Origin of the sequence: Pseudomonas sp. NFACC05-1 (assembly GCF_900100135.1) — a bacterium.
In the GTDB taxonomy this organism is placed as follows: domain Bacteria; phylum Pseudomonadota; class Gammaproteobacteria; order Pseudomonadales; family Pseudomonadaceae; genus Aquipseudomonas; species Aquipseudomonas fluorescens_Q.
The window spans coordinates 1-57,671 of sequence record NZ_FMTR01000026.1 but is presented as its reverse complement, the minus strand read 5'-3'; the positions used below and the strand labels follow the sequence as shown (position 1 = coordinate 57,671).

Here is a 57,671-nt window from a genome sequence, read left to right as displayed (position 1 = left end):
GACGACACGCAAAAGGTGAACATTGCCCTCAACAGCCTGCCGGCCAATGACTTCACACTGGAAGGCTACACGCCACAGAGCCACCTCAATCGCCTGAGCCTGGGGGTCAGCCACAAGTTGACCAACGACTTGGCGCTACGGGGTGGTTATACACTGCGCAAGGATGATGACATGACCCAGCAAGGGGTAAGCCTGGGCGTCAGCCTGGACTTCTGATCGAGAAAACCTGTGGGAGCGAGCTTGCTCGCGATAGCGGACTGTCAGTCAACTGGTTGGTTGAATATGACGGCCTCATCGCGAGCAAGCTCGCTCCCACACACACTGATCGAGTTGTCGAAGGGTTTTCAATCGTTCGAAGTCTGCTCGGCCAGCGCCACGGCGCGGAACATGGCCCGGCGCTTGTTCAGGGTTTCTTCCCACTCCAGCGCCGGCACCGAGTCGGCGACGATACCGCCGCCGGCCTGTACGTGCAGTTCACCGTTCTTGATGACGGCAGTGCGAATGGCAATGGCAGTGTCCATGTTGCCGTTCCAGGCGAAGTAACCCACGGCCCCGCCGTACACGCCCCGCTTGACCGGCTCCAGCTCGTCGATGATTTCCATCGCGCGGATTTTCGGCGCGCCAGACAAGGTGCCCGCTGGCAGGATCGCCCGCAAGGCGTCCATCGCCGTCAGCCCGGCCTTCAATTGGCCGGTGACGTTGGAGACGATGTGCATCACGTTGGAATAGCGCTCGATGACCATCTTCTCGGTGAGCTTCACCGAGCCGATTTCCGAGACCCGCCCGGTGTCGTTGCGCCCCAGGTCAATCAGCATCAGGTGCTCGGCGATTTCCTTGTCGTCCGACAGCAGATCCTCTTCCAAGGCCCGGTCAGCTTCCTCCGTAGCGCCACGGGGGCGAGTGCCGGCGATCGGCCGCACGGTGATCAGGTTGTCTTCGACCCGCACCAGCACTTCCGGCGAACTGCCCACGACATGGAAGTCGCCGAAGTTGAAGAAGTACATGTAGGGCGTCGGGTTGAAGCAGCGCAGCGCCCGGTAGAGATCGATGGGCGCCGCCTTGAAGTCGATGGACATCCGTTGCGACGGCACGACCTGCATGCAGTCACCCGCGAGGATGTACTCCTTGATGGTATCGACGGCCCGTTCGTAATCGTCCTGGGTGAAACTGGAACGAAACACCGGGTCGGTCGCCGACTGCTTGCTGAAGTCCAGGCCGGGACGCGGAGCGATCGGCTGACGTAACTTTTCCAACAGTGCTTGCAGGCTTTGTTGACCTTGCTCGTAGGCATCTTCCTGGGACGGATCGGCCAGGACGATGGCGTGCATCTTGCCGGCGAGGTTGTCGAAAACGACGACCGCATCGGACACCATCAGCAAAATATCCGGCACGCCCAGCGGATCGGGGTTCGGGCAGGTGCCCAGGCGTTTTTCCACGTAACGCACGCAGTCGTAGCCGAAATACCCCACTAGGCCACCGTTGAAGCGCGGCAGGCCGGGGATGGTCGGCACGTTGTAGCGGGCCTTGAAGGTTTCGACGAACGCCAGCGGGTCTTCAACTTCGAGGCTTTCGATTTCGACACCGTCGTGGGTCACGCTGACGCGATGGTCATGGACCCGCAGCACCGTGCGGCACGGCAGGCCGATGATGGAATAACGGCCCCATTTCTCACCGCCCTGCACCGATTCGAGCAAGTAGGAGTTGGGCTGGTCGGCCAACTTGAGGTAGATCGACAGCGGCGTGTCGAAGTCAGCCAGGGTTTCACAGGCAAGGGGGATGCGGTTGTAGCCGGCAGCGGCTAGACGCAGGAATTCTTCGCGGTTCATGGGGTGCCTCGTGGCAAGAGGAGCTGACAGTCAGGTATGCAAACGCGCCGGATAACCGGCCGGGATCACGTCAGGTGCGCCAACGCCAGCGGGCCAGGGCCTTCATGACTTTCATCCAGAGTTTGCGAGTGACCACCACGATGGCGTTTCCAGAAGAGGATTGAACAGCGTCGGGCAACGTTATCTCAGCGGCCGGGTCCAGGCAACCGGGAATTAACAGGCGCAAATCGTCGATTACCAGGGCAGGACATTCTTCGGCGATTGGGCGGCCGTGGTTGTAGCCGTAACTCAGTGCCACACATTTGACCCCTGCCGCCTTGGCCGCCAGCACATCGCTGCGCGAGTCGCCGACGAACAAGGATTGAGAGGCCGGGATGTTGGCCATTTTCATCACGAAAAACAGCGCGGCCGGATCAGGCTTTTTCTGCGGTAAGGTATCGCCGCCAATGATCCAGCGGAAATAGCGGCCGATTTTCATCTGGTCCAGCAACGGCGCAACGAAGCGCTCCGGTTTGTTGGTAATCAGGGCCATTTCCACGCCCTGCTTTTGCAGCCACTTGAGGGTGGAGCGCACGCCGGGGTAGACCACCGTCAGTTGGTGATTGTCTTCGTAGGCTTCATTGAACAACGCCAGCGCCCGCTCGGCCTCGGCATCATCGACACCTTGGGCATCGATGTCATTGGCCAGGGCCCGGCGCACCAGCATCGGCGCGCCATTGCCGACCCAGTGGCGTACCGAATCGAGGCCGGCAGGCGGGCGTCCAAGCTTGAGCAGCATCGTGTCCACCGCCGCCGCGAGGTCCGGGACCGAATCGACCAATGTGCCATCGAGGTCGAACATCACCAGACGCGGCAAGCTGCCGGGGAACAGCTGCTCGAAACCGCTCATGGGCGCGCCAGGGCCAGTTCGGCGCGCATTTGTGCAATCACCTCTTCGTAGTCCGGTGCGTTGAAGATGGCCGAACCCGCGACAAACGTGTCGGCGCCGGCCGCGGCGATTTCACGGATATTCTTCACATTCACACCACCGTCGATTTCCAGGCGGATGTCACGCCCCGAGGCATCGATCAACGCACGGGCTTCGCGCAGCTTGTCGAGCGTGCCCGGGATGAACTTCTGCCCGCCGAAGCCAGGGTTGACGCTCATCAGCAGGATCATGTCGACCTTGTCCATCACGTACTTGAGCACGTCCAGGGGCGTCGCCGGGTTGAACACCAGGCCGGCCTTGCAACCGCCTTCGCGGATCAATTGCAGGGAGCGGTCAATGTGCTGCGTGGCTTCAGGGTGGAAAGTGATGTAGGTAGCGCCGGCTTCGATGAAGTCACCAACGATGCGGTCCACCGGGCTGACCATCAAATGCGCGTCGATCGGCGCGGTGACGCCGTACTTGCGCAGCGCCGCGCAGACCATCGGGCCGATGGTCAGGTTGGGTACGTAGTGGTTGTCCATGACATCGAAGTGCACGATGTCGGCCCCGGCGGCCAGAACGTTGTCCACTTCCTCGCCCAGGCGGGCGAAGTCGGCAGAGAGAATCGACGGAGCAATAGCGAAGGGCTGCATGACGCACCTGTTTTGAGCGAAATCACGATGGCGCGCATTGTATACCTCAAGATTTGGCGCGCCCACCGTGGCAATCGATCAATACGCCGCGCGGTAGATCTTCTCGATATCGGCGGCGCTCAGTTTGCGTGGATTGTTGCGCATTAACCGTTCTATTCCCGCCGCTTCCACCGCCATGGATGGAATCACGTCCTCGGTCACGCCCAGGCTGCTGAGACCTTGGGGTATTTCCACGGCAGCACACAGCGTAATCATCGCCTCCACAGCCTCATCGGCCGCCTCAAGGTCGCTCAGGTGAGCGGTCTTGAGGCCCATGGCCTCGGCGATGTCACGCATGCGCTCGACACAGGCCATCTTGTTCCAGGTCATGACGTATGGCAGCAACATAGCATTGGCGACGCCATGGGACACGTGAAAACGCCCGCCCAATGGATAAGCCAGTGCATGGACCGCCCCAACCCCGGCATTGCCGAATGCCATGCCGGCCATGAGGCTGGCCGTGGCCATGTCTTCCCGGGCTTGCAGGTGAGCCGGGTTGGCATAGGCCTTGGGCAGCGCGCGGCTGATCAGCTTGATTGCGCCGATGGCCAGGGCATCGGTGATTGGCGAAGCATTGAGCGACAGGTAGGCCTCGATGGCGTGTGCCAGCGCATCAACGCCACTGGCAGCCGTGACGCCGCGCGGACAGGTGAGGGTCATCTGCGGACTGACCAGCGCCACGTCCGGCAACAGATAATCGCTGACGATGCCTTTTTTCAGCTGCGCGGCCTTGTCGGAGAGGATCGCCACGTTGGTGACTTCCGAACCGGTACCGGCCGTGGTGGGGATGGCAATCATGGGCGGGCCTTTGCGCGGCACCTGATCGACGCCGAACATATCCTGCAGCTCGCCGTGGTACCCGGCATAGACGCCCACGCACTTGGCAATGTCGATGGCACTGCCACCACCGAGACCGATCAGGCCATCATGACCACCGTCGCGATAGGCTTGCATGCAGTCCTCGACAATGGCGATTTCCGGGTCCGGCATCACCCGGTCGAAAATCTCGTAGTCCCGTCCGCCCAGATGTTGCAAGGCCAGTTCCACGGTGCCGGACTTGACCAACGCCGCATCGGTCACGATCAGCGGGTTGTCGACGTCCAGGCGCGTCAACTCCGCAGCCAGTTGCTCGATGGCAGCAGCACCGGTGATCAGTTTATGGGCGATCTTGAATGAGGAAAGACTCATGTGCGCGGCCTCTTATTCGAGTATGGGCTGGCACAAGGATAGCTCGGTATTGGAGGTTGTCTGCCATTCAGCCCATGAATGCGATAAGGAGCCTGTGGATGAGGCCCTATGGGAGCGAGCTTGCTCGCTCCCATATTCGTCAGGCTTGGGTAGTACGCAGCTTCTCGCTACGCCCACGCAACCACTCCAGGGTCAGCAACAGGATCACCGAGAAGGCAATCAGCAGGGTCGCCGCCGCCGCGATGGTGGGGCTGAGGTTTTCGCGGATGCCGCTGAACATCTGCCGTGGCAAGGTTGCCTGCTCGGGGCCGGCCAGGAACAGGGTCACCACCACTTCATCGAACGACGTCGCGAAGGCGAACAGTGCGCCGGAGATCACACCCGGGGCGATCAACGGCAGGGTCACCCGACGAAACGCCGTCAGTGGCGAAGCCCCCAGGCTGGCAGCGGCCCGAACCAGGTTGTGGTTGAACCCCTGTAGGGTCGCCGACACCGTGATGATCACGAACGGTACACCCAGCACGGCGTGGACCACGATCAGCGAGAAGAAGCTGTTGCCCATCCCCAGCGGTGCGAAAAACAGGTAACTGGCCACGCCAATGATCACCACCGGCACCACCATCGGCGAAATCACCAGGGCCATCACCAACGCCTTGCCTGGGAAGTCACCACGGGTCAGGCCGATGGCCGCGAGCGTGCCGAAGACCATCGCCAGCAACGTCGCCGCCGGGGCCACGATGATGCTGTTCTTCAGCGCTCGCATCCATTCGGCCGAGGCGAAGAAATCGTGGTACCACTGCAGCGAAAAGCCTTGCAGCGGGTACACCAGGAAACTGCCGGAGTTGAACGACAGTGGAATGATCACCAGCACCGGCAAGATCAGGAACAACAGAATCAGCCCGCAGAGTGTGCGCAAGCAGTAGAACCACACCCGCTCGACGGGGGACATGTAAGGACTCACCATTTTCGATCTCCCCTTAGCTCAGGCGCAGGCGACTGGCGCCCACCAGCCAGCTGTAAATCAGATAAAGCACGATGGTCGCCAGCAACAGCAGCCCGCCGAGCGCCGTGGCCATGCCCCAGTTGATGCTGGTGTTGGTGTAGAACGCGACGAAGTAGCTGACCATCTGATCGTTCGGGCTGCCCAGCAGCGCCGGCGTGATGTAGTAGCCGATGGCAAGGATGAACACCAACAGGCAACCGGCACCGACCCCGGCATAGGTCTGCGGGAAGTACACCCGCCAGAAACTGGCGAACGGGTGACAGCCCAGGGAAATCGCCGCACGCATATAGGTTGGCGAGATGCCCTTCATCACGCTGTAGATCGGCAGGATCATGAACGGCAGCAGGATGTGGACCATGGAGATGTATACGCCGGTGCGATTGAACACCAGCTCCAGGGGCTTATCGATGACGCCCATGGCCATCAGCGCACTGTTGATCAGACCACCGGACTGCAGCAGCACGATCCATGCGGCGACGCGTACCAGGATCGAGGTCCAGAACGGTAGCAGCACCAGGATCATCAGCAGGTTGCTCTGGCGCGAAGGCAGGTTAGCCAGCAGGTAGGCCAACGGATAAGCCAGCACCAGGCAGATCGCGGTGATCACCAGGCCCATCCAGAACGTGCGAGTGAAGATATCCAGGTAAATCGCCTGGTCGGGGGTAGCTGGGGCCAGTTCGCCGAGGTCATCGATGCGGTGATCGACGGCCGCCAGCAGGTAATACGGGGTAACGTCGCTGGTGTTGCGGCGGATCACCTGCCAGTACGCCGGGTCGCCCCAACGCTCATCGAGGTTTTCCAAGGCTTCTTTATAGGAAGCCGGCTCGGTGGCAAACGGCAACGCCCGAGCGGTCTTGGTCAGCAGGCTACGATAGCCGGCCAGTTCCATGTTCAGGCGCTTGGACAAGTCGCCCAAGGTCTGATTCTTGCGGGCTTCGGCCAGGTCTTCACTGGCAGCCTTGTACACCGGCTCGCCCGGCAAACCACGTCCGTCCCATGCAGCGACGGCGGCGACAGTGCGAGGCATGGCGCCCACCACTTCCGGGTTGCTGACGCTTTTGAACAGCAGCGCCACGATCGGCACCAGGAACACCAGCAACAGAAACAACACCAGCGGCGCGATCAAGGCCTGGGCCTTCCAGCGGTTGATCCGCTCGGCATGCTTGAGCCGTTGCTTGAGGGTGGGGCTGGTGCCCGCGTTCAGTGGAACGGCGATGGCCATGGCGAACTCCGCAAATCTTTTTGATCGTTACAGAGGCGGCGGGCCACCTCTGTTCTTTTGAAACCGCAACCTGTGCAAGCGAGTCATTGTGGCGAGCGAGCTTGCTCGCGCTGGGCTGCGAAGCGGCCCCAAAATTTTGTCGGCAACGCCAATTTTGTGAGTGCTGCGCACTCAAGCGGGAGCAAGCTCCCTCGCCACAAAGCCCGTTCACCCATGGACGCTTTGGTTACTTGGCCGCCCAGGAGTTGAAGCGCTGCTCCAGTTGCTCACCGTTGTCAGCCCAGAAGCTGACGTCGATCTGCACTTGGTTGGCGATGTTTTCCGGGGTGGTCGGCATGTCCTTCAGGACATCCTTGGCCAGCAACGGTACAGCCTGGGTATTGGCCGGACCGTAGGCGATGTTTTCCGAATAGGTCTTCTGCTGCTGCGGCGCCACCGAGAAGGCGATGAATTTCTTCGCAGCTTCGGCGCGGGTCTTGTCCAGGCCACGTGGGATGGCCCAAGCGTCGAAGTCGTAGATACCGCCGTTCCACACCACTTTCAGGTTGCTTTCTTTCTGTACCGCGGCGATCCGGCCGTTGTAGGCCGAGCTCATGACCACGTCACCGGAAGCCAGGTACTGCGGCGGCTGGGCGCCAGCTTCCCACCACTGGATGTTCGGCTTGAGCTCATCGAGCTTCTTGAAGGCGCGATCCTGGCCGTCTTTGCCAGCCAGTACTTTGTAGACGTCTTTCGGCGCTACGCCATCGGCCATCAAGGCGAATTCCAGCGTGTACTTGGCGCCCTTGCGCAGGCCACGTTTGCCTGGGAATTGCTTGGTGTCCCAGAAATCCGCCCAACTGGTCGGCGCGGTCTTGAGCTTGTCGGCGTTGTAGGCCAGCACGGTCGACCACACGAAGAAGCCCACGCCGCAAGGCTGGATGGCGCCCTTGACGTAGTCTTCGGCCTTGCCGAACAGGGCCGGATCGAGTTGTTCGAACATGTCTTCGTCACAACCACGGGACAATTCCGGGGACTCGACTTCTACCAAATCCCACGAAACGCTCTTGGTATCGACCATGGCCTTGACCTTGGCCATTTCGCCGTTGTACTCGCCAGCCACGATCTTGCCATTGCCGGCCGCTTCCCACGGTGCGTAAAAGGCTTTGACCTGAGCCGCCTTGTTCGCCCCGCCGAAAGACACCACGGTCAGGTCCGGGCCCGCCGCCATCGCGCTTGCCGCACCCATCATGCCCAGTGTCAGGGCTGTGAACTTCAGGGATCTCAACATTTATTGTTCTCTCCACGTGCAGGGTTGGTGTTGGTACAGCAGGGGGCGATCAATTCGCCTCTAGAAGGGGATCGAGCGCACGCACATGCTCGACTTGCCAGCCAAGCGGAACCACGTCGCCAACGGCCAGCCCGGGATCGAGCTCGGCAATCGGTTGCTTCACGAAGAAGTCATTCTTGCCGCAGACTTCCAGGCGAACCCGGACGTGGTCGCCCAGATAGATGAATTCCGCCACCCTCCCTGAGAAGCGGTTGATGCATTGTTCGCTTGCGCCGTTGAGGCTCACCCGTTCCGGGCGGATCGACAGGGTCACCGGCTCGCCAGGCTTGCCGACATTCACCGCCAATGCCTCGACCTTTTCACCGCGTCCCAATTCCACCAGGCAGCGGTCGCCGGTCTGACTGTGCAGACGACCGTTGAGACGGTTGTTTTCGCCGATGAAGTTGGCGACGAAGGTGTTTTTCGGCTCTTCATACAGTGTGCGCGGAGGGGCGATCTGCTGGATCTCGCCCTGGTGGAATACCGCCACGCGGTCAGACATGGTCAAGGCTTCGCCCTGGTCGTGGGTCACGTACACCACGGTGACGCCGAGGCGCTGGTGCAGATGCTTGATTTCCATCTGCATGTGTTCACGCAGCTGCTTGTCCAACGCACCAAGGGGTTCGTCCATCAACACCAACTGCGGTTCGAACACCAGCGCCCGGGCCAGGGCTACCCGTTGTTGCTGGCCGCCGGACAATTGCGCCGGGTAGCGTTGGGCGAAGCTGTCCAGCTGGACCATGCTCAAGACGCGCTTGACCCGATCACTCACGTCGCTCTTGTTCAGGCCACGCACCGTCAGCGGGAACGCCAGGTTCTCGGCGACGGTCATGTGCGGGAACAAGGCGTAGTTCTGGAACACCATGCCGATGTCGCGCTTGTGCGGTGGCACGTTGTTGATCGAGCGCCCGGCCAGCAGGATCTCACCGGCGGTTGGGGTCTCAAACCCGGCGAGCATCATCAGGCTGGTGGTCTTGCCGGAGCCGGAAGGCCCGAGCAGGGTCAGGAATTCGCCCTTGCGAATGTCCAGGTTGAGGTCTTTGACGATCAGGTTCTCGCCGTCGTAGCTCTTTTGCACACCACGAAAGCTGACCAGCACATCACTGGCCCCCGCGCTTGAATCGACCTGGCTCATACCCGCACCTTTTGTATTGATGACTGCTTGTGAGTCAAGCCTAGTGGAGCCTGGGGCCTGCGCAAATCGGGGCGCAGGAGAGAATCACCTCAGCCGGATGGAAGAGTCGGGGTAGGGATTGCCCTACAGGGATGACGGGATTGGATAAGGGCAGCGGCAAGTGATGAGCGGCAAGCTGCAAGCAGGGGCAAAAAGCGCTGTTGGCGTGTGTCGCAAATGGATATGCCGAGACAAAACCTTGTGGGAGCGCTGAAGCTCAGAGCAACTTGTGCTCCATCGCATACTTCACCAACTCAGCCAATGAGGTGATGTTGAGCTTCTGCATCAGCCGCGCCTTGTGGGTGCTGATGGTCTTGCTGCTCAGGGCCAGTTGCTGGGCGATATCGTTGACGTTGGCGCCCTGGGCCAGGCGTTCGAAGACGGAGAATTCACGCTCGGACAGCAGCGAGTGCAGCGGTCGCGTGTCGGTCAGGCCGACTTCAAAGACCATGCGGTCGGCCAGGTCCGGGTCGATATAGCGTCCGCCGGCCGCGACCTTGCGAATCGCCATGAGCAGCAGGGCCGGGTCGCTGTCCTTGGTCGCGTAGCCGGCGGCGCCGACCTTCAGGGCACGGGCGGCCATTTGCGCTTCGTCATGCATCGACAGCACCAGGATGGCCGGCGGGTTGTTCAGCGCCCGGATCCGTGGGATCGCCTCCAGGCCGTTGACGCCGGGCATGGAAATGTCCAGCAGCACCACTTCGCAGGGCACATGCCGCAAGGTTTCGAGCAACTGCTCACCATTGCTCGCCTCCCCTACCACCACCAGGTCCTTGGCCAGGCCGATCAGTTGCTTGATGCCTTCACGGACGATGGTGTGGTCTTCGGCTACCAGTACACGGATCACATTGTTCTCCAGATTCAGGATCCCTCATCGCGAGCAAGCTCGCTCCCGCAGGGCGTATGTGTACATCTCAATCAGTGTGGAGCGAGCTGGCTCGCGATTGGGCCCGCCCAGGCAACCCACCCCATCAGGCCTCATGCAACGGCACCCGCACCGACAGGGTCGTCCCCTCCCCCGGCTCACTCTCCAGGGTCAACTGCCCGCCCATGATCAATACTCGTTCACGCATGCCGACCAGGCCAAAGGAGGTTGGCCGACTCGTATCGGCAATAAATCCTACACCGTCGTCGCTGACGGTCAGACACAATTCGTCGCCCTCCTGAACCAGCGTCAGCTCTACAGTATGCGCTTGGGCATGGCGCATCACGTTGGTCAGCGCTTCCTGGAGAATCCGGAACAGGCCAATGGCCTTGGCGTCGCTCAGGGCCGGCAGGTTGTCCGGCACCTGCACCAGGCATGGAATCTGCGTACGCGCCTCGAAACGCCGAGCCTGCCATTCGATGGCCGAGGCAATGCCAGCATCCAGGATCGGCGGGCGGAGTGCCGTTGCCACGTCCCGCACCAACTGGAACAACTGAGCAATCAGGCGCTTCATGCTATTAAGCCGCTCATGCAGGCCCGGGTCGAGTTGCGCGTAGGCCAATTCGCACATGGATGTTTCTAGCTTCAACACCGTCAGCATCTGGCCCAGCTCGTCGTGGACCTCCCGGGCAATGCGCGCCTTTTCCTCTTCCCGCACACTTTCCAGGTGCGCTGACAATTCGCGCAACTGTTCCCGGGAGCTGGCCAGCTCCAGTTCGATGCGCTTGCTTTCGGTGATGTCCCAGACGATTCCGTCCCAGACATAGGCGCCATCTTCGAGACGGCGGGTGATCGCTTTGATCTCGGCCCAGCGCTCCTGGCCTTCGCGGGTCAGGATGCGGCCTTGCCATGACCAGTCACTGTCGGTATCCAGCGCCTGGTCCTGGGTGCGGTGATAATCGGCCTTGTCCTGCGGGTGCACCAGGCTGCGCAGCCCGGTGTCGCTGCGGGCCAGGGTTGCTGGAGAATAGCCCACAAGGCTTTCGCTGCCTTCGCTGATGTAGGCAAAGTCGATCTGGCCGGTCACCGGCGCCCGCTCCAGGCGAAAGACCAGGCCTGGCACATTAGCGGCAATACCTTGCAACCGCGCTTCGCTTTCGCGCAACGCCGCCAGCGCTCGTCGACGTTCGGTCACGTCGTTGAGGTAGACCACCAGGTATTCAGCGTCGCGAAAGCGCAGGAAGCTCAGAGAAACGTCAGCCGGCAAGATGCTGCCATCGGCTCGCACGCATTCGGTTTCGAAACTCTGCGGCCCATCTTCGCTGGCCCGGGCGCGCTTCCACAGGTTCAGCCAGCGATCCATGTGCAAACCCGGCTCGAAGTCAATCAAGGGGCGGTCGATGATGGCGCCCGAGGCATAACCGAGCATGGTTTCAGCCGCTCGGTTGGCATAACGCACGTGACTGTCCCAATTGACCCAGAGGATGCCGACCGTACTTTGATCGATGGAAAACTGCGTCAGGCGCAAGGCTTCTTCGCTGGCCGTACGCTGGGCGATGTCCTCCCTCGCGGCACGCAGACGACGCTCCAGTGCGCGTTGCTGGCGGCGCTGCCAGAACACGATGGAGACGCTGCTGAGCAGCAGGGCCAGAATCAATAGGGTCAAGTTCTGCCAGAAGCCCGGGGTCTCGGTCAGGCGTGGATATTTTGGCTTGAGCCAACGGCTGTGCAATTGCTCCAGCGCCTTGGCCGGGATCGCCTGCAAACCGCTGTCGATGATCTCGGCCAGTTCCGGCCAGTCCCGGCGTGTGGCAACCCGCAGCAACTGCGGCAGGCCGATGTCGCCCACCACCGCCAGCTCGGCGAATTCGGGCTCGACCATCAACCGCCCGAGCTGTGCCTCGTCGACCACCGCGTATCGAGCCTGCTGGGTCAGCAATAATTGCAGGGCCTCGCGCTCCATCGGCACACCTTGCAGATTCAGCGTCGGGTAGTTGCTGCGCAGGTAATCGGCCGTCGCGCTGGGCATGCGCACCGCGACCCGGGCCTGGCTGTCGAGTTTTTCCAACTCCACCCCTTCGGCGCCCTTCTGCGCGCCGACGATCAGTTGCGGCACTCGCATATAGGGATCGGAAAACTGCCAGAGCTTGAGCCCGCCCGGGGATTGGGTCAGGCCCGGAGCTACGTCCACCTCGCCGGCGCGCACCGCTGCTTCCAGTTGTGCCAGGTCCTGGAAATTGCGCCAGGTGAGCTCGACGTTCAACGCCTTGCCCAGCCATTGCATCAACTCGACGTTAGTGCCGGACAAACGCTGCAGGCGCCGGTCGTATTGGGCATAGGGCGCCTGCAATACCAGGCCGACCCGCCATTGCGGATGTTGCACCAACCATTGGCGCTGTCCCGCATTCAATTGCACCCCATGCGTCGACGGTGCGGGCGCGGCCCACGCCATCAAGGGAAGCCATAAACAGCCGATAACCCACAGGCAGCAAAAACGCATCATCGAAGTCTCATGCACTGACAAATACTGACCAACCCATTAGGCTGCCGGAAATACTTCTGGTCATGGAATATCCAATGCCCTCTGTTTATCGCCTGGCGTTGCCAGCATTGTGCCTGTCGCTGATCCTGCCAAGTGCCTTTTCTGTACAGGCCAGTGAAACGGCGCCCGCCGCGCAGCAACCTGCCGAGGAAAAACCCGTCGAGCGCCAACCCTTGCTCGAGCGTAGCCAGGAAGAGGCGACCGCACTTGAACGAAGAGTCCCGACCCAGGAACAACAACAGTTACAGACCGGCAGCGATGCCTTCCTGGCACTGTGGAAACCGGCCAATACCGGCGACCCCAGAGGCGCAGTCATCATAATCCCCGGCGCCGGCGAAACAGCTGACTGGCCTCAAGCTATCGGCCCTTTGCGGAAAAAGTTGCCAGATGTTGAGTGGAGCAGCCTGAGTATCACCCTGCCGGACCTGCAAAGCGACGTCATTGCACCGCGCGTGGTAGAAACACCGCCAGAGACCAAGCCGACCGACACCGCTGCCGCAGCACCGGACGCCACCACTGCGGCGCCGATCGAACAGGCCGCAGGCGGCGAAGCCGATGCGGCAGATCCCGTCGTCGACCAAACCGATGAAGAACATGCCAAGGCCGACGCCGAGCGCATCTTCGCCCGTATCGATGCAGCCCTGGCCTACGCCGAACAGCAAAGCGCACGCCGTATCGTGCTGCTGGGCCATGGCACTGGCGCTTATTGGGCAGCGCGCTACTTGAGTGAAAAGCAGCCCTCACAAGTCGAACGCTTCGTGATGGTGGCCGCCCAGACCCCGGCCACCGCCAAGCCGGCCCTGGCCGAACTGACCTCGACCTTGAAACTGGCGACCGCCGACATTTTCTACATGGACAAGCCGCTGGATCGAAACGCGGCGCTGGAGCGCTTGCAGGCGAGCAAACGCTTGAAAGGCTCGACCTTCAGCCAGGTGTCCCTCAAGGCCCTGCCGAACCCGGCGGCGGAGCAGGAGCAGCTGTTTCGTCGGGTCCGGGGTTGGTTGAATCCGCAGAAGCCGGGGGAGTAAGGCTGACCCGTTCGGGATGTCGGCGCCCACCCTCCTGTGGCGAGGGAGCTTGCTCCCGTTCGGCTGCGCAGCAGTCGCAATCCGGGTCTTTACGAAGAACCGCAGTGCCCGCTTTGGGGAGCGCTTCGCGCTCCAGCGGGAGCAAGCTCCCTCGCCACAGGGGATAGTGGCGCTACCGGAAATTCCGCCGTTCCCGTATCAAGCGATAGGCGTTGTGCAACTCCCGAGTCCTGTCAGTGGCTTCACGCACCTGCAAGGGCGTTGCCCCGCTACCGGCAATCTTGTCCGGATGGTGGCGACTGAGCAATCGTCGGTAGGCTCGCTTGATCTGCGACGGTTCACTCGTGGCGGAAACGCCCAGCAAACGCAACGCCTCCTGATACGTCACCCCACTGCTGGGCAGCGACAGTTTGTGCGGTTCGTAATCGCTGGCCAATGCCTGGACCTGTTGTTGGGTCCAGCCCAGCCACTTGCCCCACCGGGCAATCAATTCACGCTCGCCGACGCCCGCCTTGCCATCAGCCCAAACCATTCGCCAGCAGGCCCGCAGCACGCCTTCCGCCGCATGCGGCTGGGTGCTGAGGCGGCGCAGATAACCGCGTAGGCGGACATCTCCAGACTTGCCCCGGTTGAATGCAGCGATGGCCCGGCGTTGCGCCGATTCGCTCAGGTCCAGGGCCCGCATTTCCTGGCGAGCCTGTTGGATGTGACCGTCGACCACACGCCCATCGCTTTTCGCCAAACGCCCCAGCAACACAAACAACAATTCATCGTTGCGCAATGCTGGGCGTCCGCCCAGACGCTCACGAAGCTGCTCCCAGCTTTGCACGTTTAGGCGCCTATCCAACGCTTGTCCTAATAACGCACCAAGCATGGCCCCCGGAATGCTGGCTATGGCAAAGCCCGCCCCGGCTCCAATCAGAGTCCCTGGCCACCACATATCAACCGCTCGCTTCTATCAAGGTTTCGACCTGCGCCAAACGTTCATGGGTGCCGACATCGACCCAATGCCCTTTGAGGTGCTCGCCACTGACGCGTCCCTCGGCCATGGCCGCGCGCAACAGCGGTGCGAGCTTGAACGCACCGTCCGCGCAACCGTCGAACAACCGCGGGTGCAGAACGGCGATGCCGCTATAGGTCAGGTTGTCGGCAGGGGCGTGCCTATCGTGAACCTTTCCGTCGACCAGGACGAAATCGCCGTCTGGGTGATGCTCGGGATTATCGACGAGCACCAGGTGCGCCAACCCTTCGAGCGGCCGGCGCAAAGCGCTGAAGTCGTAGTCGGTCCAGACATCGCCGTTCACCACCACAAACGCTTCATCGCCCAGCAGCGGCAAGGCCCGGAAGATTCCACCGCCGGTTTCCAGCGGCTCGCCTTCAGGGGAAAACCGAATGCTCACGCCAAACCGCGCACCATCCCCCAGGTGATCTTCGATCTGCTGACCGAGCCAGGCGTGATTGATCACGATCTCGGTGAATCCGGCCCTGGCCAGCGCCCGCAAGTGGTATTCGATCAAGGGAACACCACCGACGCGAATCAACGGCTTTGGCGTGGTAAGGGTCAAGGGGCGCATGCGTTCGCCCTTGCCTGCCGCCAGAATCATCGCCTTCATGCCGTTGCTCCGGCCGATTGCCGCAGGCTGCCCAGAAGTTCATCGAGCGGTGCCAGTTCCGGACGGCGGGCAATGACCGCTTCTATATAAGCAAAGAATCGCGGCACATCGCCGAGGTAGCGTGGCTTGCCATCACGATGACAAATGCGCGCGAAGATCCCGATGACCTTTAGATGACGCTGCACACCCATCAAATCGCTGGCCCGCAGGAAGTCCTCGAGGTCCGGCTGCACGGGAATGCCGAGGGCGCCGGCCTGCTGCCAGTAACTCTCCAGCCAGCCGCGCACGCGCGCCTCGGGCCAACTGAGGAAAGCGTCCTTGAACAGGCAGGTCACGTCGTAGGTAACGGGACCATAGACGGCATCCTGAAAATCCAGCACGCCGGGGTTCGGCACGCTGAGCATCAGGTTGCGTGGCATGTAGTCCCGGTGCACCAGCACTTTGGGCTGGGCCAGGGCGCTGTCGATCAGCAGCTCGCTGGCCTGCTGCCAGAGCTGCTGCTGGGCCGAATCCAATTCGATCCCCAGCTCGCGCTTGACGTACCACTCGGGGAACAATTCCAGCTCCCGACGCAACAACGCGACATCGTAGCTCGGCAACGGCGCTACCATTGGCAGTTGCTGGAAAGCCAGCAAGGCTTGCAGGGCATCGCGGAATAAATCGTCGGCATTTTCGCCGTTGATCACGTCCAGATAGGTTTGGTTGCCCAAGTCATTGAGCAAAAGAAAGCCGCGTTCGAGGTCTTCGGCATAAATTTTTGGCACGTTAATGCCAGATTTCGCCAGCAAAAAAGCAATATCCACGAAGGGTTTGCAGTTTTCCTGGGGCGGTGGCGCATCCATTACGATCAAACTGCGACCCTCGCCTTCCCAGCGGAAATAACGCCGAAAACTCGCGTCACTGCTGGCGGCGGTCAACGTGGCCGGGGGTACGGGGCCCCAGCCCTGTTGAGTGAAAAGGATCGGCAGTTGTTCATCGAGCCAAACTTTCAGGTGTTGCAAGCGTACATCTTGGTCGGGCATTGCAAGGGTCTCCGACGGCGCTAGCCGTCAAGCGGGTCATGCTTTATTATCCAGCATCTTTTTCAGACCATCGAGAGGCGTGCGGCCCACACCGCGGGCAGATGGCACGCAGGAAGCCCGGACTAATAAGATGGCATTGAAATCCCCCGCGTTTCGTAAAAAATTTCCGTTGCTGGTCACCGGCAGTCTGCTGGCCCTGCAACCCCTGGCCTCTTCATTCGTCGTCGCGGCGCAGCAGTATGACTGCTCCGTCTCCGCTTCGGGTGCCTGGGACTGTGCACCCAAGACACCGGCCGCCGCGTTGCCGCCGCGTCCCGTGCATGACGGCAGTGCGGTTTCCGACAGCGGCGCGGCTCCGGCCGACAGCAGCTCGGGCGAGGAAGCCGGCGAAAAGCCGATGCTCGTTACCGAAGCCAAGGGCCGCGGCCTGAAGTCGCGCAGTGCAGACTACAGTCACCTGGATTGGGTTCCACGGGAGAACCTTACCCCGGCGCAATTGGCTGAAACCGGCCCTTACTGCTCGGGTGCCTATATCGAGCCGACCCGTCCTGGCATGAACGACAAGACGGCCAAGAGCGACGCTCCTACCTTCCTCGGCGCCAAGGCTTCGCGCTATCAACAGGAAGAACAGGTGGCGACGCTGGCCGGCGACGTGGTCATGCGCCAGGGCAGCATGCAGGTCGAGGCCGACGAGGCCAGCCTGTACCAGGCTGAGAACCGCGGTGAGCTGAGCGGTAACGTCCGCGTTCGCGACAACGGTGCACTGATCGTCGGCGACCATGCCGATGTACAGCTGGACACCGGCGAAGCCAAGGTCGACAACGCCGAATACGTGATGCACAAGTCGCGTATTCGCGGTAACGCGCTGTACGCCAAGCGTGCAGAGAATGCGATCATCCGTCTCAAGGACGGTACGTACACCACGTGCGAACCGAACAGCAACGCCTGGACGCTCAAGGGCAACAACATCACCCTGAACCCGGCCACCGGCTTCGGTACCGCGACCAACGTGACGCTGCGGGTCAAGGACTTCCCGGTCCTGTACACACCGTACATCTACTTCCCGATCGACGACCGTCGCCAGTCCGGCTTCCTGCCGCCGACCATCGGCAGCGGCAGCGACACCGGCTTCCTGCTGGTCACCCCGTACTACTTCAACCTGGCGCCGAACTACGATGCCACGTTGTATCCGCGCTACATGGCCAAGCGCGGCCTGTTGATGGAAGGCGAATTCCGCTACCTGACCAAATCCAGCGAAGGTCAGTTCGGTGCTGCGTACCTCAACGACGAGGACGATGAGCGCAGCGGGCAAAGCGACTACGACAAGACCCGCTACATGTATAACTGGCAGCACAAGGGCGGCCTCGACTCGCGCGTGCTGACGGAAGTCGACTACACCAAGATCAGCGATCCTTACTATTTCCAGGATCTTAAAAGCGATCAGATTGGTATCGAGACCAATGATCGCGTCAATCAGCAAGGGATCGTCAGCTATCGGGGGGATAACTACGTTGCCCGCTTGAATGCACAGGCCTACCAGTTGGCGACGATTTCGAAGATCACACCGTACAACCGCCTGCCCCAGATTACGTTCAGCGGTGCTCTGCCGGAGCACCCGTATGGGCTGGATTTCGCATACAAGACAGAGTTGGTGCGGTTTGACCGTGATTTGCGCACTGGCAACTATACCGATGAGGACGGCAACGTCGAGCCGTGGCTGGATACCAACGTTCGCGGCCTGGCACGGGCTAACGGCAATCGCATGAACCTCGCGCCGGTTATGAGCCTGCCGATGACCGCGTCCTATGGCTATCTCAAACCGTCCCTCAAGTACCAATACACCCAATATGATTTGGATCTGGATGGTACGGGCAAGAGCGTCGTTGGAAACGGCTACGACAGCACGCCAAACCGCAGTGTCCCTATCGCCAGCATCGACAGCGGTCTGTACTTCGACCGCAACACGCAATGGTTTGGCACCAACTATCGTCAGACCCTGGAACCACGCCTGTTCTATCTCTATGTACCCGAGAAGGACCAGAGCGACATTCCTATCTTCGATACCAGCGAATCGACCTTTAGCTATTCCTCGTTGTTTCGCGACAATCGCTTCACCGGCTCTGACCGTGTCGGGGACGAGAACAAGTTGTCCTTGGGCGTGACCAGCCGCTGGATTGAAGAGAACGGCTTTGAGCGCCAACGTCTCGCCGTCGGCCAGGCGTTTTATTTCAAGGATCGCAAAGTCCAATTGCCAGGCATTGACTTCGATACTCGAGAAGACGCCAAGTCGGACGTTTCTCCGTACGCACTGGAATACGAATACCACTGGAACCGCGACTGGCGCACCACTGCGACCTACAACTGGGACCCGGACACCCGCAGCCCCCGCTCGGGTAGCGCGATGTTCCATTACCAGCCGGAAGACAACCCGAACAAGGTCATCAATGCCGGTTACCGCTACCGCAACGACCAGGTCCGCTACGACGAGGCGACCGGCCAATGGCAAGTGGGCGGTGGCGACTATGGTCGCCCGGGCGATGCGGACTATGTGAAGGACTACTACAAGATCAAGCAGCACGACTTCTCGGTCATCTGGCCGATCGTGCCACAGTGGAACCTCATCAGCCGCTGGCAGTATGACTACAACCGCAACCGTACCCTGGAAGCCTTCGGTGGTTTCGAATACGACAATTGCTGCTGGAAACTGCGCCTGATCAACCGTTACTGGGTCGACTACGAAGAGTTCAGTCAAGCCGCCCCGGAAAACGAAAAAGGCGACCACGGCATCTTCCTCCAAATTGTTCTGAAGGGACTCGGCGGCCTGACCGGCGCCAAGGTAGAGAGCTTCCTCGACAAAGGCATCCAAGGTTATCGTGAACGTGAAGACCAAGCTTTCTGATTGTCTGCGCCCGCTGATGCTGGGCGCGCTGTTCCTGGGTACCGCGGCCAACGCCGCGGTACAGTCCATCGATAAAGTGGTGGCCATCGTCGACAACGACGTGGTCATGCAGAGCCAGCTGGACCAGCGCGTCCATGAAGTGCAGCAAACCATCGCCAAGCGCGGCGGAGGCCTGCCGCCTCCGGGCGTGCTGGACCAGCAAGTGCTCGAACGCCTGATCGTCGAAAACCTGCAGTTGCAGATCGGCGAACGCTCCGGCATTCGCATCACCGATGAAGAACTGAACCAGGCCGTCGGCACCATTGCCCAGCGCAATAACATGAGCATCGACCAGTTCCGCGCCGCCCTGGCTCGCGACGGCCTCTCCTACGAGGACGCCCGTGATCAGATCCGCCGCGAAATGGTCATCAGCCGTGTGCGTCAGCGCCGTGTGGCCGAACGCATCCAGGTGTCGGAGCAGGAAGTGAAAAACTTCCTCGCCTCGGACCTGGGCAAGATGCAGCTTTCCGAAGAGTTACACTTGGCGAACATCCTGATTCCGACCCCGGAAAGCGCCAACTCCGAAGCGATCCAGAGCGCTTATCGCCAGGCAATGGATGTCTACCAGCAACTCAAGCAAGGCGCTGATTTCGGTCAAATGGCCATTGCCAAGTCGGGCAGCGACAACGCCCTGGAAGGCGGTGACATGGGCTGGAGAAAACCCGCTCAACTGCCGCCTCCGTTCGACCGTGAACTGAGCGCCATGGCCGTGGGCGACATCACCCAGCCAGCACGCACCCCGGGCGGCTTCATTATCCTGAAAGTGCTGGAAAAACGCGGTGGCGGAACCCAGGTCCGTGACGAAGTCCATGTTCGCCACATCCTGATCAAGCCAAGCGAGATTCGCAGCGAAGCCGAGACCAAGCGCCTGGCGGAGAAACTCTACGACCGCATCGAAGCGGGCGAAGACTTTGCTGAACTGGCGAAGAGTTTTTCCGAAGACCCGGGCTCGGCCCTCAACGGCGGCGACCTGAATTGGGTTGACCCCAATGCACTGGTTCCCGAGTTCCGCCAGGTCATGGCCGACACGCCGCAAGGCCAGTTGTCCAAACCGTTCAAGAGCCCTTATGGCTGGCACGTGCTGGAAGTCCTTGGCCGCCGCGCCACTGACAGCACCACCCAGGCTCGCGAACAGCAGGCAATGACTGTCTTGCGCAACCGCAAATACGACGAAGAGCTGCAAACCTGGCTGCGTCAGATTCGCGACGAAGCCTACGTTGAAATCAAACTTCCTGGTGCAGACCAGGCAGCGCAGTGAAACCCAAGCGTTTCGCGCTGACCCCCGGCGAACCAGCCGGCATCGGTCCCGACCTGTGCCTGCTGCTCGCCTCGCAAGCCCAGCCACACCCCCTGATTGCCATCACCAGTCGCGACCTGCTCCTTGAGCGGGCCGCGCAACTGGGGCTGGTCGTCAACCTGTTGCCCGTGACCTCGCAGGCCTGGCCGGACGTCCCGGCGCCCGCCAACAGCCTGTATGTCTGGGATACGCCCCTGGGTGCTCCGGTCGTCACAGGGCAGTTGGACAAGGCCAACGCCGCGTTCGTCCTCGAGACCCTGACCCGCGCCGGCCAGGGCTGCCTGGACGGTGCCTTCGCCGGCATGATCACCGCACCGGTGCACAAAGGCGTGATCAACGAATCCGGGATTGCCTTTTCCGGGCACACCGAATTCCTGGCGGACCTGACCCACACCGCGCAAGTGGTGATGATGCTCGCTACCCGTGGGCTGCGTGTGGCCCTGGTGACCACTCACCTGCCCTTGCGGGACGTCGCCGACGCCATCACCCCGGAACGCCTGGAGCGGGTCACGCGCATCCTGCACGCCGACCTGCAGGAAAAATTCGGCATCGCCCGGCCGCGCATCCTCGTTTGCGGGCTCAATCCCCACGCGGGCGAAGGCGGACACCTGGGCCGTGAAGAAATCGACATCATCGAACCCACTTTGGAGCGCCTGCGCAGCGAGGGCATGGACCTGCGTGGCCCGCTGCCTGCCGACACTCTGTTTACCCCAAAATATCTGGAGCACTGCGACGCGGTGCTGGCGATGTACCACGACCAGGGCCTGCCCGTGCTGAAGTACAAAGGTTTCGGCGCGGCGGTCAACGTGACGCTGGGCCTGCCGATCATCCGCACCTCCGTGGACCATGGCACTGCCCTGGACCTGGCCGGCAGCGGCAAGATCGATACCGGCAGCCTGCAAGTCGCGCTGGAAACCGCCTACCAGATGGCCGAGACCCATTTATGACCGAGCAATACCAACACCGCGCGCGCAAGCGTTTCGGCCAGAACTTCCTGCATGACGCCGGCGTGATCGATCGTATCCTGCGCTCGATCCGGGCCAAGCCCGACGACCGCCTGCTGGAAATCGGCCCGGGCCAGGGCGCCCTGACCGAGGGCCTGCTCGACAGCGGCGCACAACTGGACGTGGTGGAACTGGACAAGGACCTGGTGCCGATCCTCAACCAGCAGTTCGCCGGCAGAAGCAATTTCAGCCTGCACCAGGGCGACGCGCTGAAGTTCGACTTCAATAGCCTGAACGCTGCACCGAACAGCCTGCGGGTGGTGGGAAACCTGCCGTACAACATCTCCACGCCGCTGATCTTCCACCTGCTGAGCAACGCCGGCCTGATCCGCGACATGCATTTCATGTTGCAGAAAGAAGTGGTCGAGCGCCTCGCCGCCGGCCCTGGCGGTGGTGACTGGGGTCGCCTGTCGATCATGGTCCAGTACCATTGCCGAGTCGAACACCTGTTCAACGTAGGCCCGGGCGCGTTCAACCCGCCGCCGAAAGTCGACTCGGCCATTGTCCGCCTGGTGCCCCATGCCGTCCTGCCGCACCCGGCCAAGGATCATCGCCTGCTGGAGCGGGTGGTACGCGAAGCGTTCAACCAGCGCCGCAAAACCTTGCGCAACACCCTGAAACTATTGCTCAGCAGCACCGAAATCGAAGCCGCCGGCGTCGATGGCAGCCTGCGCCCAGAGCAGTTGGACCTGGCAGCGTTCGTGCGCCTGGCCGACAAACTCAGTGAACAGGTCGCCCCGCAAGTCGACGCCAACTGAACGGGTGACGATCGCTATCGGGCAGTACGCCAGTCTGGTCTACTACCCGATACTTGGCCTAGACTGATCTCCTGAGTCGCGCCCGCGTCCCGCTTCGTTTTTAAGGCCTTTTTGCATGTCCGATCCTCGTTACCAGGTCGACGTCAGCGTCACCACCCGTTTTCTGGCAGAACAGTCGCAACCCGAGCATGACCGCTTCGCTTTCGCCTACAGCATTACCGTGCGCAATAACGGCTCCTTGCCGGCCAGGCTGCTGTCACGGCATTGGATCATCACCGACGGCGATGGCCATGTCGAAGAAGTGCGTGGCGAAGGTGTGGTCGGCCAGCAGCCGTTGATCGATGCAGGCAAGAGCCACAGCTACAGCAGCGGCACGGTGATGACGACCAAGGTCGGCACCATGCAGGGTACCTACCAGATGCTGGCCGAGGACGGCAAACGCTTCGACGCCGTCATCAAACCCTTTCGCCTGGCCGTGCCCGGAGCCCTGCACTAATGGCCACGTATGCGGTCGGTGACCTGCAAGGCTGCCTCGACCCGCTCAAATGCTTGCTGGAGCGCGTTGCTTTCGATCCTCAAAAAGACACGCTGTGGCTGGTGGGCGACCTGGTCAACCGTGGCCCGCAGTCCCTTGAGACGTTGCGCTTTCTCTACAGCATCCGCCAGTCGCTGGTGTGCGTGCTCGGTAACCACGACCTGCATCTGCTGGCTGCCTGGCAGAACATCGAGCGCCTGAAAAAATCCGACACCTTGAGCGAAATTCTCGACGCCCCCGATTGCGTTGAACTGCTGGAGTGGTTGCGCCAGCAGAAGCTCATGCACTACGACGAGGCGCGCAACCTTGCACTGGTCCATGCCGGCATCCCGCCCCAGTGGTCCCTGCGCAAGGCGCTCAAGTGCGCTGGCGAAGTCGAACAGGCATTGCGTGACGACAACCTGTTCGCCCCCTACCTGGACGGCATGTACGGCAACGAGCCGGTCAAGTGGGACAACGACCTCACCGGCAGCGCTCGTCTTCGCGTCATCACCAATTATTTCACGCGCATGCGCTTCTGCACCCGCGACGGCAAGCTCGATCTCAAGGGCAAGGAAGGTATCGAGACGGCGCCGCCCGGCTATGCCCCCTGGTTCAAGCACAGTGAGCGCAAGACCCGTAACCTGAAGATCATTTTCGGACACTGGGCCGCACTCGGCGGCCAATCCGACGAACCCGGCGTCTTCGCCCTCGATACCGGTTGCGTGTGGGGCAGCGCCATGACCCTGATGAACGTCGACACTGGCGAACAACTGCATTGCGATTGCGATGAACAGGGCCACGCCAAAACCCATCACTCGACCACTGCACCATTGCCGGCCGGCACTGCCGTTTGACCGGCGTTGCGCTTCAGCTACAGGAGCCCCTCATGAGCGAATTCAAACGCATCCCCCCGGAACAGGCCCAGGCCCTGCGCGAGCAAGGCGCGGTCGTCGTCGACGTTCGCGACCCAGCCACGTTTGCGGCTCTGCATATCAGTGGCGCCAAGCATCTGGATAACCACTCCATCGCTGACTTCATCCGCGCCGCCGACCTCGATGCGCCGACCGTCGTGGTCTGCTATCACGGTAATTCCAGCCAGAGCGCAGCCGCCTATCTGGTCAGCCAGGGCTTCACCGACGTCTACAGCCTGGACGGCGGCTTTGAGTTGTGGCGCGCGACGTATCCCGCAGAAACGGCGCAAGGCACCGCCGAATAATTTTTTATGCTGTCCAAGCCCGCGTGAACCGTGGGCTTGAGCGATGGCAGACGAACGGTCTGCCATAACTAATTACGTATTCCACCTTTACCTCCGCGATTCCGAACTATCCTTAGCCTCAGGCCATCCAAAACAGGGGAGAGCCGGTACACCGGCGCGCGGGTCATCGGGAGTCAGCTTTCAAGAGCCTGCATGCTTGAAAGCATTCTGGGGGGTAAAACGGCAACTGGGTTCCCAGCGGCTGTCCAGCATCGACTGATTGATCCGACACCGGCTCCACGTATCGAGCGAGGTGACGTCATGAGCATTTTTAGCCACTTCCAGCAACGTTTCGAGTCCACGCGGCAGGAGGAATACTCGCTGCAGGAATACCTCGAACTCTGCAAGCAGGACCGCAGTGCCTATGCATCGGCTGCGGAGCGTCTGTTGCTGGCCATCGGAGAACCGGAGCTGCTGGATACCTCGACCAACTCGAGGCTCTCGCGAATTTTTTCCAACAAGGTGATTCGCCGCTATCCGGCCTTTGCGGACTTCCACGGGATGGAAGAATGCATCGAACAAATCGTGTCCTATTTCCGCCACGCCGCCCAAGGCCTGGAAGAGAAGAAACAAATCCTTTATCTGCTCGGCCCCGTGGGTGGTGGTAAATCGTCCCTGGCCGAGAAGCTCAAGCAACTGATCGAAAAAGTGCCCTTCTACGCCATCAAGGGCTCACCGGTGTTCGAATCGCCTCTAGGGCTTTTCAACGCCACTGAAGATGGCGCGATCCTTGAGGAAGACTTCGGCATTCCACGCCGCTATCTCAATACCATCATGTCGCCCTGGGCAACCAAGCGCCTGGCCGAGTTCGGCGGTGACATCAGCCAGTTCAAGGTGGTCAAGCTCTACCCATCGATCCTCAACCAGATCGCGGTGGCCAAGACCGAACCGGGTGACGAAAACAACCAGGATATTTCCGCCCTGGTGGGCAAGGTCGATATCCGTAAACTGGAAGAATTCCCACAGAACGACGCCGACGCCTACAGCTATTCGGGTGCACTGTGCCGGGCCAACCAGGGCCTGATGGAATTCGTCGAAATGTTCAAGGCGCCCATCAAGGTGCTGCACCCGCTGCTGACCGCCACTCAGGAAGGCAACTACAACAGCACCGAGGGGCTGGGGGCCATTCCGTTCACCGGCATCCTGCTGGCCCACTCCAACGAATCGGAATGGCATACCTTCCGCAACAACAAGAACAACGAGGCCTTCATCGACCGGATCTACATCGTCAAGGTGCCGTATTGCCTGCGAGTGAGCGATGAGGTGAAGATCTACGACAAGCTGCTGTTCAACAGTTCGCTGTCCAAGGCCCATTGCGCACCCGACACCCTGAAGATGCTTGCCCAGTTCACCGTGCTGTCGCGCCTCAAGGAACCGGAAAACTCCAACATCTATTCGAAGATGCGCGTGTACGACGGTGAAAACCTCAAAGACACCGATCCGAAGGCCAAGTCGATCCAGGAATACCGCGACAATGCGGGGGTCGACGAAGGGATGAACGGGCTGTCCACACGCTTCGCGTTCAAGATCCTGTCCAAGGTCTTCAACTTCGACCCTCACGAGATCGCGGCCAACCCGGTTCATCTGCTGTATGTGCTGGAACAGCAGATCGAGCAAGAGCAATTCCAGGCCGAAACCCGCGAGCGCTACCTGCGTTTCCTCAAGGAATACCTGGCCCCGCGCTACATCGAGTTCATCGGCAAGGAAATCCAGACGGCGTACCTGGAGTCCTACAGCGAGTACGGCCAGAACATCTTCGACCGCTACGTGCTGTACGCAGACTTCTGGATCCAGGACCAGGAATACCGCGACCCGGAAACCGGCGAAATCCTCAATCGCGTGGCCCTCAACGAGGAGTTGGAGAAAATCGAGAAACCGGCGGGCATCAGCAATCCGAAGGACTTCCGCAACGAGATCGTCAACTTCGTATTGCGCGCCCGGGCCAACAACAACGGCAAGAACCCAACCTGGCTCAGCTATGAAAAGCTGCGGGTGGTCATCGAGAAGAAAATGTTCTCCAACACCGAAGACCTGCTGCCAGTCATCAGCTTCAACGCCAAGGCCAGCAAGGAGGATCAGCAAAAACACAACGATTTCGTCACACGCATGGTCGAACGTGGCTATACCGACAAACAGGTACGACTGCTCTCCGAGTGGTATCTGCGGGTCCGGAAATCGCAGTAAGCAGCGGCAAGCTTCTAGCTACAGCCTGTAAGGGAACGGCGTTGAGCCCATGGCTCGACGCCACGCCCCTTGCAGCTTGAGGCTTACGACTTGAAGCTCCCCCGGAGGGGCCTATGAGCTATGTGATCGACCGACGCCTTAATGGCAAGAACAAGAGCACGGTGAACCGCCAGCGGTTTCTGCGGCGTTACCGTGACCACATCAAGAAGGCCGTCGAAGAGGCGGTCAGCCGGCGTTCCATTACCGACATGGAACACGGCGAACAGATCAGTATCCCCGGTCGCGACATCGACGAGCCGGTGCTTCACCATGGTCGCGGTGGCAAACAGACCGTCGTGCACCCCGGCAACAAGGAATTCACCAGTGGCGAGCACATCCCCCGTCCCCAGGGCGGAGGCGGCGGCAAGGGACCCGGCAAGGCCGGTAACTCCGGCGAAGGCATGGATGAGTTCGTGTTCCAGATCACCCAGGAGGAATTCCTGGAGTTCATGTTCGAGGACCTGGAGCTGCCGAACCTGGTCAAGCGTAACCTGACCGGCACCGACACCTTCAAGACCGTGCGTGCCGGTATCAGCAACGAAGGCAATCCATCACGCATCAACATCATCCGCACCCTTCGCTCAGCCCACGCCCGGCGTATCGCGCTGTCGGGCAGCAGCCGGGCAAAACTACGCGAGGTGAAGGAAGAACTGGCCCGCCTGAAACGCGAAGAACCCGACAATTTTGGCGACATCCAGGACCTTGAAGCGGAAATCGAGAAACTCAGCGCCCGCATCCATCGCGTACCGTTCCTCGACACGTTCGACCTCAAGTACAACCTGCTGGTGAAACAGCCAAACCCCAGCTCCAAGGCGGTGATGTTCTGCCTCATGGACGTCTCCGGCTCCATGACCCAAGCCACCAAGGACATCGCCAAGCGCTTCTTCATCCTGTTGTACCTGTTCCTGAAACGGAACTACGACAAGATCGATGTAGTGTTCATCCGCCATCACACCAGCGCCCGGGAAGTGGATGAAGAGGAATTCTTCTATTCCAGGGAAACCGGCGGCACCATCGTCTCCAGCGCCCTGAAGCTGATGCAGGAGATCATGGCCGAGCGCTACCCCGCCAACGAATGGAACATCTATGCAGCCCAGGCGTCGGACGGCGACAACTGGAACGACGATTCACCGATCTGCCGTGACATCCTGATCAACCAGATCATGCCGTTCGTCCAGTACTACACCTACGTGGAAATTACTCCACGCGAACACCAGGCCTTGTGGTACGAATACGAACGGATTGCCGAAGCTTTTTCCGACACATTTGCCCAACAGCAATTGGTCTCGGCCGGGGATATCTACCCGGTCTTCCGTGAACTCTTCCAGCGCAGGTTAGTGACATGACCGCCAAAAAAGAGCAGAAGCGCCAGCCTATTTCCACCGGCTCCGAATGGACATTCGAGCTGATCAAGGCCTACGACCGCGAAATCAGCCGTATCGCGGACCGTTATGCCCTCGACACCTACCCGAACCAGATCGAGGTGATCACCGCCGAGCAGATGATGGACGCCTACGCGTCAGTCGGCATGCCGCTGGGCTATCACCACTGGTCCTACGGCAAGCACTTCCTCAGCACCGAGAAATCCTACAGCCGGGGCCAGATGGGGTTGGCCTATGAGATCGTCATCAACTCCGATCCCTGCATCGCCTACCTGATGGAAGAAAACACCATCTGCATGCAGGCCCTGGTGGTGGCGCATGCCTGCTATGGGCACAACAGCTTCTTCAAGGGCAACTACCTGTTCCGCACCTGGACCGATGCCAGCTCGATCATCGATTACTTGGTGTTCGCCAAGCAGTACATCATGCAATGCGAGGAGCGCCATGGTATCGACGCGGTGGAGGACCTGCTGGACTCCTGCCACGCCCTGATGAACTACGGCGTGGACCGCTACAAGCGGCCGTATCCGATTTCCGCCGAAGAAGAACGCCGGCGCCAGAAGGATCGCGAAGAGCACCTGCAAAAACAGATCAACGATCTGTGGCGCACCATTCCCAAAGGTGCAGACAAGTACAACGAAAAAGACAATGCCCGCTTCCCTGCCGAGCCCCAGGAGAACATTCTCTATTTCATTGAAAAACATGCGCCGCTGCTGGAGCCGTGGCAGCGGGAAATCGTGCGCATCGTGCGCAAGATCGCCCAGTACTTCTATCCACAGCGCCAAACCCAGGTCATGAACGAGGGCTGGGCCACGTTTTGGCACTACACGCTGATGAACGACCTGTACGACGAGGGCCTGGTCACAGACGGCTTCATGATGGAGTTCCTGACGTCCCACACCAGCGTGGTGTTCCAGCCTGGCTTCGACAGCCCGTACTACAGCGGTATCAACCCTTACGCACTGGGCTTCGCCATGTACCGCGACATCCGGCGCATGTGCGAAAACCCCACCGAGGAAGATCGTCGCTGGTTCCCGGAAATTGCCGGCTCGGACTGGTTGTCCGCCATTAAATTCGCCATGAGCAGCTTCAAGGACGAAAGTTTCATCCTGCAGTACCTCTCGCCCAAGGTGATCCGCGACCTGAAACTGTTCAGCATCCTCGATGACGATCAGAAAGATGACCTGCTGGTACCTGCCATTCACGATGAGGGCGGCTACCGCATCATTCGCGAAACCCTGGCGGCGCAGTACAATCTGGGCAATCGCGAACCCAATGTGCAGATCTACAGCATTGACCGCCGCGGGGATCGCTCGCTGACCCTGCGGCACCAGGCACACAACCGCAAACCACTGGGCGACTCCACCGACGAAGTGCTCAAGCACCTGCATCGCCTCTGGGGTTTCGACATCCACTTGGAAACCCTGCAAGGCGACCAGGTGATGAAAACCCATCACGTACCCCCCAGAGGCGAACAAGCCGAAGGAGACTACGGTCGCCTGGACCTGGCCGTCATTCATCTTTGATCCCGTTTTCGCCTCCGGACGTCCGACGCACAGGTTATCCTGTCGGACCAACGGAGGTTTTTTATGCAGATCTATAAAGTCGGCGGCGCCGTTCGCGACCGCCTGCTAGGCATTCCCGTCACCGACATCGATCGGGTCGTGGTGGGGGCCACCGCCGAGGAAATGCTCGCCAAGGGGTTTCGCCCGGTGGGAGCCGATTTTCCGGTATTCCTAGACCCAAAGAGCGGCGAGGAGTACGCCCTCGCCCGCACCGAACGCAAGAGCGGCCGAGGCTATGGCGGCTTCGTGTTCCATGCCAGCCCTGAAGTGACCCTGGAGCAGGACCTGGTTCGCCGGGACCTGACGATCAACGCCATGGCCGAGGATGACCACGGCAACCTGACCGATCCGTACCACGGCCAGCGCGACCTGGAAGCCCGGGTGCTACGCCATGTTTCCCCCGCTTTCGCCGAAGATCCGCTCCGAGTCCTGCGGGTTGCCCGCTTCGCCGCGCGTTATGCTCCGCTGGGCTTCAAGGTGGCGGACGAAACCCTTGAACTGATGCGCCAACTCAGCGAGTCCGGCGAGCTGGAAGCACTGACGGCCGAGCGCAGTTGGAAAGAAATTTCCCGCGCCCTCATGGAAAAACAGCCGCAGGTATTTATCCAGGTCTTGCGCGACTGCACGGCCCTCAAGGTCCTGATGCCAGAGGTCGATGCGCTGTTTGGCGTACCCCAGCCTGAAGCCCATCATCCGGAAATCGACACTGGCGCCCATACCCTGAGCGTGCTGGAACAAGCCGCCCTGCACCAACAACCGCTGACAGTCCGCTGGGCCTGCCTGCTCCATGACCTGGGCAAAGGCCTGACGCCCCAACACGAATGGCCGCGACACATCGCCCATGAGCACACGGGGCTGAAGCTGATCAAAGCGGTCAACGAACGCTTCAAGGCACCCCGCGACTGTCAGGAATTGGCGTTACTGGTAGGCCAATACCACACCCATGGTCATCGCGCGCTTGAGCTCAAGGCGTCCACTTTGCTTGAGCTGCTGCAGAGTTTCGATGTGTACCGTCGTCCTCAGCGCTTCGAGGAATTCATCGTAGCCTGTGAGATGGATGCGCGGGGGCGCAAAGGGCTTGAAGACAGAAGTTATCCACAGGCTGATTATTTGCGGGGCGCTGCGGCAGCAGCCCGCGCAGTGGCGGTGCAGCCCTTGCTGGAGAAAGGCTTCAAGGGACCGGAGCTGGGTGAGGCGATCAAGCGCGAGCGCCTCAAGGCGTTGAAGGCCTATAAGGAGGCGGCGAGCTGACAGGCGTTTTCAGGTCAGTTCGCATTCCGGCCGGATGTAACGCCGCCATCGCGAGCAGGCTCGCGATGGCGGCAGGCGCCTCACAGCAGATTCGATGGCGTAAGCTGCTGGCCACGCCATTCGAAAGCCACTGGCGCCAGCACCTGGTCGATCTGCGATTCTTCCCACAAAGTGGCGAAGCTTTTGCCGACGCCTGGGTGAATCCGATCCGGCGCGATCAACGACAAAGGCCATAGGACGAAGGCGTTCTTGAGGATTTCCGCACGCGGCAAGATCAATCCATCGAAGTTGCCGACCTGTTCGCCATACAACAACACGTCGATATCCAGCGGCAGCCCCTTGCGGTCCGGCGCATAGCGACCGTTGTCCGCCTCGATGAACTTGAGACGACGATCCAGCTCCATCAGCGGCAGATCCGTGAAGGCCGAGACGACGAAATTGAAGAATGGCCCGCTCTTGATACCCACCGGCTGGCTCTCGAACACGGCCGAACAGCGGATGTCCACCAGGAAACCGGCCAAGGCTTCAAGACCGGCGCACAGATGGGTTTCGCGCTCGATATTGCTGCCGAGCCCGAGAAAAACCTGAGTCAGCGACATCCGCGCTCGATCTCCACACCAACGCCACTGGCCGCCGGTACGGCGCCAGGCTTGGTTAATTTCAGACGCAGCCAGGTGATCTTGAACTCATCCATGAGCTCCTGGGCCAGTCGCTCGGCAAAGGTCTCGACCAATTGGAACTGCGCCTGTTCGGCAAATGCCTGGATGCGCGACGATACGCTGGCGTAGTCGAGTGCCAGGGTCAGGTCGTCGCCCGCGGCGGCCGGACGGTTGTCCCAGGCGAAGCTCAGGTCAAGCCGCAGGCACTGTCGGATGCCTCGCTCCCAGTCGTAGGCCCCGATTACCGTGTCGACTTCCAGGCCCTCGATAAACACTCTGTCCAAGCACTCTTCTCCGCAGCACGACAAGGGCGCAATGCGCCGTTAGAATCAGGGCGTCCTCGCCCGGAATAGTTAGCATGTTTTGGTTACTGGCGATTCTCGCCTACCTGCTCGGCTCGCTGTCCTTCGCCATTTTGCTCAGCCGCCTGACCGGTCGCCCGGATCCGCGAATGAGTGGCTCAGGCAATGCCGGCGCCACCAACATGCTGCGCCTGGCCGGACGCAAACTCGCCATCCTGACCCTGCTGGGCGACCTCTGCAAAGGCCTTGTCCCGGTATTGATCGCCAGCCTCGCAGGGCTCTCGTTGCAGCAACAGGCCTGGATTGGCGTCTGCGCCGTCATCGGCCATCTATTCCCGCTGTACTTTCGCTTTCGTGGCGGCAAGGGTGTCGCTACCGCCGCCGGCATGCTGCTGGGCCTGTACCCGCCCGCCGCCCTGCTGGCTGTCTGTGCCTGGCTGCTGACGTTCTACCTGACCCGCACCAGTTCCCTGGCCGCGCTGATCGCCACGCCGCTGACCTTGCCGTTGCTGGCCTGGCAGGAACCGGCGGCCTTGCTACCGATGACCGCGCTGGTTGCGCTGATCGTCTGGCGTCACCGGGGCAATCTACGCGACCTGTTCGCCGGGCGCGAACGGCATTTTTAAATGACGCTTCACAGGGGCGCCAACTGCTCCATCGGCCAGCGCGCCTGTACGCTGATCGCCAGGCTTTCGTGCTGGCCGGCCTGCAGGCGCTGGCAACCGGCAAAGGCAATCATCGCGCCGTTATCTGTACAGAACTCCGGTCGGGCGTAGTAAACGTCGCCTTTCATGTCGCCGAGCATTTTCTCCAGCGATGTCCGCAAGGCCTTGTTCGCGCTCACGCCGCCCGCGATCACCAGGCGCTTGAGCCCGGCCTGCTTGAGGGCACGCTTGCACTTGATGGTCAAAGTCTCCACCACGGCCTGCTGGAACGCCAGCGAGATGTCGCAACGGGCTTGTTCACTGTCGTCCCCGGCGCTGACGCACTGCTGCCAGGTGTTCAGGGCGAAGGTCTTCAACCCGCTGAAACTGAAATCCAGGCCGGGACGGTCGCACATCGGCCGTGGGAACACGAAACGCCCATCGACCCCTTGCGTCGCAAGCCGGGAAATTTCCGGCCCACCGGGATAATTGAGGCCCATCATTTTTGCAGTTTTGTCGAACGCTTCGCCGGCAGCATCATCGAGCGTCTCGCCGAGCAACTCGTATTGGCCGATGCCATCGACTCGAATGAGCTGCGTATGGCCGCCCGATACCAACAAAGCGACGAACGGAAATTGCGGCGGTTGCGACTCCAACATCGGCGCCAGCAGATGACCTTCCATGTGATGCACGCCCAAGGCCGGAATCCCCCAGGCAAAGGCCAGCGCCTGGGCACAGGAGGCGCCCACCAGCAACGCGCCCACCAGGCCCGGGCCGGCGGTGTAGGCGATGCCGTCGATCTCGGTCGGCACGCAATTGGCTTCGGCCAGGACCTGACGGATCAAGGGCAGCATGCGCTTGACGTGATCGCGGGAGGCAAGCTCCGGCACCACCCCGCCGTAGGCACGGTGCAGGTCGATCTGGCTGAACAGCGCATCGGCCAGCAGGCCACGTTCACTGTCGTAAAGTGCGACACCGGTTTCGTCGCAGGAGGTTTCTAATCCCAGTACTAGCATGGGTTTGCGCCTTGTAGAGGCTGAATTCGAAGGCGCGCATAATAGTCGCCGCGTTGTGCCCCGACCAGCGGTTTTCGATCAGAGGCTTTGCATTCCGAGCGTTGAGGGGTTAACATCCGCAACCCTTAAAAACCGACGTCTTCAAGTGCTCTTTTGCCGCGAGGATGTTGACCCCGGTAATGAATGAAGGTAGCTCTGGATGCCAGCCGTCAAAGTAAAAGAGAACGAACCCTTCGACGTAGCTCTGCGTCGTTTCAAGCGCTCCTGCGAAAAAGCCGGTGTTCTGGCTGAAGTTCGTAGCCGCGAATTCTACGAGAAGCCGACTTCTGAGCGTAAGCGCAAGGCAGCAGCCGCTGTTAAGCGTCACGCCAAGAAAGTTCAGCGCGAACAGCGCCGCGCCGTACGTCTGTACTAATACACAGACGTCCGTAGCAAGCTTCTGCCAAGCCCGGCCTTCAAGCCGGGCTTATGGCATTTGCGGAATAACGCTTGATGCTTCACTGTCAAATGTCGCAGACGCGACATAGACAACCTGCTTCACCGCGTCAGACCTGGCTCTTTTGCCAGCGGTGCACGTCTTTCCTGACGAGCCTTCCAAGGCTACCGACGAGCACACCCTGATTCCTCTAACGACGATCAGCCCAAGGCACCTGCCTGCGTGTCCGCTTCATGAGCTATCCGAGGCCTGAACAGCCGTTACCGGACTCAGCGCAACACATTCAAACAGTCGAATACTGATAGTTATTAACGTCAGTGGATTATCGGCAGATACACTTCCCGACAGCGATGATGCAGACGACCCGGTCGAGCCACCGATTTAGCGTGCCTCAAACCCAGACCCGGTTACGCCTGCCGATTTCGGGTCCATATTTCGCGCAGTGATGATGAGAACGCCATGGCCGGGCTGATTCCCCAGAGCTTTATTGACGACCTCCTGAACCGCACCGACATCGTCGACGTGGTCAGCTCTCGCCTGCAAATGAAGAAAGCGGGCAAGAACTACACGGCCTGCTGCCCGTTCCATAAAGAAAAAACGCCTTCTTTCAGCGTCAGCCCCGACAAGCAGTTCTACTATTGCTTCGGCTGCGGCGCTGGCGGCAATGCCCTCGGCTTCATCATGGACCACGACAACCTGGACTTCCCCCAGGCCGTCGAAGAACTGGCCAAAGCCGCCGGCATGGAAATACCCCGGGAGGAAAGCGGTCGACAGCACAAGCCACGCCAACCGACCGATTCTCCGCTTTACCCACTGCTGACGGCGGCGGCGGATTTTTATCGCCAGGCCCTCAAAAGCCATCCGGCACGCAAGGCTGCGGTGGATTATCTCAAGGGCCGCGGCCTGACCGGCGAAATCGCCCGGGACTTCGGCCTCGGCTTCGCCCCGCCCGGCTGGGACAACCTGTACAAGCACCTAAGCAGCGATACGCTGCAACAGCGCGCCATGATCGACGCCGGCCTGCTGATTGAAAATGCCGAAACCGGCAAGCGCTACGACCGCTTCCGCGACCGGGTCATGTTTCCGATCCGCGACACGCGCGGACGGATCATCGCCTTTGGTGGCCGGGTGCTGGGCGACGACAAGCCGAAATACCTGAACTCCCCGGAAACCCCGGTGTTCCATAAGGGCCAGGAACTCTATGGCCTGTACGAAGCACGCAAGAACAACCGCAACCTCGATGAAATCATTGTCGTCGAAGGCTACATGGACGTTATTGCCCTGGCCCAGCAAGGCCTGCGCAACGCCGTGGCGACCCTGGGCACGGCCACCAGCGAAGAGCACATGAAGCGCCTATTTCGCGTCGTGCCCAACGTGCTGTTCTGCTTCGACGGCGACCAGGCCGGTCGCAACGCCGCCTGGCGCGCCCTAGAGGCGACCTTGCCATGCCTGCAGGACGGCCGGCGGGCACGCTTCCTGTTCCTGCCCGAGGGCGAGGACCCGGACACCCTGGTGCGCTCCGAAGGCACCGATGCGTTCCGTGCGCGGATCAACCAGCACGCACAGCCGTTGGCCGACTATTTTTTCCAGCAATTGACCGAAGAAGCCGATCCACGCTCCCTCGAAGGCAAGGCCCACATGGCCACCCTCGCGGCACCGTTGATCGACAAGGTGCCCGGCGCCAACCTGCGCACACTCATGCGCCAGCGCCTGAGCGAGATCACCGGCCTGAATAGTGAAGCGGTCAATCAACTGGTCCATAGCGCCCCCCAGGAGGCGCCACCGGCTTATGACCCGGGCATCGATTACGACGCGATGCCGGATTTCGCCGACTATCATCAACCTCAGCAGGATTACGCCCCCCAGCAGGAATGGACACCGAAAAAACCCGGCAGTGGCGGCAAGAAATGGGACAAGAAACCCTGGGACAAGAACGGCAAGCGCGGCGATCGCGACCAGCCACGTGCCCCGCGCGTGCCGGCCGCCGTCGAACCACCAACACTGGCCGCCTTGCGCACCTTGCTGCATCACCCGCAACTGGCGGAAAAAGTAGAGGACGCCGGGCACTTCGCCGCCGAGGACCACAGCAATACGCAATTGCTGGTCGCACTCCTTGAAGCCGTGCAGAAGAACCCCAAGCTAAACTCTTTCCAGTTGATTGCACGGTGGCACGGCACCGAGCAGGGGCGCCTGTTGAAGGCCCTGGCCGAGAAGGAATGGCTGATTGAGGGAGATAACCTTGAACAACAGTTTTTCGACACCATTACTAGCTTGTCCGCCCGCCAACGCGAGCGAAACCTGGAACAACTTCTGCGAAAAGCTCGCCAGAGCGAGTTGACCAGCGAAGAGAAAAACCAATTGCGCGACTTACTCAGCCGCAATGTTTGCGCATCAAACCCGACCTCAACTGGCGCGTGAGGTCACAGCTCAGGTATAATCCTCGGCTTGTTTTTTGCCCGCCAAGACCTTCAGTGGATAGGGTGTTATGTCCGGAAAAGCGCAACAGCAGTCTCGTATCAAAGAGTTGATCCTATTGGGTCGTGAGCAGGGCTACCTGACTTACGCGGAGGTCAACGACCACCTGCCGGAGGATATTTCAGATCCGGAACAGGTGGAAGACATCATCCGCATGATCAACGACATGGGGATCAACGTATTCGAGGTTGCTCCAGATAAGGATGCCCTTATGCTGGCCGACGCCGATACCGACGAGGCGGCCGCTGAAGAAGCGGCCGCAGCGTTGGCAGCGGTCGAGACCGACATTGGTCGCACCACGGACCCCGTGCGCATGTACATGCGTGAAATGGGTACGGTAGAGCTCCTCACACGTGAAGGCGAAATCGAAATCGCCAAGCGTATTGAAGAAGGCATCCGTGAAGTGATGGGCGCTATCGCGCACTTCCCTGGCACGGTTGACCATATTCTCTCCGAGTACACCCGCGTCACCACCGAAGGTGGCCGCCTGTCCGACGTCTTGAGCGGTTATATCGATCCGGACGACGGCATTGCGCCGCCTGCCGCCGAAGTGCCGCCACCGATCGACGCGAAAGCCGTCAAGGCCGACGACGACACCGATGACGACGACGCCGAAGCGAGCGACGACGAGGAAGAAGCCGAAAGCGGTCCGGATCCGATCATCGCAGCACAGCGTTTCGGCGCTGTGGCCGACCAGATGGAAATCACCCGCAAGGCGCTGAAAAAGCACGGCCGCAACAACAAGCAGGCGATTGCCGAGCTGTTGGCACTGGCCGAGCTGTTCATGCCGATCAAGCTGGTACCCAAGCAATTCGAAGGCCTGGTCGAACGTGTTCGCAGCGCCCTGGATCGCTTGCGCCAGCAAGAGCGCGCGATCATGCAGCTTTGCGTGCGTGATGCCCGCATGCCGCGTGCCGATTTCCTGCGCCAGTTCCCTGGCAACGAAGTCGACGAAAGCTGGACCGATGCGCTGGCCAAGGGCAAGAGCAAATACGCTGAAGCCATTGCTCGCTTGCAACCGGACATCGTTCGCTGCCAGCAGAAGCTCAGTGCGCTGGAGGCCGAGACTGGCCTGAGCATCGCCGAGATCAAGGACATCAACCGTCGCATGTCGATCGGCGAGGCCAAGGCCCGTCGCGCGAAGAAAGAGATGGTCGAAGCGAACTTGCGTCTGGTGATCTCCATCGCCAAGAAGTACACCAACCGCGGCCTGCAATTCCTCGACCTGATCCAGGAAGGCAACATCGGCCTGATGAAGGCGGTGGACAAGTTCGAATACCGTCGCGGCTACAAGTTCTCGACTTATGCCACCTGGTGGATCCGTCAGGCGATCACTCGCTCGATCGCCGACCAGGCCCGCACCATCCGTATCCCGGTGCACATGATCGAGACGATCAACAAGCTCAACCGTATTTCCCGGCAGATGCTGCAGGAAATGGGTCGCGAACCGACGCCGGAAGAGCTGGGCGAACGCATGGAAATGCCCGAGGACAAGATCCGCAAGGTATTGAAGATCGCCAAAGAGCCGATCTCCATGGAAACCCCGATCGGTGATGACGAAGACTCCCATCTGGGTGACTTCATCGAAGACTCCACCATGCAGTCTCCGATCGATGTCGCCACTGTCGAGAGTCTCAAGGAAGCGACTCGCGAAGTACTCTCCGGCCTCACTGCCCGTGAAGCCAAGGTACTGCGCATGCGCTTCGGCATCGACATGAATACCGACCACACCCTTGAGGAAGTCGGTAAGCAGTTCGATGTAACCCGTGAGCGGATTCGTCAGATCGAAGCCAAGGCGTTGCGCAAACTGCGCCACCCGACGCGAAGCGAGCATCTGCGCTCCTTCCTCGACGAGTGACCTTCAAAACCCCCGGCCCTGCCGGGGGTTTTGCTATGCACAGATAAAATCCCCTTCGCTACGCTCCTCAGCACCCTGTTGCCCGTCTACACTCGAATCATCCTCACCAAGCCATGACGAGACAGTGATGCCCAGACTGACGGCCGCGCTTTTGCTGTCATTGATGACCTGGACCGCAACAGCTGGCGCGTTGACGCTCACCGACGAGGAGCTCCGCTGGCTCAAGGACCACCCCGACCTGCGCCTGGGTGTCGATGCCTCATGGCCGCCGTTTGAGTTTCGTGACGACCAGGGCCGCTATCAGGGCTTGGCCGCCGACTACGTCGACATCATTCGTGAGCGGCTGGCCATCAAGCTCACACCCATCGAGCCGGTCAGTTGGACCGCCGTGCTGGAGCAGGTCGCACAGGGCAAGATAGACCTTTTGCCGGGCATCATGTCCACACCGGAGCGTCAGAACTACCTGGCATTTACCCGCCCTTACCTGGATTTCCCCATCGTCATCCTGGCCCACCGCGGTGGCGCCCAGCCGCACAACCTCAAGGAACTGTACGGGCTGAAAATAGCCGTGGTGGAGAACTATGCCCCCCATGAATTGCTGCGCAACCACCACCCCGACCTGAACCTCGTGGCGCTGCCCAACGTCAGTTCAGCCCTGCAAGCCCTGGCGACCGACGAGGTGGACGCGGTAGTGGGCGATCTGGCCTCCAGCGTCTGGAGCCTGCGTCAACTCAAGCTCGAAGGCCTTTATGTCAGCGGGGAAACGCCGTATCGCTATCAGTTGGCAATGGCCGTCCCTCGAGACAACAAGATATTGGTGGGCATCCTGGACAAGGTCATGGCGGACATGAGCCCCGCCGAAGTTGCCGAGATCCAGCAGAAGTGGGTCGGCAATGTGCACGACTACCGCCAGCTCTGGTCAGACTTGCTGCTTTACGGCCTGCCTGCGTTGCTGCTCCTGGTCGGCATACTGGCTGTGGTGATTCGCATCAACCGCCGACTCAGCTCGGAAATCGCCCGGCGGGTCGAGCTGGAACAGGAGCTGCGCAGCAGTGAATACCATTACCGTGGGCTGGTGGAGAGCCTGTCGGCCATCGCCTGGGAGGCAAGGGTCAGCGACTTCACTTACAGCTACGTTTCGCCCCACGCCGAAGACTTGCTGGGCTATCCCCTTTCCCATTGGCTGATACCGGGCTTCTGGCGCAACATCATTCATCCCGCCGACCTGATCCGTGCCCAGACCTATTGCGATCATGAAGTGCTGGCGGGTCGCGACCACTGCATCGATTATCGTGTGATCACTGCCGATGGCCGTTGCCTGTGGGTGCGCGATATTGTCAGCCTGATCGAACACGGGCACGAACCGGTGATGCGCGGGCTAATGATCGACATCAGCGAAGCCAAGCGCACCGAGGAAGCCCTGCGCCTTTCGGAGCAGAAATTTGCCTCGGTGTTCCGCCAGTGCCCGGACATCCTGGTGATTGCACGGTTGTTGGACGGTTGCCTGCTGGAGGTCAACAAGGCCTTCGAAGAGCAGATCGGCCTGAGCGCCGCCGAGGTGGTGGGACACAGCGCAACCGAACTGAATATCTGGGGCATCCAGGGCGTGGGGCCGGGCCTGTTGCAGCGCTTGCAGGCCGGTAGCATTCGCAACCTGGAAATGCCCTTCCGCCGTAGCAATGGCCAGGTGTTCACCGGGCTGATCTCCGCCGAGCCCTTCGACCTCGACACGACGCCAGCCCTGGTCGTGGTGGTGCGGGACATCAGCCAGCTCAAGGAAACCCAGCAGCAGTTGCAGACATCCGAAGAGAAGTTTGCCAAGGCGTTCCACGCCTCGCCCGATGGCCTGCTATTGTCCCGGCAAAGCGACGGCCTGCTGATCGAAGTCAACGAAGGCTTCAGTCGCATTACCGGTTTCAACAGTGCCCTGTCGGTGGACCGCTCTACCCTGGACCTGGGCATCTGGGTCAACCTCAACGAGCGAAAGCAGATGCTCGACCTGCTGAAGCGGGACGGCTTCGTCAGGGACTTCAGCTGCCACATCCGTCGCAACGACGGGCAGATCCGGCTCTGCGAAGTCTCCAGTCGCCCGCTGCCCATCGGCAACGAAAACTGCATGCTGACCATCGCCCGGGACATCACCGAACGCCATCTCATGCAGGAGAAACTGCAACAGGCCGCCACCGTGTTCGAAAGCACTGCCGAAGGCGTGCTGATCACCGATACGCAACAGCACATCAGCGCGGTAAACCGAGCCTTCACCGAAATCACCGGCTACAGCGAAACCGAAGCCTTGGGCCATACGCCCCGGTTGTTGGCTTCCGGCCTGCACGACAGCGCGTTTTACGCCGCGATGTGGCATCAGTTGACGGCCGAAGGACACTGGCAAGGAGAGATCTCCAACCGGCGCAAGAACGGCGAGCTGTACCCCAGTTGGCTGACCATCAGCGCGGTGCGCAATCGGGACCGACAGATCACCCATTTCGTCGCGGTCTTCGCCGATATCTCCAGCCTCAAACACGCCCAGGCCCGTCTCGACTACCAGGCCCACCACGACCCGCTGACCGGCCTGCCGAATCGCACGCTGTTCGAAAGCCGCTTGCTGGCAGCTCTCAATGGCCAGCAGGAAAACGGTAGCCAGGGTGCCGTGCTGTTCCTGGACCTGGACCGCTTCAAGCACATCAATGACAGCCTCGGACACCCGGTCGGCGACCTGTTGCTCAAGGGCATTGCCGTGCGCTTGCGCGAGCAGTTGCGCGACATCGACACCGTGGCGCGCCTGGGCGGCGACGAGTTCATTATCCTGCTGCCGGGCCTGCAACAGCCCAGCGATGCGGAGCACATCGCCCAAAAACTGTTGAACTGCTTTGCCGCTCCGTTCCAGGCCGGCGAGCACGAGTTCTTCATCAGTGCCAGCATCGGTACCAGCCTCTACCCGCAGGACGGCTGCGATGTCGCCACGCTGGTGAAGAATGCCGACGCGGCGATGTACCGTTCCAAGGCCAAGGGACGCAACCGGGTGGAAAGCTATACCCGCGACCTCACCGCCCAGGCCAGCGAGCGAGTGGCCTTGGAGCATGAGCTACGGCGGGCGATTGAACGCAACGAGTTGTCATTGTCTTTCCAACCCAAAATCAGCCTCGTCGACAACCAACTGGTAGGTGCCGAAGCATTGATCCGCTGGACGCACCCCACGTTTGGCGACGTGCCGCCGGAACACTTCATCCCCCTGGCGGAAGAAAACGGCATGATCCTGCAAATCGGCGACTGGGTACTGGAGCGCGCCTGCCGGCAGCTGTGTGAATGGAATGACGCCTACGACAGCCTCGGCCCTCTTTCGGTCAACCTAGCCGGAGCCCAGTTGCGTCAACCCAATCTACTGGGGCGCATCGAACAACTGCTGCGAGAGCACCAGCTCGAACCCGGCTTATTGCAACTGGAAATTACCGAAAACTTCATCATGAGCCAGGCCGAAGAGGCCCTGACAGTGCTGCACCAGCTGAAAAAACTCGGCGTGCAATTGGCCATCGACGACTTCGGCACGGGCTATTCCTCCCTGAGCTACCTCAAGCGCCTGCCACTGGACATCCTCAAGATCGACCAATCCTTCGTCCGCGGCCTGCCCGACGACCCCCACGACGCAGCCATCGTACGGGCAATCATCGCCCTGGGCCGCAGCATGCAATTCACCATCATCGCCGAGGGCGTCGAAACCCTGGCCCAACAGCAATTCCTGACCGAGGAAGGTTGCGAACAGATCCAGGGCTACATCGTCAGCCTGCCCCTGTGCGCCGAGGAGTTCGCCGCAACGTTTCTTCGTGTGCGCGTATCGGATTTTTCGGATAGCACAGCCGAGAAACCGTCGCTATAATCCGCGACCTACTGAGGGCCTATAGCTCAGTTGGTTAGAGCAGAGGACTCATAATCCTTTGGTCCACGGTTCAAGTCCGTGTGGGCCCACCATACAAAAAGCCGCGCATTGCGCGGCTTTTGCGTTCTTGAGCCTGTTGACTCTTGCGCCCTAGGCGAAGGTCTTCATAAATGGCTCAGCACACTGCCTGATGGCTGCGACCACATTCGGTGCCTGTTCACAAAGTTCAGTCGAGCGGGCCAGCACTTGTTCCAGTGCTTGCAACTGGTCGTCATCAGTCGAACACTCCCTGGATTTCCTCAAGCGTAGGCATCGCAGCCGGTACCACGGCGAACTCACAATCCAGGGCCCCCAGGACTCGTGCATAGGCAAGCATCCCCACCGACGGGTCACCCTTTTCGATGGCAATGACCTTCTGCCGAGTGACACCTGCCAAGGTAGCGAGATTGGCCTGGGTCAGGCCGCGATTGCGGCGGCGCTTGCGAACCTGCTCGCCCAGACGCATGAGGATGAGGGAATAATCCATGTTATGTATACAAGACAAATAAGATTAAATGTAACGTATACCTAACTTCCCAAAAAATCAAAGCAGATATGCCCTCGAAGTTAACGTGCTCACCTTTCACCGGAACATCCGTCCCCCGAATCGACTTCAAAAGCTCTCCGTTGTTTGACCGCGATAGCAACTTTGGCAACTGGCCGCCCCCTTTCCTTGTTCCTCGACTCACCTGGAAGTAATACTCTGGGGAATTAACGACGGGCGAGGCCCGTTCAACCTTCCTCAAGCGAGATCCCCATCATCGCCAGCCCCAGCCTCTCCCGACTGTTTCTTGAACTGTTCTGGCAACTCGGCATCCTGCTGGTGCCGGCTTTTTTCGTCACGATACTGCCTCCCCCATTGGCTTTGCTGGCGGTGTTGTTCTTCGGCCTGCTGATGGGGTTTGCCGCACGATTCGGTTTTCTGTCGGCCGGGCGAGTCTGTGGCAGGTTGATCGTCGGCGCCGTGTTCGGCCTGGGTTTCAGTGTGGGTCGGGCCTTGCCTGAGTGGTGGGGCATCCTGGCGGCCATCGCCAGCATCGGCGGCGGCCTGGTGTGTGTCAGTGCCTGGGAGCGGCGCCTGGGTTTGGCGTCCGTTTCCGGCAAAGGCGCCAGTGCCTGGGGTGGAAGCGAGCCGCAATTGACGCCTGAAGGCGAGCCGATCCGGGTGTTCAACCACAGTGAAATCGCCATGGGTGGCCCCACTTATTGCGACTATCTGTTTCCCGATGGCGTGCTCCTGCAAGGCCTTGGCTCTTCGTCCATGTTCTCCCGCGACGGGCGCTATTTTGCGGCGACAGTACCGTCCCGGCAGAACTGGGGGCTGGTCGTCCTCGATCGTCAACAGCGCCAGGTGTACCGCTGTGCCGACAGCGAACTCTGGGAGTTGGACGCTTTTGATCTCGGCGTGTTGAGCGGGCGCCATAGCCCGCTGGTGGACGACAGCGTTCGCGAAATCCGACTGGATGAGTTGCTCCAGACGGCCAGCGTTACCCACCTGGTCGCCTTCGCCGACCTGTGGCTGGACTCCGATTGGCATCCCGAGCAGGTTCAACATGCCTTCGAGCGGCGTTCTGCGGACGGCCAGCACTGCCTGCGGGGCGACATTGCCTTGCCGGCGACGTTTCGCGACCTGGCCCAACCGCTGGAACCGCTGGTTTCACCGCGCTACGCCATCAGCGTCAACGGGCAATCGTCCGGCCTGTTGATGGCGGCCGATGCGCCGTTGGTATGGAGCAGCGATCAACGCGCCCTGGTGTGTCTGGCCCAGGAACAAGCCCCTCATGCAGACGGCGACCAGTATTGGCTGTGGCAGCTGGACCTGGGCTGGCGCGCCCTGCCCTCGCCGTGGGTGAAGAGCGAAACAGAACCGTCCTTCTATTGGCACGAGCTGCTGGGTCTCGACGCAAGCCATGTGCAGATAGGCTCGTACCTTGACTATCCGCGACCGGGCTCCGGGCGTTATGGCTACCGCTTGGACAGCATCCACGGCGATACCGAGACCCAGGTCGATCATGACGCCCAAGGTCGCGTGCAGGTTGGCGAATTTGCGCTGACCCGCATGACCATCGCCATGCCGTTGGACAGCCAAGGCCAGCGCGGTGACTCGTACATCGAGACGCAGCCGATGCAGGACGGGGTGCGCGCGCGGTTGACCTGGCTTGGCGATAATCCCGATGGGCTGGGCGGTTATCGCTGTCAGATCGGCGACTGGCAATTACCTGGCCGCTGGTTGTTGGATCATCGGGTCTCCGATTGCGGGCGTTACCTGGCCCTGCTGCCCTTCGACGGTGCCACGACGGTCGCAACCCACGGGGTGGTCGCCGATCTGAAGGAACGACAGCTGCTGCAGGGGCCCGCGATGTGGGTCGCCCGCCTGCTCGATTTCCGCGCCGGCCGGCTGAGCCTGGCAGTGGTTGCCGGACGTCTTGATCAAGACCTGGAGAGCAGCGCACTGCAACGCTTCAACATCCCCGCGCCGCAGAGCGATAGCGTCCCTTCGTTCTTTCAATCCGACGAACAATCCCGGCTGTTCTACAACACCGTGGAGCTGCAGGTGAGCGATACACACCTGCACAGCGTTGCCCCTTGGCGCCTGGTGGATTGTCCGCAAGTGGCCAACGCCGACGGTGACTTCATCCAGCCTGCCCCCGACCATCAGGATGCCGCCTGGCTGTTCGGCAGCGAAACGGAATATGCCGACAGTTGGGTGCGTGCACAGGCGCCCCGGCTCGGAGGCCATTTGCTGACAGCCTCAGGCTGCGCGTTGGTTGATCTGGCACCGTCGATGATCTGGTCGACGGATAGCCGTTACCTGGCCCTGACCTGCATGGCAACCGATGTGACAGAACAGTGTGGCAGTTATCGAGGCTGGCAATTGCTGCTCCTGGATGTCCAGGAACACACGTTGCGGGTGCATCCGCAGTGGCTGGGCAATCGGCCGCTGTTTGAAAGTTTCGACGACGAACAGCTGCATGTACGGTGTTTCGAGCGCGATTGGGAAGCAGAGGACAATGACGACCCAGGTTCGGTACAGTCATTGCCTCTGACCCTTTTGCTGCAAGCGCCCGCTGAACAGCTGGTGTGCCAGGACGGTTTCTGGCTCAGGTCTTCGCAAGTACACCTGGCCCCTGCCTGGCGAGCGCTGACCTTACCCGCCATTGGCTATTTCGAACGCGAGAGCCTGTAACATGCTCGCCACCGATGCCCCCGCCGGAGCCCACCTTGCCTGACACCCGCCCTCCCGTCCTCGACGAAATCGACCGCCAACTGATCGCGGCCCTGCAAATCAATGCCCGGGAAAGCGTCGCCATGCTGGCCCGGCAGCTGGGTATCGCCCGGACAACCGTAACTTCGCGCTTGGCGCGCCTGGAAAAGACCAAGGTGATTACCGGATATGGCGTGCGCCTGGGCCAACGGGTGATTGACGGCGGCTTGCAGGCTTACGTCGGCATCAAGGTCCAGCCGCGTTCCGGCAAGGACGTGCTGCGACGCTTGAGCGCCATGGCCCAGGTACAGCAACTGTGCGCGGTCAGCGGTGAGTTCGACTATGTCGCCTGGTTGCGCACGGACTCGCCGGAACAGCTGGACCAGTTGCTGGACCAGATCGGCAGCGTGGACGGCGTGGAAAAGACCACCACCTCGATCATCCTCAGCAGCAAGATCGATCGAGGCCAGCCAGTCTAAGCCCTGCGTACTTGACCTGTGGAAGCGAGCTTGCTTGCGATGGCGGTCTGTCAGTCCATGAAAGTGCTGACTGAACCGACGCTATCGCGAGCAGGCTCGCTCCCACTGGGAACAACGTAAGTTACGGTGTTGGATGGGAGAAATTTTCGATCCTGACCTGCCCCTCCGGGAAGGTCGCGATAATCTCCAATTCCCCCCCATGGCCCGGATGTAGTTGCGCAATGTGCTGATGTACATGTCTGTACGGCGCTCCATTTTCGAGACTGCCGCCTGGTTGATATGCAGTGTCTTGGCCAAGGCCTCCTGGCTCAACTCCTGTGCCTGACGCAACTCGTGCAACGGCATTTCTGCACGCAACTGCTGATACAGAGCCTGTGCACGCGCCTGGGAGTCAGGCGAACGACGCGCCATCAAATCGGAAAATTTCTTAGCCATGGTCAAAGCCCTCTCTCTCCAATACTTCCAAATGCTCGTCATAGAGGCGTTCGGCCAAAGGCACATATTGCTGATACCAACGGTCCTGGCCGGTCTTGTCTCCCCGATCAGCAGGATGGCGCAGCGTCGTGGATCAAACGCATAGAGCACACGATAAGGCCTACCTGCATGTTGCACCCGTAACTCACGAAGGTTGACATGACGCGAACCTTTGATATCACTGGTGTGAGGAAAGCCCAGATACGGCCCGGTATCGCCGAGCAGCATCACCGAAACCTGTACCGAGTCCTGCTCTGACTCACTGAGACGGTCCCACCACAACTCAAATTCGTCAGTGTATTCAACGTCCCATTTCATACAAATATGCCACCCAGGATATATAACCTCAAGGGAATAACCATAGGAGTTTCGGCGGGTATCTGTTGCTGTTGATCGCGCAGACAATTGTTAGGGCGCGTTTCTGTGGGAGCGAGCTCGCGATGGTGTTAATTCACTCAGCACCTTCATGGACTGACGCACCGCTATCGCGAGCTAGCTCGCTCCCACAGGGGACAGGTTTCGTCATTATGATTTATGAACAGATCAAAATGACTGCCATACGCTCAAAACGACGACATATTGTGTCTTATTAACGTGTTCCACCCTCCCTAGAATGGCTGGCATCTTTCCTATACTCAGACGCGAACACCGCGTCGAGTCGCCCATCAAGGTCAGCCATGAACAAGAACAATCGCCACCCAGCAGACGGTAAGAAGCCCATCACCATTTTCGGGCCGGACTTTCCTTTCGCCTTTGACGACTGGATCGAGCATCCGGCTGGCCTGGGCAGCATACCCGCCCACAACCACGGTACCGAAGTGGCGATTGTCGGGGCCGGGATCGCCGGCCTGGTGGCGGCGTACGAGCTGATGAAGCTGGGTCTCAAACCCGTGGTCTACGAGGCGTCGAAGATGGGTGGGCGCCTGCGCTCACAAGCGTTCAATGGCGCCGAAGGGGTGATCGCCGAGCTGGGCGGCATGCGTTTTCCGGTGTCCTCCACCGCGTTCTACCATTACGTCGACAAGCTGGGGCTGGAGACCAAACCATTCCCCAACCCGCTGACCCCCGCGTCCGGCAGCACGGTCATCGACCTGGAAGGCCAGACCTACTACGCACAGAAACTGGCGGACCTTCCCGCACTGTTCCAGGAAGTCGCCGACGCCTGGGCCGATGCGCTGGAGGATGGCTCGCGCTTCGGCGACATCCAGCAGGCGATCCGCGACCGCGACGTGCCACGCCTCAAGGCGCTGTGGAACACCTTGGTGCCACTGTGGGACGACCGCACCTTCTACGACTTCGTCGCCACCTCCAAGGCCTTCGCCAAGCTCTCTTTCCAGCACCGCGAAGTGTTCGGCCAGGTCGGTTTCGGCACCGGCGGCTGGGATTCGGACTTCCCCAATTCGATGCTGGAAATCTTCCGGGTCGTGATGACCAACTGCGACGACCACCAGCACCTGGTGGTCGGCGGCGTCGAGCAGGTGCCCCACGGCATCTGGAACCACGTGCCGGAACGCTGCGCGCACTGGCCGCAAGGGACCAGCCTGAATTCGCTGCACCTGGGTGCCCCACGCAGCGGCGTGAAGCGCATCGCCCGCGCGGCAGATGGCCGATTCAGCGTGACCGACGTCTGGGACAACACCCGCGAGTACGCCGCTGTGCTGGTCACCTGCCAGAGTTGGCTGCTGACCACCCAGATCGAATGTGAAGAAGCGCTGTTCTCGCAAAAAATGTGGATGGCCCTGGACCGCACCCGCTACATGCAATCGTCGAAGACCTTCGTGATGGTCGACCGGCCATTCTGGAAGGACAAGGACCCCGAGACCGGCCGCGACCTGATGAGCATGACCCTGACCGACCGTCTTACCCGTGGCACCTACCTGTTCGACAACGGGGACGACAAGCCAGGGGTGATTTGCCTATCGTATTCCTGGATGAGCGACGCGCTGAAAATGCTCCCGCACCCGGTGGAAAAACGCGTGAAGCTGGCCCTCGATGCCCTGAAGAAAATCTATCCCAAGGTGGACATCGCCGCGCGGATCATCGGCGATCCGATTACCGTGTCCTGGGAAGCCGACCCGCATTTCCTCGGCGCGTTCAAGGGCGCGCTGCCTGGCCACTATCGCTACAACCAGCGCATGTATGCGCATTTCATGCAGGACGACATGCCGGCCGAACAACGCGGGATCTTTATCGCCGGTGATGACGTCTCATGGACACCGGCCTGGGTCGAAGGCGCGGTACAGACCTCACTCAATGCCGTGTGGGGGATCATGAAGCACTTCGGCGGTGAAACTCACGCCGAGAACCCGGGTCCTGGTGATGTGTTCCACGAGATCGGTCCGATCGCCCTGCCCGAATAAAAGGAGTTTTCGATGCGCGTAGCCCTCTACCAATGCCCACCGCTGCCACTGGATCCGGCCGGCAACCTGCACCGCCTGCACCAGGTGGCGCTGGAAGCCAGGGGCGCCGATGTGCTGGTGCTGCCGGAGATGTTCATGACCGGCTACAACATCGGCGTCGACGCGGTGAATGTATTGGCCGAGGTCTACAACGGCGAGTGGGCGCAACAGATCGCCCGCATTGCCAAGGCCGCCGGCCTGGCGATTGTCTACGGCTACCCTGAGCGCGGCGAAGACGGGCAGATCTACAACGCCGTGCAGCTGATCGACGCCCAGGGTGAGCGCCTGGCCAACTACCGCAAGAGCCACCTGTTCGGCGACCTCGATCACGCCATGTTCAGCGCCGGCGACGCCGCATTGCCCATCGTGGAGCTCAATGGCTGGAAGCTTGGCCTCCTGATCTGCTACGACCTGGAATTTCCGGAAAATGCCCGACGCCTGGCCTTGGCCGGCGCCGAGCTGATCCTGGTGCCGACCGCCAACATGCAACCTTACGAGTTCATCGCCGACGTCACCGTGCGGGCCCGGGCCATCGAGAACCAGTGTTTCGTGGCGTACGCCAACTACTGCGGCCACGAAGGTGAATTGCAGTATTGTGGCCAAAGCAGTATCGCCGCGCCGAATGGCAGCCGCCCGGCGCTTGCAGGGCTGGATGAGGCCTTGATCGTCGCAGAACTGGATCGACAACTGATGGACGACTCCCGCGCGGCCTACAACTACCTGCATGATCGCCGCCCTGAGCTTTACGACGACCTGCACAAACACTGATTGAGGATTGAGAACGCGGCCTAATCCGCTAGCATGAGCGCATCTTTGTTCTGGAAGCGCTCATGCCGGCCCCCGACTCCCTCCGCCCCCACACTGAAACCCTGGCCAACGGCTTGCGGGTGACATTGCGTCACGTCCCAGGCCTCAAGCGCAGCGCTGCAGTACTGCGAGTCGCGGCTGGCAGCCATGACGCGCCCCTGGCCTGGCCGGGATTGGCGCACTTGCTCGAGCATCTGTTCTTCCTCGGCACCGAGCGTTTTCCCGCTGGGGAGAACCTGATGGCCTATGTGCAGCGCCATGGCGGCCAGGTCAATGCACGCACCAGCGAACGCACCACGGATTTTTTCTTCGAATTGCCACCCGCAACCTTCGCCGAGGGACTGGAACGGCTGGGGGACATGCTCACTCACCCACGCCTGGATGAGGCCGATCAGTTGCGCGAACGAGAAGTGCTGCACGCCGAGTTCATCGCCTGGTCCCAGGATGCAGCAGCCCAGCGGCAGCTTGCCCTGCATGACGGCCTGTCGGCGAGCCATCCGCTGCGGGGTTTTCATGCCGGCAATCGCGACAGCCTCGCGGTGGCGCAAAGCGAATTCCAAAGCGCCTTGCACGACTTCTATCGCCGCTTTTACCAGAGCGGCCAGATGACCCTGAGCCTGGCCGGCCCGCAAAGCATCGACGCCTTGAAAGCGCTGGCTGAACAGTTCGACAGCCACCTACCTGCCGGCGAAGCGCTTGCCAGGCCGGCACCACCAAGTTTGATGGCATCGTCCCCGACGCATTATCAACAGGCCCGCGAGGGTTGCCTTGATCTGCTGTTCGCCTTCGAAGATTTACCGGCCGCCTCGCCTCAAGCCCTGGACTTTCTCTGTATGTGGCTGAACTCCAGCAAACCGGGCGGCTTGCTCGCCACGTTGCGTCAGCGCGGCCTGGCTGACAGCCTCAAGGCCACCGCGCTGTATGAGTTTGCCGGGCAGGCGCTGCTGCACCTCGAATTCAAGCACGCCAACGCTCCGGCAGCGGCGCAAATCCAGCCGTTGCTGCACGACTGGCTGGGGTTCTTTGCCGCCCAGGACGACTGGGCGCCGTTGCGCCAGGAGTTCACCGCACTGTTGCAGCGCCGGCAGGAGACAGGATCGGCCTTGCAGGTGGCCCGCTGGGACGGTGAAGGACGTGACGGGCCGCTGTTGGCAAACGACCTCGTGAGGCTCAGGGAAATCCTCAAGCAACTGCACCCCGCCGATAACGTCGTGGAACCCTGGCAGTTGCCCGCACCCAATCCGTTCCTGCAAACGCCAAGCGAAGCGCCCCGCGCCGGGCTGATACGCGGCCAGACCAGCGCCCACCGCGGCTTGCGAACCTTCGCCCAGGACCGCTCCCGGGGGCGTCGGGAACGCTCACCCATGCAGTTCAGCCAGGCGCTGCCAGACAACGGTCGTGAAGGCGCGGTGTACCTGCGCTGGCAACTGACGACCCAGACACCGCAGGACTTTCAATCCAGGCTCGACCGGCACCTGCAGGATGTGCGAGAGGATGCTCGCCAGGCCGGCGTGGATGTCAGCTTCCAGTCCTCCGGTTATCAATGGCTACTGAAACTGGTTGGCTTACAGGCGCCGATACCGTTGGTGCTCGAACACGTTCTGACGAAGCTTGCGCAACCGCTGCCAATGGCCCTGGCCAGTCAGGAACCCCCGCCGATGCCGATTCGGCATCTGTTGAAGGCGCTGCCAGATCACTGCCACCCCAACCGCCAAGCGTCAGCGTTGCCAATGCCCGACAGCGACCAAAGCGTGTGGACAACGGCCCGATGGGACGGGCTGTGCATCGGCCTGTCGGCGGCCACCCAAGGGTCGTTGGGCCCTGCGTTGGCCCGAGTGCCGGGCATTGCCGGCGATGAAGCCAGCCTGGCGCCGGCACCTCACGGGCAACGCCTCTGGCATACACTCCAGACTCACGGCGAAGAACCGGCCGTGTTGCTGTTTTGCCCGACAGCCACCCTGACGCTGGCCGACGAAGCCGCCTGGCGATTGCTGGCACAGCTGTGTCAGACGCCGTTCTATCAGCGCCTGCGCGTCGAGTTGCAGTTGGGCTATGCGGTGTTCAGTGGGTTTAAGCAGATCGACGGGCAAACCGGGATATTGTTCGGCGTCCAATCGCCCAGCCTTTCGGCGACGCAACTGAGCGCCCACATCGAACAGTTCCTGGCCGGGTTACCGACGTTGCTCCAGCAACTCGATGATGTTTCCCTGACCGGCCAGCAGCAGGCGCTTGCCGCCCAACTCCAGAGCACCGCCCTGCCCTGCGCCCAGGCCGCCGAGCTGCTCTGGCAGGGCAAGCTGGCCTGCCACCCGTCGGATTATCTTGAACAACTCTCCGCTGCCATCGTGTACCTGGATCGCACGCAGCTACAAAGAGCCGCCCAACGTCTGATCGAGGCTGAAGGGGGATGGTATTGCCTGAGCAACGGAGCCTGTCCGGGAGAGCGCTGGCTAGCGCCGCAGTGATCATTGCAGCGGCCGTAATGAGCTTTCTTCGAGAATCGCGGCGAACGATCTGTCAGATTTAGTAACATAGCCGCCTAAGCATCTGAACATCTCCGCACGGAGGTGGACTATATGTATAGGTCTCAACCGTTCCAACTAACGAAAGCATCCCAACCAAAGGAGTATTCCCATGTCCTGGTCCAAACCCGCATATATCGACCTGCGTATCGGTTTCGAAGTCACCATGTACTTCGCCAGCCGTTGAATGCTGCAGGCGGTTAAGCACGCAGCACTACGCCTCGGCCAGCCGAGGCGTTTTTATTTCGGTTTGCAGATGGAGCAGCCATGTTCGTCCAGATTCTAGGTTCTGCCGCCGGTGGCGGTTTCCCCCAGTGGAACTGCAACTGCGCCAATTGCGCAGGTTTTCGCGACGGCAGCCTGCGGGCCCAGGCGCGCACCCAATCGTCCATCGCCCTGTCCGATGACGGTGTGAACTGGGTGCTGTGCAACGCCTCCCCGGACATTCGCGCCCAGCTCCAGGCGTTCGCCCCGATGCAGCCGGGCCGGGCCCTGCGCGACACCGGCATTGGCGCGATCATCCTGATGGACAGCCAGATCGACCACACCACCGGCCTGCTCAGCCTGCGCGAAGGGTGCCCGCACCAGGTCTGGTGCACCGACATGGTCCATGAAGACCTGAGCACGGGATTTCCGCTGTTCAACATGCTGACCCACTGGAACGGTGGGCTGAGCTGGAACCGTATCGAACTCGACCAATCGTTCACCATCCCGGCCTGCCCGAACCTGCGCTTCACCCCGCTGCCCCTGCGTAGCGCCGCACCGCCCTATTCACCGCACCGCTTCGACCCGCACCCGGGCGACAACATCGGGCTGATCGTCGAAGACCTGCGCACCGGCGGCAAACTGTTCTATGCCCCCGGCTTGGGCAAGGTCGATGGGCCATTGCTGGAGATCATGGCCGGCAGCGATTGCCTGCTGGTGGACGGTACGATGTGGGACGACGATGAAATGCAGCGCCGTGGCGTTGGCACCCGCACCGGCCGGGAAATGGGCCACCTGGCACAGAATGGGCCCGGCGGAATGCTGGAAGTGCTGGAGCGCCTGCCCAATCAGCGCAAGATCCTTATTCATATCAACAACACCAACCCGATCCTCGATGAAGACTCCGCCGAACGGGCCGAGCTGGTGCGGCGCAATGTCGAAGTGTCTTACGACGGCATGAGTATTGAACTGTAGGAGCAACGGAAATGACTGACACCCCCCTGTCCCCCGCCGAGTTCGAAGCCGCCCTGCGTGCCAAGGGCGCGTATTACCACATCCATCACCCCTATCACGTGGCGATGTATGAGGGCCGCGCGACTCGCGAGCAGATCCAGGGCTGGGTCGCGAACCGTTTTTACTACCAGGTGAATATCCCGCTCAAGGATGCCGCGATCCTGGCCAACTGCCCGGACCGGGAGATCCGCCGTGAGTGGATTCAGCGCCTGCTCGACCATGACGGAGCCCCCGGCGAAGACGGCGGTATCGAAGCCTGGTTGCGGCTGGGCCAGGCGGTGGGCCTGGACCCCGATCAACTGCGCTCCCAGGAATTGGTGCTGCCAGGTGTGCGTTTCGCCGTGGACGCCTACGTCAACTTCGCCCGGCGGGCCTGCTGGCAGGAAGCCGCCAGCAGCTCGCTGACCGAACTGTTCGCCCCGCAGATCCACCAGTCGCGCCTGGACAGCTGGCCGCAGCATTACCCGTGGATCGACCCAGCCGGCTATCAATACTTCCGCACCCGCCTGGGCCAGGCCCGGCGTGACGTGGAGCATGGCCTGGCGATCACCTTGCAGCACTACACCACCCGCGCAGGGCAAGAGCGAATGCTGGAGATTCTCCAGTTCAAACTGGACATCCTCTGGAGCATGCTCGACGCCATGAGCATGGCCTACGAATTGAACCGCCCGCCCTACCACAGCGTGACCGACCAACGGGTTTGGCACAAAGGAATTACCTTATGAGTTTTAACCGCAGCCAAACCCCACGCTGGCGCCCTGGCTATCGCTTCCAGTACGAACCGGCACAGAAAGGCCATGTGCTGCTCTATCCTGAAGGCATGATCAAGCTGAACGACAGCGCTGCGCTGATCGGCGGGCTGATCGACGGTGAACGGGATGTCGCGGCCATCGTCGGCGAGTTGGCGAAGCAGTTTCCCGACGTGCCGGAACTCGGTGACGACATCGAGCAATTCATGGAGGTCGCCCGTGCACAGCACTGGATCGAACTTGTCTGAGACCAACGGGCTGCCGCCCAAGCCTGAAGTCGGCCTGCCGCTGTGGCTGCTGGCCGAGCTGACCTACCGTTGCCCGCTGCAATGCCCATATTGCTCCAACCCGCTGGACTTCGCCGAACAGGGCCAGGAGTTGAGCACCGAGCAATGGTTCAAGGTCTTTCGCGAAGCCCGCGAGATGGGCGCCGCGCAGCTGGGCTTTTCCGGCGGCGAGCCGTTGGTGCGCCAAGACCTGGCCGAGTTGATCGGCGAGGCGCGCCGGCTGGGTTTCTATACCAACCTGATCACTTCCGGCATCGGCCTGACCGAGCAGAAAATCAGCGACTTCAAGAAGGCCGGCCTCGACCATATCCAGATCAGTTTCCAGGCCAGCGACGAGCAGGTGAACAACCTCCTGGCCGGCTCGAAGAAAGCCTTCGCGCAAAAACTGGAAATGGCCCGGGCGGTGAAAGCCCACGGCTACCCGATGGTGCTGAACTTCGTGACCCATCGGCACAACATCGACAAGATCGATCGCATCATCGAACTGTGCATCGCTCTGGAGGCCGACTTCGTCGAGCTTGCCACGTGCCAGTTCTATGGCTGGGCGCAGCTCAACCGCGTCGGCCTGCTGCCCACTCGGGAACAACTGGTGCGTGCCGAGCGTGTCACCAACGAATACCGCGCCAAGCTGGAAGCGCAAGGCAATCCGTGCAAGCTGATCTTCGTCACGCCGGACTACTACGAAGAACGCCCCAAGGGCTGCATGAACGGCTGGGGCAGCATTTTCCTCACCGTCACGCCGGACGGCACGGCATTGCCCTGTCACGGTGCCCGCCAGTTGCCGGTGCAATTTCCCAACGTGCGCGACCACAGCATGCAGCACATCTGGTACGACTCATTCGGCTTCAACCGCTTCCGCGGTTATGACTGGATGCCCGAACCGTGCCGCTCCTGCGATGAAAAAGAAAAGGACTTCGGCGGCTGCCGCTGCCAGGCGTTCATGCTCACCGGCGACGCCAGCAACGCCGACCCGGTGTGCAGCAAATCCGAACATCACGGGGTGATCCTGCAGGCGCGTGAAGACGCCGAGCACGCCACGCAAACCATCGAACAATTGGCCTTTCGCAATGAACGAAACTCGCGCCTCATCGCCAAAGGCTGAGCCTTTCAGCGCCGCCCAGGCCGTTGCCGCCGGCACCGACTTCGCCGAACTGCAGCTCGGGCCTTTGGGCCTGTTCTGGAATGAATACCGCCCCGCAGACGGTGCCTGCCGGATCTGGCATTGGCAAGACGCCATGCCCCGCTGCCTGACACCGGACGGGTTCAGCGCGCGCAGCCGGGTCTATGAATACGGCGGTGGATCATTCTGCCTGAGCCATTACGGTGTGCTGTTCGTCAATGAGGCCGACCAGCAGCTGTACCACCAATCCCTGAACGACGAACGCCCCATAGCGCTGACCTCGGGTGACTGCCGTTATGGGGATCTGAGCTTCGCCGACGGCCAGGTACTGGCGGTGGAAGAACGGGCCAACCAGCATCGCCTGGTGTCGATCGGGCTGGTGGATCATCAGCGACACCTGCTGGCCGAAGGTGCGGATTTCTACGCGTCACCCACCGTGAGCCCGGACGGCCAGCGGCTCGCCTGGATTGAATGGAGCCGCCCGCATCAACCCTGGACCGCAACGCGCTTGATGCTGGCCGAGCGCAACACCGCGGGTTGGGGTGCGCCGCGCTGTGTCGCGGGCAACGGTGAAGAAGAGTCCATCCAGCAACCGCGCTTCGATGCGGCCAGTCGTCTTTATTGCCTGACTGATCGCGGGGGTTATTGGCAGCCTTGGGTGGAGTCGGCCCAGGGCCTGGAACCGCTGCCTGCCGCCCAAGCCGATCACGCCCCAGCGCCGTGGCAACTGGGTGGTTGCACCTGGCTGCCGCTGGGCGAACACACGTACCTGGCCAGCTGGACCGAAGCGGGTTTCGGGCGCCTGGGTCTATGCCACGGTGACGATGTCGAAGAAGACTTCACCGGCCCCTACACCCGCTTTCGCAGCCTGGTGCTGGATGAACGGTTCATCTACGCCGTTGCAGCCTCGCCGACCCGGCCATCGGCGGTCATTGCCATTGAGCGGCACAGCCACGAAGTGGCCGTGCTGGCCGGCGGCGTCACGCCCTTGCCTATCGAACAGATCAGCCGTCCTCGAACCCTGCGCTATCCATCCGCGTCAGGCGAGGCCCACGGGTTCTTCTACCCGGCCATGAACGCACCCGCAAAGCCACCATTGGTGGTGTTCATTCATGGCGGACCCACCTCGGCCTGTTATCCCCTGTTCGACCCGCGTATCCAGTATTGGACCCAGCGTGGCTTTGCCGTCGCCGATCTCAACTACCGCGGCAGCAGCGGCTATGGCCGGGCCTATCGGCAGGCGTTGCATTTGAATTGGGGCGTGGTGGATGTCGAGGACGCCTGCGCGGTGGTCGCGTATCTGGACGAACAAGGCCTGATCGATGGCCGACGCGCGTTCATTCGAGGCGGCAGTGCCGGTGGCTACACGACCCTCTGCGCCCTGGCATTCCATGATGTATTCCGCGCCGGCGCCAGCCTCTATGGCGTGAGCGATCCTGTCGCCCTGGCCCGTGCTACGCACAAGTTCGAAGGTGATTACCTGGACTGGCTGATCGGCGATCCGCAACAAGACGTCGAGCGTTACCGCGCCCGTACCCCGCTGCTGCACGCCGGGAACATTCGCGTGCCGGTGATCTTTTTCCAGGGTGAACTGGACGCCGTGGTCGTGCCGCAGCAAACCCGCGTCATGGTCAACGCTTTACAGGCCAACGGCGTGGCGGTCGAGGCGCACTACTATCACGATGAACGCCACGGTTTTCGCAAGGCGGCGAACCAGGCTCATGCGCTGGAGCATGAGTGGTTGTTTTATCGCAGGGTGATCGATTGCGGTCTATGACAACGGCGCTCATTGTGGCGAGGGAGCTTGCTCCCGCTCGATTGCGCAGCAATCGCAAAAACATTGGGACCGCTGCGCGCTCCAGCGGGAGCAAGCTCCCTCGCCACAGATAAATCCCTCATGGCCTCAGCGCTTGGCGATGATGTACACCGCATGCACGATGCCAGGGATATAACCCAGCAGCGTCAGCAGGATATTCAGCCAGAAAGCCCCGCCAAAACCCACCTGCAGAAACACCCCCAATGGCGGCAGCAGGATGGCGATAATGATACGAATGAAATCCATGGATAACTCCCTGATCGACGATGGCCAAATTGCCATATAGCTCATTGACCCCAGGCCGCTCGCCAGGGTTCAGTGAAACGCAACCAGAAGCAGCCCCGATGGAGGACGCCTGCCAGGAACAAAAAAACGCAGGATCGAGTAGGAGGCGGATTTGCATCCGCCGTCCTCTCACACCACCGTACGTACGGTTCCGTATACGGCGGTTCAGGTTATGCAGATAAGCCGTTGATCGTGTCCAGTATCGAGACCAGTCCGAGCTGGTTCCACAGTTTCTTCGGCAGCGCCTGATTCATATGCGACGCCCCCGAGTTCCACCATGGGCCGCGGCCATTCGACGTTGACTTGCAGGCACGAGCTTCGCCAAGCCCCAAGCGCATTAAGTTGCGCGCCCTCGTCGAGGGCTGCTTCCATTGGCGCCAGATGGCACACCGAAGCTTACGTCGCACCCATCCGTCCAACTCCTCAAGT

General features: G+C 61.0%; 48 protein-coding genes, 1 tRNA gene and 2 pseudogenes (1 of these 51 running past the window's edge). 30 read left to right on the top strand and 21 right to left on the bottom strand.

Annotation, left to right across the window (positions count from 1 at the left end; genetic code table 11):
* Positions 1-216: the 3' end of an esterase EstP gene (gene estP / locus BLO97_RS26080; protein WP_092348918.1), read on the top strand. It extends 1,692 nt beyond the left edge of the window; only the last 216 of its 1,908 coding nucleotides appear in the window; its start codon lies off the left edge, out of view; its stop codon occupies positions 214-216.
* A gap of 128 nt (positions 217-344) precedes the next feature.
* On the opposite strand, the gene trpE is transcribed toward estP, so the two are convergent.
* From trpE to BLO97_RS26030, 10 genes are all read right to left on the bottom strand, one after another.
* Positions 345-1,826: an anthranilate synthase component I gene (trpE, locus tag BLO97_RS26075; protein ID WP_063324123.1), complete on the bottom strand. Its 1,482-nt coding sequence runs from the start codon at positions 1,824-1,826 to the stop codon at positions 345-347.
* 70 nt (positions 1,827-1,896) lie between these two features.
* Entirely contained in the window at positions 1,897-2,715 is an 819-nt protein-coding gene (locus tag BLO97_RS26070) for a phosphoglycolate phosphatase (RefSeq protein ID WP_063324122.1), read from the bottom strand.
* Complete coding sequence (gene rpe, locus BLO97_RS26065; RefSeq protein ID WP_063324121.1) at positions 2,712-3,386, bottom strand: ribulose-phosphate 3-epimerase; 675 nt, start codon at positions 3,384-3,386, stop codon at positions 2,712-2,714. The genes BLO97_RS26070 and rpe overlap by 4 nt, the downstream gene beginning before the upstream one ends.
* 78 nt (positions 3,387-3,464) lie before the next feature.
* Positions 3,465-4,613 (bottom strand): iron-containing alcohol dehydrogenase, encoded by a 1,149-nt coding sequence (locus BLO97_RS26060; RefSeq protein ID WP_063324120.1) that lies wholly within the window; start codon positions 4,611-4,613, stop codon positions 3,465-3,467.
* A 139-nt stretch (positions 4,614-4,752) separates the two neighbouring features.
* Positions 4,753-5,577, bottom strand: a complete 825-nt coding sequence (locus BLO97_RS26055) for an ABC transporter permease (protein WP_063324119.1) — start codon at positions 5,575-5,577, stop codon at positions 4,753-4,755.
* Positions 5,578-5,590: 13 nt separating this feature from the next.
* Positions 5,591-6,838, bottom strand: a complete 1,248-nt coding sequence (locus tag BLO97_RS26050; RefSeq protein WP_018607201.1) for an ABC transporter permease — start codon at positions 6,836-6,838, stop codon at positions 5,591-5,593.
* 226 nt (positions 6,839-7,064) lie between these two features.
* Positions 7,065-8,108: an ABC transporter substrate-binding protein gene (locus BLO97_RS26045; protein ID WP_003206153.1), complete on the bottom strand. Its 1,044-nt coding sequence runs from the start codon at positions 8,106-8,108 to the stop codon at positions 7,065-7,067.
* A 49-nt stretch (positions 8,109-8,157) separates the two neighbouring features.
* Positions 8,158-9,282, bottom strand: a complete 1,125-nt coding sequence (locus BLO97_RS26040; protein WP_092146421.1) for an ABC transporter ATP-binding protein — start codon at positions 9,280-9,282, stop codon at positions 8,158-8,160.
* 256 nt (positions 9,283-9,538) lie between these two features.
* On the bottom strand, positions 9,539-10,168 hold the full coding sequence (locus BLO97_RS26035; protein ID WP_003206156.1) for a response regulator: 630 nt from the start codon (positions 10,166-10,168) through the stop codon (positions 9,539-9,541).
* 124 nt (positions 10,169-10,292) lie between these two features.
* Entirely contained in the window at positions 10,293-12,689 is a 2,397-nt protein-coding gene (locus BLO97_RS26030; protein WP_092221558.1) for a PAS domain-containing sensor histidine kinase, read from the bottom strand.
* A gap of 74 nt (positions 12,690-12,763) precedes the next feature.
* Between BLO97_RS26030 and BLO97_RS26025 the strand changes: the two genes are divergently transcribed.
* Entirely contained in the window at positions 12,764-13,756 is a 993-nt protein-coding gene (locus BLO97_RS26025; protein WP_092348915.1) for an alpha/beta hydrolase family protein, read from the top strand.
* Positions 13,757-13,928: 172 nt separating this feature from the next.
* Here BLO97_RS26025 and BLO97_RS26020 read toward each other — a convergent pair whose 3' ends face one another.
* From BLO97_RS26020 to BLO97_RS26010, 3 genes are read right to left on the bottom strand one after another with little or no spacing between them, the layout of a single operon-like run.
* Complete coding sequence (locus tag BLO97_RS26020; protein WP_072342471.1) at positions 13,929-14,696, bottom strand: TerB family tellurite resistance protein; 768 nt, start codon at positions 14,694-14,696, stop codon at positions 13,929-13,931.
* Between the two features lies 1 nt (position 14,697).
* Positions 14,698-15,369: an N-acetylmuramate alpha-1-phosphate uridylyltransferase MurU gene (murU, locus tag BLO97_RS26015; RefSeq protein ID WP_063324113.1), complete on the bottom strand. Its 672-nt coding sequence runs from the start codon at positions 15,367-15,369 to the stop codon at positions 14,698-14,700.
* Positions 15,366-16,391: an aminoglycoside phosphotransferase family protein gene (locus BLO97_RS26010; RefSeq protein ID WP_063324112.1), complete on the bottom strand. Its 1,026-nt coding sequence runs from the start codon at positions 16,389-16,391 to the stop codon at positions 15,366-15,368. Before BLO97_RS26010 ends, murU begins: the two co-directional genes overlap by 4 nt.
* A gap of 130 nt (positions 16,392-16,521) precedes the next feature.
* Between BLO97_RS26010 and BLO97_RS26005 the strand changes: the two genes are divergently transcribed.
* The 11 genes from BLO97_RS26005 (at position 16,522) to BLO97_RS25955 (ending at position 30,581) form a co-directional block, all read left to right on the top strand.
* On the top strand, positions 16,522-19,290 hold the full coding sequence (locus tag BLO97_RS26005; RefSeq protein ID WP_063324111.1) for an LPS-assembly protein LptD: 2,769 nt from the start codon (positions 16,522-16,524) through the stop codon (positions 19,288-19,290).
* Entirely contained in the window at positions 19,271-20,587 is a 1,317-nt protein-coding gene (gene surA, locus BLO97_RS26000) for a peptidylprolyl isomerase SurA (RefSeq protein ID WP_139197732.1), read from the top strand. Before BLO97_RS26005 ends, surA begins: the two co-directional genes overlap by 20 nt.
* Positions 20,584-21,573 (top strand): 4-hydroxythreonine-4-phosphate dehydrogenase PdxA, encoded by a 990-nt coding sequence (gene pdxA / locus BLO97_RS25995; RefSeq protein WP_063324110.1) that lies wholly within the window; start codon positions 20,584-20,586, stop codon positions 21,571-21,573. Before surA ends, pdxA begins: the two co-directional genes overlap by 4 nt.
* Positions 21,570-22,388 (top strand): 16S rRNA (adenine(1518)-N(6)/adenine(1519)-N(6))-dimethyltransferase RsmA, encoded by an 819-nt coding sequence (gene rsmA / locus BLO97_RS25990; RefSeq protein WP_018607222.1) that lies wholly within the window; start codon positions 21,570-21,572, stop codon positions 22,386-22,388. The genes pdxA and rsmA overlap by 4 nt, the downstream gene beginning before the upstream one ends.
* 115 nt (positions 22,389-22,503) lie before the next feature.
* Positions 22,504-22,884, top strand: coding sequence for a Co2+/Mg2+ efflux protein ApaG (apaG, locus tag BLO97_RS25985; RefSeq protein ID WP_003206172.1), 381 nt, complete (start codon positions 22,504-22,506; stop codon positions 22,882-22,884).
* Positions 22,884-23,759 (top strand): symmetrical bis(5'-nucleosyl)-tetraphosphatase, encoded by an 876-nt coding sequence (locus tag BLO97_RS25980; protein WP_092348912.1) that lies wholly within the window; start codon positions 22,884-22,886, stop codon positions 23,757-23,759. The genes apaG and BLO97_RS25980 overlap by 1 nt, the downstream gene beginning before the upstream one ends.
* 32 nt (positions 23,760-23,791) lie before the next feature.
* Positions 23,792-24,121, top strand: coding sequence for a thiosulfate sulfurtransferase GlpE (gene glpE / locus BLO97_RS25975; RefSeq protein WP_092348909.1), 330 nt, complete (start codon positions 23,792-23,794; stop codon positions 24,119-24,121).
* Positions 24,122-24,421: 300 nt separating this feature from the next.
* On the top strand, positions 24,422-26,344 hold the full coding sequence (locus BLO97_RS25970) for a PrkA family serine protein kinase (protein WP_003206178.1): 1,923 nt from the start codon (positions 24,422-24,424) through the stop codon (positions 26,342-26,344).
* Between the two features lie 113 nt (positions 26,345-26,457).
* Positions 26,458-27,729 (top strand): YeaH/YhbH family protein, encoded by a 1,272-nt coding sequence (locus tag BLO97_RS25965; RefSeq protein WP_025215799.1) that lies wholly within the window; start codon positions 26,458-26,460, stop codon positions 27,727-27,729.
* On the top strand, positions 27,726-29,291 hold the full coding sequence (locus BLO97_RS25960) for a SpoVR family protein (RefSeq protein WP_063324107.1): 1,566 nt from the start codon (positions 27,726-27,728) through the stop codon (positions 29,289-29,291). Before BLO97_RS25965 ends, BLO97_RS25960 begins: the two co-directional genes overlap by 4 nt.
* 63 nt (positions 29,292-29,354) lie before the next feature.
* A complete protein-coding gene (locus BLO97_RS25955; RefSeq protein WP_092348906.1) occupies positions 29,355-30,581 on the top strand; it encodes a multifunctional CCA addition/repair protein in 1,227 nt (408 codons plus the stop codon).
* 80 nt (positions 30,582-30,661) lie between these two features.
* On the opposite strand, the gene folK is transcribed toward BLO97_RS25955, so the two are convergent.
* Entirely contained in the window at positions 30,662-31,180 is a 519-nt protein-coding gene (gene folK, locus BLO97_RS25950) for a 2-amino-4-hydroxy-6-hydroxymethyldihydropteridine diphosphokinase (protein ID WP_057449623.1), read from the bottom strand.
* Positions 31,171-31,524 (bottom strand): dihydroneopterin aldolase, encoded by a 354-nt coding sequence (folB, locus tag BLO97_RS25945; protein ID WP_003206187.1) that lies wholly within the window; start codon positions 31,522-31,524, stop codon positions 31,171-31,173. Before folB ends, folK begins: the two co-directional genes overlap by 10 nt.
* Before the next feature lie 74 nt (positions 31,525-31,598).
* On the opposite strand from folB, the gene plsY reads away from it, so the two are divergent.
* Positions 31,599-32,168: a glycerol-3-phosphate 1-O-acyltransferase PlsY gene (gene plsY, locus BLO97_RS25940; RefSeq protein WP_003206189.1), complete on the top strand. Its 570-nt coding sequence runs from the start codon at positions 31,599-31,601 to the stop codon at positions 32,166-32,168.
* A gap of 8 nt (positions 32,169-32,176) precedes the next feature.
* Here plsY and tsaD read toward each other — a convergent pair whose 3' ends face one another.
* Positions 32,177-33,202, bottom strand: a complete 1,026-nt coding sequence (gene tsaD, locus BLO97_RS25935; protein WP_092146407.1) for a tRNA (adenosine(37)-N6)-threonylcarbamoyltransferase complex transferase subunit TsaD — start codon at positions 33,200-33,202, stop codon at positions 32,177-32,179.
* A gap of 199 nt (positions 33,203-33,401) precedes the next feature.
* Between tsaD and rpsU the strand changes: the two genes are divergently transcribed.
* The 5 genes from rpsU to BLO97_RS25910 all read left to right on the top strand — a co-directional run bounded on the left by rpsU (position 33,402) and on the right by BLO97_RS25910 (position 41,934).
* Positions 33,402-33,617 (top strand): 30S ribosomal protein S21, encoded by a 216-nt coding sequence (gene rpsU, locus BLO97_RS25930; RefSeq protein WP_002551877.1) that lies wholly within the window; start codon positions 33,402-33,404, stop codon positions 33,615-33,617.
* Positions 33,618-34,097: 480 nt separating this feature from the next.
* Positions 34,098-36,056: a DNA primase gene (dnaG, locus tag BLO97_RS25925; protein ID WP_072342441.1), complete on the top strand. Its 1,959-nt coding sequence runs from the start codon at positions 34,098-34,100 to the stop codon at positions 36,054-36,056.
* A gap of 67 nt (positions 36,057-36,123) precedes the next feature.
* Positions 36,124-37,971 (top strand): RNA polymerase sigma factor RpoD, encoded by a 1,848-nt coding sequence (gene rpoD / locus BLO97_RS25920; protein ID WP_063324103.1) that lies wholly within the window; start codon positions 36,124-36,126, stop codon positions 37,969-37,971.
* Positions 37,972-38,098: 127 nt separating this feature from the next.
* Positions 38,099-41,842: a bifunctional diguanylate cyclase/phosphodiesterase gene (locus tag BLO97_RS25915; RefSeq protein ID WP_092146403.1), complete on the top strand. Its 3,744-nt coding sequence runs from the start codon at positions 38,099-38,101 to the stop codon at positions 41,840-41,842.
* Between the two features lie 15 nt (positions 41,843-41,857).
* Positions 41,858-41,934: transfer RNA gene (locus BLO97_RS25910), tRNA-Ile, on the top strand.
* A gap of 182 nt (positions 41,935-42,116) precedes the next feature.
* Here the strand turns inward: BLO97_RS25910 and BLO97_RS25905 are convergent.
* Positions 42,117-42,368 carry a helix-turn-helix transcriptional regulator gene (locus BLO97_RS25905; RefSeq protein ID WP_170845954.1) on the bottom strand — a complete coding sequence of 84 codons (252 nt, stop codon included), beginning with the start codon at positions 42,366-42,368 and terminating at the stop codon, positions 42,117-42,119.
* A gap of 336 nt (positions 42,369-42,704) precedes the next feature.
* Between BLO97_RS25905 and BLO97_RS25900 the strand changes: the two genes are divergently transcribed.
* Together BLO97_RS25900 and BLO97_RS25895 are read left to right on the top strand one after the other, a co-directional pair.
* A complete protein-coding gene (locus tag BLO97_RS25900; protein WP_256572346.1) occupies positions 42,705-45,068 on the top strand; it encodes a hypothetical protein in 2,364 nt (787 codons plus the stop codon).
* A gap of 35 nt (positions 45,069-45,103) precedes the next feature.
* Positions 45,104-45,565, top strand: coding sequence for an Lrp/AsnC family transcriptional regulator (locus BLO97_RS25895; RefSeq protein ID WP_060743121.1), 462 nt, complete (start codon positions 45,104-45,106; stop codon positions 45,563-45,565).
* A 121-nt stretch (positions 45,566-45,686) separates the two neighbouring features.
* Here the strand turns inward: BLO97_RS25895 and BLO97_RS25890 are convergent.
* Both BLO97_RS25890 and BLO97_RS25885 read right to left on the bottom strand, forming a co-directional pair.
* Positions 45,687-46,000, bottom strand: a pseudogene (locus BLO97_RS25890) (XRE family transcriptional regulator).
* Positions 45,993-46,357: pseudogene (locus BLO97_RS25885) on the bottom strand (type II toxin-antitoxin system RelE/ParE family toxin). The pseudogenes BLO97_RS25890 and BLO97_RS25885 overlap by 8 nt, the downstream one beginning before the upstream one ends.
* Positions 46,358-46,716: 359 nt before the next feature.
* Here BLO97_RS25885 and BLO97_RS25880 point away from each other — a divergent pair.
* The 9 genes from BLO97_RS25880 to BLO97_RS25840 all read left to right on the top strand — a co-directional run bounded on the left by BLO97_RS25880 (position 46,717) and on the right by BLO97_RS25840 (position 56,918).
* Positions 46,717-48,399 (top strand): flavin monoamine oxidase family protein, encoded by a 1,683-nt coding sequence (locus tag BLO97_RS25880; RefSeq protein ID WP_063324094.1) that lies wholly within the window; start codon positions 46,717-46,719, stop codon positions 48,397-48,399.
* A gap of 12 nt (positions 48,400-48,411) precedes the next feature.
* Positions 48,412-49,206 carry a carbon-nitrogen hydrolase family protein gene (locus BLO97_RS25875; RefSeq protein WP_063324093.1) on the top strand — a complete coding sequence of 265 codons (795 nt, stop codon included), beginning with the start codon at positions 48,412-48,414 and terminating at the stop codon, positions 49,204-49,206.
* Positions 49,207-49,268: 62 nt separating this feature from the next.
* Positions 49,269-51,710 carry a pyrroloquinoline quinone biosynthesis protein PqqF gene (gene pqqF, locus BLO97_RS25870; protein WP_092348900.1) on the top strand — a complete coding sequence of 814 codons (2,442 nt, stop codon included), beginning with the start codon at positions 49,269-49,271 and terminating at the stop codon, positions 51,708-51,710.
* Positions 51,711-51,879: 169 nt separating this feature from the next.
* Positions 51,880-51,954: a pyrroloquinoline quinone precursor peptide PqqA gene (gene pqqA / locus BLO97_RS25865; RefSeq protein WP_003177660.1), complete on the top strand. Its 75-nt coding sequence runs from the start codon at positions 51,880-51,882 to the stop codon at positions 51,952-51,954.
* Positions 51,955-52,034: 80 nt separating this feature from the next.
* Positions 52,035-52,946: a pyrroloquinoline quinone biosynthesis protein PqqB gene (gene pqqB / locus BLO97_RS25860; RefSeq protein WP_092348897.1), complete on the top strand. Its 912-nt coding sequence runs from the start codon at positions 52,035-52,037 to the stop codon at positions 52,944-52,946.
* A gap of 11 nt (positions 52,947-52,957) precedes the next feature.
* Positions 52,958-53,710, top strand: a complete 753-nt coding sequence (gene pqqC, locus BLO97_RS25855) for a pyrroloquinoline-quinone synthase PqqC (protein ID WP_092146385.1) — start codon at positions 52,958-52,960, stop codon at positions 53,708-53,710.
* Positions 53,707-53,982 carry a pyrroloquinoline quinone biosynthesis peptide chaperone PqqD gene (gene pqqD / locus BLO97_RS25850; RefSeq protein WP_063324089.1) on the top strand — a complete coding sequence of 92 codons (276 nt, stop codon included), beginning with the start codon at positions 53,707-53,709 and terminating at the stop codon, positions 53,980-53,982. The genes pqqC and pqqD overlap by 4 nt, the downstream gene beginning before the upstream one ends.
* Positions 53,954-55,123 carry a pyrroloquinoline quinone biosynthesis protein PqqE gene (pqqE, locus tag BLO97_RS25845; RefSeq protein ID WP_092146383.1) on the top strand — a complete coding sequence of 390 codons (1,170 nt, stop codon included), beginning with the start codon at positions 53,954-53,956 and terminating at the stop codon, positions 55,121-55,123. Before pqqD ends, pqqE begins: the two co-directional genes overlap by 29 nt.
* The gene (locus BLO97_RS25840) at positions 55,089-56,918 is read left to right on the top strand and encodes a S9 family peptidase (protein WP_092146381.1); all 1,830 of its coding nucleotides are present in this window, start codon (positions 55,089-55,091) and stop codon (positions 56,916-56,918) included. Before pqqE ends, BLO97_RS25840 begins: the two co-directional genes overlap by 35 nt.
* Before the next feature lie 126 nt (positions 56,919-57,044).
* Here BLO97_RS25840 and BLO97_RS25835 read toward each other — a convergent pair whose 3' ends face one another.
* Both BLO97_RS25835 and BLO97_RS25830 read right to left on the bottom strand, forming a co-directional pair.
* Positions 57,045-57,203: a YqaE/Pmp3 family membrane protein gene (locus tag BLO97_RS25835; protein ID WP_003177654.1), complete on the bottom strand. Its 159-nt coding sequence runs from the start codon at positions 57,201-57,203 to the stop codon at positions 57,045-57,047.
* Positions 57,204-57,412: 209 nt separating this feature from the next.
* Positions 57,413-57,671 (bottom strand): group II intron maturase-specific domain-containing protein (locus BLO97_RS25830; RefSeq protein WP_305882564.1); only part of this gene is annotated, 259 nt, incomplete at its 5' end.

Excerpts from the sequence above, each read along its gene's own strand:
- BLO97_RS25840 (WP_092146381.1), top strand. The coding sequence starts at position 55,089 with ATGAACGAAACTCGCGCCTCATCGCCAAAGGCTGAGCCTTTCAGCGCC.
- rpsU (WP_002551877.1), top strand. The coding sequence starts at position 33,402 with ATGCCAGCCGTCAAAGTAAAAGAGAACGAACCCTTCGACGTAGCTCTG.
- BLO97_RS25915 (WP_092146403.1), top strand. The coding sequence starts at position 38,099 with ATGCCCAGACTGACGGCCGCGCTTTTGCTGTCATTGATGACCTGGACC.
- BLO97_RS26040 (WP_092146421.1), bottom strand. The coding sequence starts at position 9,282 with ATGAGCCAGGTCGATTCAAGCGCGGGGGCCAGTGATGTGCTGGTCAGC.
- apaG (WP_003206172.1), top strand. The coding sequence starts at position 22,504 with ATGTCCGATCCTCGTTACCAGGTCGACGTCAGCGTCACCACCCGTTTT.
- BLO97_RS26025 (WP_092348915.1), top strand. The coding sequence starts at position 12,764 with ATGCCCTCTGTTTATCGCCTGGCGTTGCCAGCATTGTGCCTGTCGCTG.
- BLO97_RS25875 (WP_063324093.1), top strand. The coding sequence starts at position 48,412 with ATGCGCGTAGCCCTCTACCAATGCCCACCGCTGCCACTGGATCCGGCC.
- pqqC (WP_092146385.1), top strand. The coding sequence starts at position 52,958 with ATGACTGACACCCCCCTGTCCCCCGCCGAGTTCGAAGCCGCCCTGCGT.
- BLO97_RS25970 (WP_003206178.1), top strand. The coding sequence starts at position 24,422 with ATGAGCATTTTTAGCCACTTCCAGCAACGTTTCGAGTCCACGCGGCAG.
- BLO97_RS26030 (WP_092221558.1), bottom strand. The coding sequence starts at position 12,689 with ATGATGCGTTTTTGCTGCCTGTGGGTTATCGGCTGTTTATGGCTTCCC.
- tsaD (WP_092146407.1), bottom strand. The coding sequence starts at position 33,202 with ATGCTAGTACTGGGATTAGAAACCTCCTGCGACGAAACCGGTGTCGCA.
- BLO97_RS26045 (WP_003206153.1), bottom strand. The coding sequence starts at position 8,108 with ATGTTGAGATCCCTGAAGTTCACAGCCCTGACACTGGGCATGATGGGT.
- pqqF (WP_092348900.1), top strand. The coding sequence starts at position 49,269 with ATGCCGGCCCCCGACTCCCTCCGCCCCCACACTGAAACCCTGGCCAAC.
- BLO97_RS26060 (WP_063324120.1), bottom strand. The coding sequence starts at position 4,613 with ATGAGTCTTTCCTCATTCAAGATCGCCCATAAACTGATCACCGGTGCT.
- dnaG (WP_072342441.1), top strand. The coding sequence starts at position 34,098 with ATGGCCGGGCTGATTCCCCAGAGCTTTATTGACGACCTCCTGAACCGC.
- BLO97_RS25965 (WP_025215799.1), top strand. The coding sequence starts at position 26,458 with ATGAGCTATGTGATCGACCGACGCCTTAATGGCAAGAACAAGAGCACG.
- trpE (WP_063324123.1), bottom strand. The coding sequence starts at position 1,826 with ATGAACCGCGAAGAATTCCTGCGTCTAGCCGCTGCCGGCTACAACCGC.
- pqqB (WP_092348897.1), top strand. The coding sequence starts at position 52,035 with ATGTTCGTCCAGATTCTAGGTTCTGCCGCCGGTGGCGGTTTCCCCCAG.
- rsmA (WP_018607222.1), top strand. The coding sequence starts at position 21,570 with ATGACCGAGCAATACCAACACCGCGCGCGCAAGCGTTTCGGCCAGAAC.
- BLO97_RS25955 (WP_092348906.1), top strand. The coding sequence starts at position 29,355 with ATGCAGATCTATAAAGTCGGCGGCGCCGTTCGCGACCGCCTGCTAGGC.
- BLO97_RS25905 (WP_170845954.1), bottom strand. The coding sequence starts at position 42,368 with ATGGATTATTCCCTCATCCTCATGCGTCTGGGCGAGCAGGTTCGCAAG.
- rpoD (WP_063324103.1), top strand. The coding sequence starts at position 36,124 with ATGTCCGGAAAAGCGCAACAGCAGTCTCGTATCAAAGAGTTGATCCTA.
- pqqD (WP_063324089.1), top strand. The coding sequence starts at position 53,707 with ATGAGTTTTAACCGCAGCCAAACCCCACGCTGGCGCCCTGGCTATCGC.
- BLO97_RS25835 (WP_003177654.1), bottom strand. The coding sequence starts at position 57,203 with ATGGATTTCATTCGTATCATTATCGCCATCCTGCTGCCGCCATTGGGG.
- BLO97_RS26020 (WP_072342471.1), bottom strand. The coding sequence starts at position 14,696 with ATGTGGTGGCCAGGGACTCTGATTGGAGCCGGGGCGGGCTTTGCCATA.
- glpE (WP_092348909.1), top strand. The coding sequence starts at position 23,792 with ATGAGCGAATTCAAACGCATCCCCCCGGAACAGGCCCAGGCCCTGCGC.
- murU (WP_063324113.1), bottom strand. The coding sequence starts at position 15,369 with ATGAAGGCGATGATTCTGGCGGCAGGCAAGGGCGAACGCATGCGCCCC.
- folK (WP_057449623.1), bottom strand. The coding sequence starts at position 31,180 with ATGTCGCTGACTCAGGTTTTTCTCGGGCTCGGCAGCAATATCGAGCGC.
- BLO97_RS26010 (WP_063324112.1), bottom strand. The coding sequence starts at position 16,391 with ATGCCCGACCAAGATGTACGCTTGCAACACCTGAAAGTTTGGCTCGAT.
- BLO97_RS25880 (WP_063324094.1), top strand. The coding sequence starts at position 46,717 with ATGAACAAGAACAATCGCCACCCAGCAGACGGTAAGAAGCCCATCACC.
- BLO97_RS26055 (WP_063324119.1), bottom strand. The coding sequence starts at position 5,577 with ATGGTGAGTCCTTACATGTCCCCCGTCGAGCGGGTGTGGTTCTACTGC.
- BLO97_RS26005 (WP_063324111.1), top strand. The coding sequence starts at position 16,522 with ATGGCATTGAAATCCCCCGCGTTTCGTAAAAAATTTCCGTTGCTGGTC.
- BLO97_RS26070 (WP_063324122.1), bottom strand. The coding sequence starts at position 2,715 with ATGAGCGGTTTCGAGCAGCTGTTCCCCGGCAGCTTGCCGCGTCTGGTG.
- BLO97_RS25980 (WP_092348912.1), top strand. The coding sequence starts at position 22,884 with ATGGCCACGTATGCGGTCGGTGACCTGCAAGGCTGCCTCGACCCGCTC.
- BLO97_RS26050 (WP_018607201.1), bottom strand. The coding sequence starts at position 6,838 with ATGGCCATCGCCGTTCCACTGAACGCGGGCACCAGCCCCACCCTCAAG.
- rpe (WP_063324121.1), bottom strand. The coding sequence starts at position 3,386 with ATGCAGCCCTTCGCTATTGCTCCGTCGATTCTCTCTGCCGACTTCGCC.
- plsY (WP_003206189.1), top strand. The coding sequence starts at position 31,599 with ATGTTTTGGTTACTGGCGATTCTCGCCTACCTGCTCGGCTCGCTGTCC.
- BLO97_RS25960 (WP_063324107.1), top strand. The coding sequence starts at position 27,726 with ATGACCGCCAAAAAAGAGCAGAAGCGCCAGCCTATTTCCACCGGCTCC.